Genomic DNA, 57,671 nt, shown 5'->3' with positions numbered 1-57,671 from the left:
GCAGACCAGCAGCGGGTAGATGTGCTCGGGGGCCAGCGTGCCGGTCCATGCCAGAACACCCAGGATGAGCTGGGTCCCGCCGGCGGCGATGTCCCCGGCGAGCATGACCTTCCGTCGGTCGTAGCGGTCGACGATGGCGCCGGCGAGCGGCGCCACCAGCATGCCGGGCACCAGCCCCAGCACCGCGAACAGTGCGAACTTCGTCAGCGAGCCGGTGGTGAGGTAGATCCAGATCGGGATGGCGAACTCGGTCAGCGCCGACCCGGTGATCGACACGAGCTGCCCGACCGCGACCAGCAGGAACCGCCGCATGCTCGGCCGCGGCGACCCCTGTGACCGCGACGTGGCTCCGGCGTCGCCGGAACCCTCGCCGTGGACGAGGCGCAGCGCGGGCCTGCGGTCCCCCGGGCCCCGCCCGGCGTCCGCGTTCCTCCCGGGCCCCCGCCCGGTCCCCGGGGGCGCGCCGGCCTCTCCGGTGGACCCGTCCCGCCCGTCCGGTCCGCCGGGTTCACCGGGTTCACCGGGTTCACCGGGTTCACCGGCGTCCGCGTACCCGGTCTCCTCCGCCGGGGCGTCCGGTCCGCGGAAGCCCTGCAGCCACCAGGTGGACTCCTCCGTACGGCGCAGCGCCGCGGTCCGCCCCTCGGCCATGGCCCGGTGGGTGCCGGTGAGGATGTCGGCCAGCTCCACGGCCCGGTACTTGACGAAGAAGTGCCCGGCCTCGTCGAGCACCACGCACGCGGCGGTGTCCGACAGCCGCAGCCACTCCAGGTAGCGCTCCTGGTAGAACTCGGCGGCCGGGTCCCGCTCTCCCACGACCGAGATGACCGGAGCCGCCAGCGGCTCGCGTTCCTCCTCGAACAGGCGGGTGAAGTAGCGCTCGGCCGTCCGGGTGCCCTTGCGGCGGTTGGCGATGATCAGTTTGAGCTGGTCGCGGTCGAACTCCTCGACGTCCAGGCCGGCCGCGGCGAGCGCGTTGATCCGGCCCTGGTCGGAGGTCAGCCGGTCCATGAGGTCGCCGAACCAGTCCAGGCCGCGGCCCGGCTTGGCGAAGGGGAACACCCCGCCCAGGTAGATCGCCTCGATGGGGCGGCCGGCCTCCTGAAGGAGGCGGGCGGTCTCGGCGACGAGCATGACGCCGAGACCGCAGTGGCCGTAGAGCACCAGCGGGCCGTCGATCCCGGCGAGGATCTCCTCGGCGCATCCGCGCGCCACCTCGTCGAGGGGCCGGGCCTCCTCGCCCAGCTCGTGGCCGGGCACCGCGACCGAGTACAGCGCCCAGTCGCCGGGCAGCGCGTCGGCCAGCGGCTGGTAGATCACCGCGCTGCCGCCGCCGAACGGCACGCACACCAGCGTCGCGGTCGCGGCGCGAGCGGGGGTGAGCCGGTGCAGCAGGCCGCGGGGACCCTCGTCGCCGCTCTCCAGCAGGCGGGCCAGATCGGCGACCGTGCGGTGCTTGAACAGCTCCAGCACGGTGAGCGGGCGGCCGGGGACCTCCTTGCGCAGCCGGGCGACGACCCGCATCGCGAGCAGGGAGTGGCCGCCCAGGTCGAAGAAGTCGTCGAGCGCGCCGACCCTTTCCAGCTCCAGGACGTCCGCCCAGATCGCGGCGACCGTCTCCTCCGCCGGGGTGCGGGGCGGGACGAACCCGGTGGCCGGGGCGTCGGCCCCGGGGTCGGGGAGCCGCGACCGGTCCACCTTGCCGTGGGACTTCAGCGGCAGCTCGTCCAGCCACACGTAGCGGGCTGGGATCATGGGGTCGGGGAGCCGGTCGGCCAGCCACGCGCGCAGCTCCGCCGCCCCGGCGGGCGCGGCCTCGGCGGGGACCCCCGCGGCCCCGGCTCCGGCGGTCCCGGCGGGCAGGGCGTCCCCGGAAGCGCCGGCGACTCCGGCGGTCCCGGCGGCTCCTGTGCCCTCCGCGACCAGGTAGGCGACCAGCCGTTCGCCGCGCAGCTCCACGACCGCGTGCGCCACGCCCGGGAAGCGGGCGAGCACCGCCTCCACCTCCGACAGCTCCACCCGGTAGCCGCGGATCTTCACCTGGAGGTCGCGGCGGCCGAGGAACTCCAGGTCGCCGGTGGGCAGCCAGCGGCCGAGGTCTCCGGTCCGGTACATCCGGGCGCCGGGGCCGCCGTCGGGGTCGGGCAGGAACCGGTCGGCGGTCAGGCCGGGCCGTCCCAGGTAGCCGCGGGCCAGCCGGTCGCCGCCGAGGTGGATCTCGCCGGGGACGCCGACCGGGACCGGCCGCAGGTTCGCGTCCAGCACCCGGACGCGGGCGCCGGGGAGCGGCGAGCCGATCGGCAGCGCCGTACCGGAGCCGATGTCCGTTTCCGGACCGGCGGACGTGTCCGATCCCGCGACCGTCCCACGCCCGGCGGAGGCCCCCGGCGCGGCGGCGCGGGCCGGTTCGACGGCGTAGGTGGTGACGCCGACGGTCGCCTCGGTGGGGCCGTAGTGGTTGACCACCCGGCACCGTCCGGCCGCCGCCAGCTCCGCGGCCCAGGCGCGCGGCGCGGCCTCTCCGCCCAGGATCAGCAGCTCGGAGGGGAGCAGCTCGTCCAGGGGCGTGTCGGCCATCAGCGCCGCCAGGTGGGACGGGGTGATCTTCAGGTGGCCGACGCGGTGCTCGCGGAGGTAGGCGGCCAGCTCAGGCCCGGCCGTACGGGACGGGACCAGGTGGAGGGTGCCGCCGCTCATCAGGCACAGGTAGAAGACGGTCACGCCGAAGTCGAAGGCGAGCGACTGCAGCAGCGCGAACGTCCCGCCCGGCCCCACCTCCAGCCGCTCCCGCGCGCCGGCGAGGTAGACGGCGACCTGGCGGTGCTGCACGGCCACGCCCTTGGGCCGTCCGGTGGTGCCGGAGGTGTAGATGACGTAGGCCAGGTCATCCGGGGTGACGCCGCTGTCCACCGGCCCGGGGGCTGGTCCGCCGGGATCCGCCGGATCGACCGCCGGCAGGTCGCCGGGCAGGCGGTCACGCAGCTCAGGAACGGTGACGACCGCCCGCGCGCCGGCGTCGGACAGCACGTAGGCGAGCCGTTCGGCGGGGTGCTCGGGGTCCAGCGGGAGGTAGGCGGCGCCGGACTTCAGCACGCCGAGCACCGCGACCGCGAGGTCGGCCGACTGCTCCAGGCAGATCGCGACCCGGTCGTCCGGGCCCACGCCGAGCCGCCGCAGAGAATGGGCCAGGTGGCCGGCGCGCCGTTCCAGCTCGGCGTAGGTGAGCGAGTCGTCCCCCGCCACGACGGCGACGGCTTCCGGGGTGCGTACGGCCTGCGCGGAGACGGCCTCGTGCAGCAGGTCGTCGCCGGCGGGCCTGGCGGGGGCCGAGCCGCCGAACAGCTCGATCCTGCGGAGCTCGTCCGGCGGGAGCAGCTCCAGCTCGGAGATCGGCGTGTCCGGATCGGCCGCGACGGAGCGCAGCAGGGTCTCGAAGCAGGCGGCCATCCGCTCGATCGTGTCGGGGCGGAACAGCGCGGTGCTGTAGGTGAGGTTGCCGCGCAGCCCCTCGGGCGTCTCGAACAGGTACAGCGCCAGGTCGAAGCGGCTGGCCGAGGTCTCGACCGGGTGGGCGGACATGGTCAGCCCGGGGGTGCGCAGCGGCGCCGACCGGTAGTTCTGCAGTGCGAACATCACCTGGAAGACCGGCGAGCGGCTGACGTCCCTCTCCACGGCCAGTTCGGTGACCAGCCGGTCGAACGGCAGCTCCTGGTGGGCGTAGGCGTCGAGCGCGGTGTCCCTGACCCGGTCGAGGAGCTCGGCGAAGGTGGGGGCGCCCGACAGGTCGGCGCGCATCGGCAGCGAGTTGACGAACACGCCGACCACGCGCTCCAGCTCCGGCAGGTTCCGTCCGGAGACCGGGGAGCCGACCGCGAAGTCCTCCTGCCCGGCGTAGCGGCCGAGCAGTACCTGGAAGGCGGCCAGCAGCGTCATGTACGGCGTGGCCCCGCGCACCCGGCCGGCCTCGGTGACCGCCCGGCTGAGCTCGGGGTCCAGCGCGATGCCGTGGACGGCGCCCTCCCAGCGCTGCTCGGCGGGCCGGGGCAGGTCGGCGGGCAGTTCCAGCGGCGGCAGTCCGGTCAGCTTCTCCCGCCAGTAGCCGATCTCGCGGTCGTAGTCCCGGCCCGCCAGCCAGCAGGCGTAGTCGCCGTACTGCAGCGGCACCGGGGCGAGATCGCCCTCGCCGCCCCGGCGGGCGTCGTGCAGGGCGAGCAGCTCCTCCATGACGATGTCGCAGGACCAGCCGTCGGTGACGGCGTGGTGCATGGTGAGCAGCAGCACGTGGTCGTCCGGGGCGATCCTGACCAGCAGCGCCCGCAGCAGCGGACCCCGGGCGAGGTCGAAGGGCCGCGCCGTCTCCCGGTCCACCGCGGCGAGGTCGTCGGTGACGGTCAGCTCCACCGCGGGCGTCTCGTCGATCACGACGCCGGGCCCGCCGTCCTCGGTGGTGACCAGCCGGGTGCGCAGGCTCTCGTGCCGGGCGGCCACGTCGGTGAGCGCCCCGGCGAGGGCGTCCTCGTCGATCCCGCCCTCCAGCCGGGCCGCGAACGCCACGGTGTAGGCGGCGGTGCCCGGGGCGTACTGCTCCAGGAACCACAGTCGCTCCTGGGCGGGGGACAGCGGCGGCACGGTGCCCGGCGGGCGTGGCGGGACGGCGGTGGTGACGGCCCGGCCGCCCAGCCGCCGGGCCAGCAGCGCCTGTTTGGCCGGCGAGAGACTGGCGTTCGTCACCTGAGGACCTCCGTGCTCAAGGGGGGAGGGGAACGGTGCGGGTTCCCCGGCGTCGGAGTGGGAGAAGCCGCCCTCGGGGGCGGTTTCCATGACGGGCTGCCGGACCGGGTGGCCCGGTCCGGGGACGTGTTCCGATGAGGGTGCGGTACGGCTGTCCCCCGGCGCCTCGGGGTGCGGGCGCCCGGCGGTACGGGCGCCGGTCCGGGCACTTCGCGGGCCGATGGGGCCGCGATTTGTGGGAGCGTTCCCACGGAGGAGGCTAGGGATCGGCCGCGAATGTCGTCAAGGTTTCAGGGTTGTTTTCAAACTGTCAGGAGTACGGAATACCAGTTGTTAGGGGCTTTTCCGCAGTTAAGGGCGATTTATCCCGCGACACCCTTTCGACTGGACCCCTTTCCTGATTGACATGGACCGGGCCGACTTCTACGCTCCGCTGGGAGCGCTCCCATGCCGATGTGCCATTTCGCGGCCGAGCGTGTCGTCCGGTCGCCGACGCCAGGAGCGCCCACGTGACTGTCATCGTCCCCGCGCCCATGGGCACCACGCCCCCGGGCGCACGGAGAACACCACCACCGCCGGAGCAGGAGGACCTGGAACTCCTCCTGTTGATCCGGCACTTCGAGCTCACCCTCCTCAGGCTGTTCGAGGCGGGCGAGCTGAGCGGCACCACCCACACCTGCCTTGGTCAGGAGTACATCCCGGTCGCGCTGTCGCGGTTGCTGCGCGAGGACGACTTCGTGCTCAGCAACCACCGGGGGCACGGTCATTTCCTGGCCCGGTACGCCGAGCCGTACGGGCTGCTGGCGGAGATCATGGGCCGTGAGGGGGCACTGTGCGCGGGCGTCGGCGGCAGCCAGCACGTCTACCACCGGCGTTTCCTCTCGACGGGGGTCCAGGGTGAGAGTCTGCCGGTGGCGGCCGGCGTGGCGCTCGCCCTCAAGGGCTCCGGCGCGCTGGCGTGCGCCTACATCGGCGACGGCACCTGGGGGGAGGGCGCGGTCTACGAGGCCCTCAACACGGCCCAGCTGTGGCGGGTCCCGCTTCTGGTGGTGGTGGAGCACAACGGGATCGCCCAGTCCACCCCGACGGCCGCGCAGATGGCGGGCACGATCGCCGGCCGCGCCGCCGCCTTCGACGTGCTGCACCACCGTGTGACGTCCCTGGAGGTCGGCGAGATCCGCACCGAGCTGACGCCGCTGGTCGCCATGGTCCGCCGGGACTCGCGGCCGCTGGTGGTGGAGTTCGCCACCCACCGGATCGGCCCGCACAGCAAGGGCGACGACACCCGCACCCCCGAGGAGATCGCCCTGGCCGCCTCCCACGACTGGTACGACCGCTACGCCCGGCTGTTCCCCGAGCCCTTCGAGCGGGCCGACCGCGAGCGGCGCGAACTGGTCGAGCGAATCGCGGCCGAGGTCACCGCCCGGCCGCCGTCGGTCTGGGAGCGGCCGTGACCCGCGTCTCCGAACACCTCAACCACGCCCTGCACGATCTGATGGCGGCCGATCCGGAGGTGCATCTGCTCGGTGAGGACGTCTGCGACCCCTACGGCGGCGCCTTCAAGGTCACCCGGGGTTTGTCGGCCCGGTTCGGAGAGCGGGTGCGCTCCACCCCGCTGAGCGAGGGCGCGATCGCCGGGATCGGCGCGGGGCTGGCCCTGGCCGGGCGCAAGGCGATCGTGGAGATCATGTTCGCCGACTTCGTCGCACTGGCCTTCGACCAGATCGCCAACTTCGCCGCCAAGTCCACGACCATGTACGGCCGGCCGGTACCGATCCCGCTGGTCGTGCGCTGCCCCTCGGGCGGCAACCGCGGCTACGGCCCCACCCACAGCCAAAGCCCGCAGAAACACTTCATCGGCGTCCCGGGCCTGTCACTGTTCGAGATGACCCCCTTCCACGACGCCGGCGCGCTGTTGACCCGGATGTTCGCCCTCGGACGGCCCTGCCTGTTGTTCGAGGACAAGGTCCTCTACACCCGGCGGATGTACGAGGGCGGCGTGGTGGACGAGCTGTTCCGCTACGAGGTCGACGGGGACGTCGCCCGGGTCCGCCTGGACGGCGTGAGCGAACCCGACTGTGCGATCATCGCCCACGGCGGCATGGTCCACCGGGCGCTGGAGGCCATGCGCGTCCTGCTGCTGGAGGACGACATCGCCTGCGAACTGGTGGTGCCCGCCCGCCTCCACCCCCTGCCGCACCTGCCCGGCCTGGAGCGCGCCCGGCACGTGTGCGTCGTGGAGGACGGCAGCGAGGGCGGCACCTGGGGCGCCGAGGTCGCCCGGGTGCTGCACCCCCTGCTGTGGTCCACCCTGCGAGCGCCGATCACCCTGCTCAACGCGGCCGACAGCGTCATCCCGGCCGCACCCCACCTGGAGCGCGAGATCCTCCTCCAGCCCGCCCGCATCCGGGACACGATCGCAGAGGCCCTGTCATGACCGAGGTCCGGGTACCGAAGCTGAACAACAACGACACCGCCTACCTGCTGGTGGAGTGGACCGCCGCAGACGGCCAGGCGGTGCGCGACGGCGACCCGCTGGTCGTGCTGGAGACCTCCAAGGCCGCCGAGGAACTGACCGCCGAGGCCGACGGCACCCTGCTGCGCCTTCTGGCCGAAGGCGCCGAGTGCGCGCCCGGCCAGGTGATCGCCCGCCTCCTCGGCGAGGGAGAGGAGCCGGGGTCCCCGGCCGGAGCGGGGTCCTCCGGCCGGGGGCTCCCCCCGGCGGACCCCGCCGCGACCGGGCGGCCGGGGACGGACGGCTTCCACGTGAACGGCGTCCACACCGGCGGCATCCCTGTCGACGGCGTCCGCGCCGGCGGCGACGCGCGAGACGACCCGTCGCGGCCGGACGGCCCGGGTGTCCCGGAGGGGATCGTGATCACCGAGCCCGCCCGGCGGTTCATGTCGGAGCACGGCATCCCCGTCGAGCGGGTGCTGGCCCTGGGCAGGAAGCTGGTCCGGCGGACCGACCTGGAACCCCTGGTCGCGCCGCCCGGGTCCGCGGAGGGCGCGACGCCGGCCGCGCCCGCTCCCGGGCCGGGTGGGACCGGGCCTGGAACGACCGGACGAGGCGAGACCGGATCGGGTGGAACCGGGACCGCCGAAGCCGGGCCGTCCGGAACCGCGGCGGCCGGAACCGGTTCGCCCGACGCCCGGACGGCCGGTACCGGGCAGGACGAGGCCGGGCTCGTCGAGCTCTCACGGAACCAGCGGCGGATCGCCGAGGTCGTCGAGCGGTCGCACCGGGAGATCCCCGCCGCGTTCACCGCGGTGCGGATCGACGTGACGGAGGCGCTGGCCCACGCCCGCCGGGAGACCCGGCGGGTGCGCGCCCTCGTCGGGCTGCCCGAGCTGCTCGTTCAGGCGACCGGCCGGCTGCTCGACCGCTTCCCCCTCTTCTTCGCCGCGCCCGTCGACGGCCTCCGCGCCCGCCCGGCCCCCTCCGCGGAGGTCGGCGTGACCGTGGACGTCGGCAAGGGGATGTTCGTGCCGGTGGTGCGGGACGCGGGGCGGCGCCCGCTCGGCGAGATCGCCCGCGACCTCACCCGGTTCCGCGAGACCGCGCTGAACGGCGCGTTCCGCGAGCGGGACCTGTCCGGCGGCAACATCACGGTCACCCTGCACACCGACGCCGCCGTCGTGGCGGCCACGCCCATCGTGTTCCCCGGACAGATCTGCGCGCTGTCGCTCACCGCTCCGCGCCCGGAGGTGGTGGCGGAGCGCGGCGGGGGCTTCGCCGTACGGAAGGTGATCACCCTGGGGCTGGCCTACGACCACCGGTTCGTCAACGGCCGCGACTCGGCCGAGTTCCTCGGCGCGCTCCGGACCGCCCTGGAGGCCCCGGAGCCGCAGGAGTCCCCGGAGTCCCCGCAGGACGGCGGCCCGGCCGCCTGACCGCCGCACCGGCCCCGGGTCCCACCCGGGGCCGGCCTCCCCCGCCGCGCCGGCCCGGATCTCCCGGCGGCCCCGGCCTCCATGGCCCCGGATCCCGCCGCACCGGTCTCCCCCGCCGCGCCGGACCTCGCGGCCCCGCGCCCGCCCTGTCGGCCCCGGATTCCGCCGCGCAAGATTCGCGCCTTCCCGTGGCCCGGGGACCCCGCGATATCCGCCTCCATCTCCCCGGCGACCCGGGCGACCACGCGCCCCGAAGAACACAACGGGAGAATTATAAGTAAAGTTTCCTAAAAGAGAGCATTGACGACGCAGGTCGGAAGACATAGCTTCCGGTCAATGACCCGTGGGGGGCGGGATCGCAGCGGTATGTCCTCACCCCGGAGGTGGCTCTCCCGATGTCCTCACGTCTGCGCACCGGCCTCGCCGCGGCCGGCGCGTCACTCGCCCTGATCGCCTGCGCGCTGGCCGGCACGGCCGGCGCCGCCGTCAACGACGAGGCCTGCCGTCCGGACGGCCTCTACACCACCCCCGGCCTCGCCGTCCCCTTCTGCCAGGTCTACGACGAGGCGGGCCGGGAGAAGATGGGCGCCGACCATCCCCGCCGCGTCATCGGCTACTTCACCGGCTGGCGGACCGGCAAGAACGGCCAGCCCGCGTACCTCGCCAAGGACATCCCCTGGGGCAAGGTCACCCACATCAACTACGCCTTCGCGCACGTCGGCCCGGACAACAGGATCTCGGTCGGCGCCGACGGCCCGGACAACGCGGCCACCGGCATGGAGTGGCCCGGGATCGACACGCCCGACCCCGGCCTGCCGTACAAGGGGCACTTCAACCTGCTGAACAAGTACAAGAAGGCCCACCCGGAGGCCAAGACGCTCATCAGCGTCGGCGGCTGGGCGGAGAGCGGCGGCTACATCGACGACGGCGGCGTCCGCCGGGCCTCCGGCGGCTTCTACACGATGACCACCAACGCCGACGGGTCGGCCAACACCGCCGGCATCGACGCCTTCGCCGACTCGGCGGTGGCGTTCGTCAGGAAGTACGGCTTCAACGGCGTGGACGTCGACTACGAGTACCCCACGTCGATGAAGGACGCGGGACACCCGCTGGACTGGCAGATCGCCAACGCCCGGCGGCCGTCGCTGATGCGGAACTACGCGCTGCTGATGAAGACCCTGCGTGACAGGCTCAACGCCGCCGCGGCCGCCGACGGCAGGTACTACATGCTGACCGTCGCCGCCCCGTCGTCCGGCTACCTGCTGCGCGGCATGGAGACCTTCCAGGTCACCCAGTACCTGGACTACGTCAACATCATGTCCTACGACCTGCACGGCGCGTGGAACGAGTTCGTCGGCCCCAACGCCGCCCTCTACGACGACGGCAAGGACGCCGAACTCGCCCGCTGGGGCGTCTACACCACCGCCGCCTACGGCGGGATCGGCTACCTCAACACCGACTGGGCCTACCACTACTTCCGCGGTGCGATGCAGGCCGGCCGGATCAACATCGGCCTGCCGTACTACACCCGCGGCTGGCGCAACGTCACCGGCGGCACGAACGGCCTGTGGGGCACCGCCAAGAGCACCGGCGCGTGCCCGACCGGACTGACCTCCTGCGGCGACGGCGCGCGCGGCATCGACAACCTCTGGCACGACGAGGAGAACGGCGCCGAGGTCGGCGGGGGCGGCAACCCGCTCTGGCACGCCAGGAACCTCGCCGAGGGCCGCGCCGGATCGTACGGCCCGGCCTACGGCCTCGACCCGGCCGGCGACCCCGAGGACCGGCTGACCGGGACCTACACCCGCAACTACGACCCCACCCTGGTCGCGCCGTGGCTGTGGAACGCCGGCAAGAAGGTGTTCCTGTCCACCGAGGACGAGCAGTCCGTCGCCGCCAAGGCCGCCTACGTCAGGGACAAGGGCATCGGCGGCGTGATGATCTGGGAGCTGGCCGGCGACTACGCGTGGGACGCGGCCAAGGGCGAGTGGTTCATGGGCGACACGCTCACCACCAAGCTGTACGACACGCTCAGGACCGCCGCGCCGTACGGCGCCACCCGCGCCAAGGTGAACGTGCCCGCCGAGAAGCTCGACGTGCAGGTGGAGCTGGGCGGGTTCCCGGTCGGCGACAGCAACTACCCGATCACCGGCAAGCTGAAGATCACCAACAAGTCGTCGACGACCATCCCCGGCGGCGCCGAGTTCCAGTGGGACTACGCCAGCTCGGCTCCCGGGACCGCCAAGGACCAGTCGGGTTACGGCCTCACCGTGATCAGCAGGGAGCACACCGCGGGCGACAACGTCGGCGGGCTGAAGGGCGACTTCAACCGGGTCTCGTTCAAGCTGCGGGCCTCCGAGTCGCTCGCCCCCGGCGCGTCGCTCACCATGGACTACGTCTACTACCTGCCCGCCCCGGCCCCGGCGAACTTCACCGTGAGCTTCGGCGGCAGGACGTACGGCCTGACCGCGGACAACGCCCGCGGCGGCGTGGTCGTCAACCCGACGCCGACGTCCGGCCCGACCGGCGGCCCCGGCGGCGACTGCGCCGCTCCCGCGTGGTCGGCCACCCAGGTCTACAACGGCGGAGCCCGGGTCTCGCACAACGGCCGGCAGTGGGAGGCCCGGTGGTGGACCCAGAACAACGAGCCGGGCGCCGGTGACGTCTGGAAGGACCTGGGCGCCTGCTCGGGGCCCACCTCCACGCCGACCGCCACCTCCTCCCCGAGGCCCACCGTCACCCCGACCGTCACCCCGACCGTCACCCCCACCGTCACCCCGACCGTCACCCCCACCGCCACCCCGACCGTGACCCCCACGACCACGCCGACGGCGACACCGACCGCGACGCCGACCGCGACCCCCACGGTGACGCCGACCGGCGCCTACCCGGCGTGGAAGGCCGGCACGGCCTACACGCCCGGCGTCCGGGTCACCCACGCGGGCGTCGGCTACGAGTGCCGCCAGGCGCACACCGCCGTGGCGGGGTGGGAACCGCCGAACGTCCCCGCCCTCTGGCTGCGCCTGCCTTAGCCCCCGGTCCGTGGGTCCCCGTCGCGGCGGGGACCCACGGACCGTCCCTGGAGAGAGCCGCGGCCGGCGGGCCGCGGCTCTTCCCGTGCCGGCGGGAGGTCCGGCGGCCCGGGGACCGGACGAGACGCTCCGGAGACCTGGTGAGACGCTTCAGAGTCCGGGCGAGGCGCTCTGGAGCCCGCCCCCTACGGGGAAGCCCCGAGGCGCACCGGGCGCGATCAGTGGCACCATGGCGGGGTCAGGAAAACCCAGTGGAAGGTCATGATCGTTGAGGCGGCTCCTCACGGTCCTGCTGCTCGCGTGCGCCGCGCTCCTCGGCGCGGTCGCCCCCGCACAGGCCCACAACATCCTGATCGGCAGCGATCCGAAGGACGGCGCCCGGCTCTCCGCCGCGCCCGGACGGATCACGCTGACGTTCGACCAGCCGGCGCGGCAGGGCTTCGCGCGGATCAGCGTGACCGGACCCGGCGGGACCCGCTGGGAGGACGGCACGACGGCCGTGAACGGCGCGAAGGTCAGCGTGGCCCTCAAGCCGCTGGGCGCGGCCGGTGAGTACGCCGTGGGCTACCGCGTCCTGTCCTCCGACGGCCACCCGGTGTCCGGGAAGCTCACCTTCACCCTGACCGCCGCGGGGCCGGGCGCCGCCGCCCCATCGCAGGCGGCCTCCCCCGAGTCCGCCGCCTCACCGCAGGCGGCCTCTCCCGACCCGGTGGGATCCCCCGCGCTCGGGTCGGCCGAACTGAGCGCGCAGGCCGCCGAGGCCGCGCAGAACGGCGGCGCCGGGATGGCGGTGCTGTGGATCGCCGCGGCCCTCGTCCTGCTGGGCGGGGCGACCGTGGTGGCGATGCGCCGTACCGGCGGGCGGGAGGAGCGGCGATGACCACGTCCGCAGAGACCTCGGAGACCTCGGGGGCCGCGGCGGCCTCCGGCGCCGGGGAGCGCGACCCGCGGGCGCGTACGGCCCTGCGACTGGTCACCGGCGGGCTCGTGTCGGGAGCCGTGCTCGCCGTGCTGACCGCGACGGCGCTGACCGCCGAGGAGTCCGTACCGGGCATCCCGCTGCCCGGACCGGTGGTGGAGTACGGCCTGCCGGCGCTGCGGGTGCTGCTGGACCTCGCGGCGGTGGCGGTGGTCGGGCTGAGCGTGCTGCCCCGGCTGCTCGGCTTCGACGACGAGGAGCGGACCGAGCCGGTGCTGCGCCGCGCCCGTCCGGCCGCGGTGACGTTCGCCTGGGCGTGGGCGGTGCTGGCGCTGGTCGTCATCGTCTTCCAGACCGCCCAGCTCAACCCGGGGACCGTACCCACCCCGCAGATGATCGCCGAGTACGTCGGGGATGTCGGCGCGGGTCAGGGGATGCTGTTCAGCGCCGCCTGCGCGCTCGCCTACGCCGGGATCGGGCTGCTGGCGGTCCGGTTCGGCGAGAAGGTCCCCGCCGAGCTGCGGATCGTGATCGCCTTCTTCGGGCTGCTGCCGATCCCGGTCACCGGTCACGCCGTCGACTCGGTCTGGCACGACCCCATCATGATCTCGATGGAGTTGCACGTGATGGGGGCGGCCGCGTGGACCGGCGGGCTGGCCGTCATCGTCGCGCTGGTCGCCGCCGACCGCGAGCTGCTGGCCCGGACGCTGCCGAAGTTCTCCCGGCTGGCGACCGTGGCCCTGGCGCTGGTGACCGTCTCCGGACTGGTGAACGGCCTGGCCTCGATGGCGCTGACCCGCGGCGTCGAGCTGCCGGACGCGATCCTCACCAGCCACTACGGCCTGCTGGTGGTGGCCAAGACGGCGTGCGTGGCGTTGCTGATCCCGTTCGCCGCCCACATCAGGTTCCGCCTGCTGCCGCGGATCGCCGCGCGGCGGCGGACGGCGGTCGTCGCCTGGACGGCGGCCGAGATCACCGTGATGGGCCTGGCCTACGGCGCCGCGGTGGCGCTGACCACGGCTTCCATGTCCTAGGTTCCGTTCTGCGGATCCTCGCCGTGGCGAGGATCCGCAGAACGGCTAGACGACCTGCGTCCGGCGTTTCCGGGCGAACCACTCGATGCTCAGCCACAGGGCGGCGAGCAGGACACCGCCGGCCAGCATGCTCATCGGGGGCACCAGGGGCGGGGAGGTGAACAGCGCGTTCTGCACCCGCAGCGCCTGGTCGACCACGACGGTGACGCCGAACGCGCCGACCACCGCCCGGACCACGGGGATGCGGATGAGGAACGCCAGATCGACGGCGACCGCCCCGGCGATCAGGAAGACCGGCACCGCCGAGCGGGGGAAGTCGGCGATCGCCAGCAGCGGCCAGATCAGGGTGCGGTAGGCGACGTAGGCGGCGGCAACCGAGGTCGCGGCGAACATCCGGCCGATCATCGCGCGGGCGAGCACGAGCACGATCATGGCGGCGACCGCCGCGTAGAGCGGGTACACCGCGTCGGGCACGGGCAGCGTGAAGTGGACCATCATCTCCCGGTCCACCGGGCGGCCCATCTGGTCGGCGGCGAACTGCAGCAGGATGGGCTCGGCCTCGGGGCTGCCGCGGTCCCAGGCGGCCAGGCCGAACACGCCGTACTCCTGGTGCTGTGCCGGGAACCAGACGTTCTCGAAGAGGAAGACGAACAGCGCGCCGAGGACGGCCGTCCTGGCCCGTCCGGCGGGCGCGCCCATGGCCCAGCCGCGGATCACACCGCAGATCATGAAGAGCGTGCCGACGTAGAGCAGCATGTGCGACGGGCTCCACGAGGTGATGTCGAGCCCGTTGACGCGGTGGTTGATCAGGTCCAGCGGCACCGCGAGGAGGAAGACGCCGGTGCCCCAGCCGATGAGGCGCTGGGCCGGGCGGTCCACGCCGTAGCCGGTGTAGAGGTGGACGACCGTCAGCGCGAGGGCGATGGCCGTGCCGACGCTGTTGAGCAGGTGCGGCGGCGCCAGGTCGTCCCGGAGCCACTTGAAGTGCCAGGAGACGTCCCAGGAAGCACCGAGGACCTTGAAGGAGAAGGCCACCAGCCACCCGGTGTACAGAACCCTGAAAAGGTCGTCCGGGGTCTCGCGACCCGCCGGCCCCCGGGTCCACAGGGGCAGCGCCCACTCCAGGAGCGGAGTGGCCTTTCTTCTGAGGCTCTCGACTGACTTCACGCGTCGAAATGATGCCCGTGCCCGGCATGGCTCCGCAATCGGGGACATCCCTTAGTCACCCCTGCGAAACCCAATCGGGCTGTGACATGGCCCACATTCTCGTCGGCGGGTCCGCTACGGCGTCCCGGTCAGGCGCAGGCGGGTGCGGGAAGGAGCCGACGGGGGCAGCGTGGCGACGATGTCGGCGAGCGAGGTCGCGGCGAGACTGTCCCGCCAGGCCCGGTGGGCTTCGGCCATCTTCACGGCGAGGACGCAGGGGGTCCGGCAGTCCTCGGCGGGCAGCGCCCCCCGTCCCTGCCGGCGGATCTCCCGGCACTCGTACGGCGAGGACGCGCCGTCGACCGCCTCGACGACATGCAGGAGCGTGATCTCGGAAGCGGGCCTGGCCAGCCGGAACCCGCCGCGCGGGCCGGTCGTCGCGACCAGCACGCCGGCCTTGACCAGCGCCTGCAACTGCTTGGCGAGATAGGCCGCGGGCAGGTCGAAGTACTGGGCGAGCTGCGCCGCCGACGCGGTGTCACCCGCCTTGAGCTGGGCCAGCGACGCGGCGCAGTGCAACAGCCATTCCGTGCTCCCGGGCAGCTTCATGACCCCGATCCTATCGGAGACATTGCGGATCCATTTAGTCCGAGATAGCGTTCGCAGCAGAGAAGAGACGGACGGGACAGAAGGAGAGACCATCATGCCGACCATGCGCGTCGCCGTCGCCGGAGCGACCGGGAACATCGGGGCCCTCACCGCCGCCGCACTGGAACGGGACGGGCACCACGTCGTGCGCGTCAGCCGCTCACTCGGCGTGGACCTGACCACCGGCGAGGGCCTGGACGCCGCCCTGGCCGGCGTCGACGCCGTCGTGGACGCCACGAACAGCACCGCGACCGACCGGGACGAGGCGGTGGCGTACTTCGGCGCCGCCACCCGGAACCTGCTCGCCGCCGAGGAGCGGGCCGGCGTCCGCCACCACGTGCTGCTCTCGATAGCCGGGCTCGACCGCGTCGAAGGCAACGCGCACTACGCCGGCAAGCGCGAGCAGGAGCGCCTCGTGGCCGAGGGCCGGGTGCCGTGGACGATCGTTCCGGCCACCCAGTTCCACGACTTCGCCGCGATGGTGACGAGCTGGACCGAGCATGACGGCGTCGCCACCGTCGCGCCGCTGCTCATCCAGCCGATCGCACCCGAGGACGTGGCCGACGTCCTCGCCGAGATCGCCACGGGCACGCCGCAGGGACGTCACCCCGACGTCGCCGGTCCCGACCCGCAGGACCTGGTGGACATGGCCCGGCGCACCAACGACGCGCGCGGCCGCACGGTCAGGCTCGTGCCGACGTGGTCGTCGCTGTTCGGCCCGGACATGGCGGGTGACGTGCTGCTGCCCCGCGAGGGCGCCCGCATCGCGCCCACCACCTTCGACGAGTGGCTCGCGAAGCAGCGTTGACCGCCACCCCCGCCCCGCCGCCCTCCGCCGCTCTTCACCCGGACCGCGGCGGGTGGGACCACCACGGCCTCCGGCGGGGCTCCCCGGACGGCGTCTCAGCGGGCTCTCAGCAGGCGTCGGTAAGCTCACGGAATGCAACGAAGGACGGTCACCTGGATCGCGGTGGCGGTCGTACTGGTCATCAGCACCGCCTGGCTGCTGTGGCCGTCCGCGCCGCCGGTACGGGCCCAGGACCGGTGGATCACGGTGACCGACGGCCCCCGGGACGACCAGCGCGTCAGGCTCGACACCGCTTTCTTCCCACCCGCGGGCGGCGGGCGGGCGCCCGCGGTGCTGCTGGCCCACGGCTTCGGCGGCAGCAAGCAGAGCGTCCGGGAGGAGGCCGAACGGCTGGCCGGGGAGGGCTACGCCGTACTGACCTGGTCGGCCCGCGGCTTCGGCCGCTCCGGCGGGCAGATCGCGCTCAACTCCCCCGACTACGAGGTCAAGGACGTCCGCCAGCTCGTCGACTGGCTGGCGCGGCAGCCGCAGGTCCTGCTCGACGCCGCGGGCGACCCGCGCGTCGGCGTCGCGGGCGGGTCCTACGGCGGGGCGATCGCCCTGATGTCCGCCGCCCACGACCCCCGGATCGACGCTATCGTCCCGCAGATCACCTGGTACGACCTGGCCGACGCGCTGTTCCCGGACGCGGGCGGCGGCGGGCCGGAGAACGGCGTGTTCAAGCGGATGTGGGCCGGGCTGTTCTTCAGCCGGAGCGGCCCGGAGCCGCTGTCCGGCCCGGACGCCCTCGGTTCCCGGCGCGGCGGGAACGGCGCGGACTCCCCGGACGGCACCGGCTCCACGGACGGCGCGGAGTCCGCGGACGGCACCGGGGATCCGGGCGGTTCCGAGGGGTCCGGCGGCCCGGGTGGTTCCGGCGACCCCGCCGGGGCGGCCCCCGCCGTCCCGCCCACCGCGCAGGACGTCCGGTGCGGCCGGTTCCTGCCGGAGATCTGTGACATGTACCAGCGGGTCGCCGAGACCGGCCGGGCGACGCCGGAGGCGGTCGGCATCCTGCGCCGCTCCAGCCCGGTCTCCGTCCCCGGGAGGATCAGGATCCCGACGCTGCTGCTCCAGGGACTGAGCGACTCGCTGTTCCCGCTCGGCCAGGCCGACGCCAACGCCAGGGCCATCGCCGCCACGGGCGCGCCGGTCGGCGTCGCCTGGTTCGACGGCGGCCACGACGGCGGCGACGGCGAGGCCGACTGGCTGCACGAGCGGACCCTCGGCTGGTTCGACCGCCATCTGAAGCGGACGCCCGGTGCGGGCGAGCCGGGCGCCGCGTTCACCGTCACCCGCGACGGCGGCCGCGATCCGGGCACCCGCCGCCCGGTGCAGCTGCACGCCACCGCCGCCCGCTACCCCGGCCTGTCCGGCTCCGGGAGCACCACGGTGCCGTTGCGCGGCGCGGAGCAGCCCGTGGCCAACCCGCCGGGCGGCTCCCCCGCCTCGATCTCCACCATCCCCGGGTTCGGCGGGCTCGCCGGGCTCGCGGGCGGCGCGGCGGGGCTGGGCGTGTCCGCCGACATGCCCGGTCAGAGCGCCGTCTTCGACTCCGCGCCGCTCACCGCCCCGCTCCAGGTCACCGGCTCGGCCACCGTGAGGGTACGGGTCCGCCCGGCGCCCGGCGCGGAAGGGGGGAGGACCTCCTCCCCGGCGACCGGGGACGAGGCGGCCGGGGACAAGGCGGCCGGCGACAAGGCGGCCGGCGACGAGGTGACGCTGTTCGCCAAGCTGTACGACGTCGCGGACGGGCAGGCGCCGGTGCTGCCCGCGGGGCTCGCCGCCCCCGTCCGGATCACCGTTCCGGCGGGCGGCGCCGGGGAGGCCACGGTGCGCCTGCCGGCCGTCGACCACCGCTTCGACGCCGGTCACCGGCTGCGCGTCGCGTTCACCACCACCGACCTCGGTTACAGCACCCCGGCCGCGCCGTCCGTGCACGTCGTCGGCCTGGTCTCGCAGTCGGTGACGGTGCCCGTCGCCACGGCCCTGCGGGCCCCCGCGACGGGCCCCGCCTGGTGGACCTGGGCGCTGCCGCTGGCCTCCCTCGTCGTCGCGGCGGTCCTGGTACTCACCGGACGGCGCCGCGGAGCCACCGGCCACGACCCGGACCTGAGCGACGTCCCGCTGCGGATCAGCGGCCTGACCAAGGCGTACGGCGACGGCGAGCGGGTCGTGGACGACCTGTCCTTCACCGTCGGGCAGGGCCAGGTGCTCGGCCTGCTCGGTCCGAACGGTGCGGGCAAGACCACCACCCTGCGGATGCTGATGGGCCTGATCCGCCCGGACGGCGGCGAGATCCGGATCTTCGGCCACCGGGTGTCGCCCGGCGCGCCGGTGCTGTCCCGGCTGGGCTCCTTCGTCGAGGGCCCGGGGTTCCTGCCGCACCTGACCGGCCGGGCCAATCTGGAGCTGTACTGGCGGGCCACCGGACGACCCGCCGGGGACGCGCACCTCACCGAGGCCCTGGAGATCGCCGGGCTCGGCGGCGCGCTGGACCGGGCGGTGCGCACCTACTCCCAGGGCATGCGGCAGCGCCTGGCCATCGCCCAGGCCATGCTCGGCCTGCCCGACCTGCTGGTCCTGGACGAGCCCACCAACGGCCTCGACCCGCCCCAGATCCGTGAGATGCGCGAGGTCCTGATCGCCTACGCCGCGCGGGGCCGTACGGTCATCGTCTCCAGCCATCTGCTGGCCGAGGTGGAGCAGACCTGCAGTCACGTGGTGGTCATGCGGCGCGGGCGGCTCGTCACGGCGGGGACGGTCGGCGACCTGCTGGCCGGTCGCGCTCCGGCCGGCGGCGCGGGCGCCCGTCTGGAGGACGTGTTCCTGGACCTGATCGGAGAGAAGGCATGACCCGGGGAGAGACCGTGAACGGCTCCGCGCCCGCTCCGGCGGGCCCGGACGGCGTGGGCGGCGCGGACGGCGTGGGCGGCTTGGGCGGCTTGGGCGGCTCCACCGCCGGGCCGCCGGCCGCGGACGGCTCCGTCCGCGGGTACGCGGCCCGGCGCACGCTGCCGCTGGCGGTGGAGGCCGTCCGCCAGCTCAGGCGGCGCCGCACGATGGTCATGTTCGGTCTGCTGCTCGCGCTGCCGTGGGTGCTGGTGGTGGCGTTCGAGCTCGGCGCGGGGTCCGGGCGGCGGGGAGCGGCGACGCGCGTCTCCGACCTCGCGACCGAGGGCGGACTGAACTTCGCGGCGTTCGCCCTGTCGGTGTCGGCGAGCTTCCTGCTGGCCGTCGCGGTGGCGCTGTTCTGCGGTGACACCGTGGCCGGGGAGGCGAACTGGTCCTCGCTGCGTTACCTGCTGGCCGTCCCCGTCCCGCGTGACCGGTTGCTGCGGCAGAAGCTGATCGTGGCGATGGGCTACTCGACGGCGGCGGTGGTCTGCCTGCCGGCGATGGCGCTGCTGGCCGGGACCCTCGCCTTCGGCTGGCACGACGTACGGGTGCCCGGCACCGGCGAGACCGTCGCGGCGGCGGACGTGCTGCCCCGGTTCGGGGTCGTGGTCGGCTACGTGCTGGTCAGCCAGCTCGTGGTGGCGGCGCTGGCCTTCCTGCTGTCGGTCTCGACGGACTCGCCGCTCGGCGCGGTCGGCGGGGCCGTCGGCCTGGTGATCGTGAGCACCATCCTGCAGGCGGTGGAGGCGCTCGGGGCGCTCCGGGAGTTCCTGCCGACGTTCTGGAGCACGGCGTGGATGGACGCCCTGGCCCCGCAGCCCGACTACGGCGGCATGGTCAAGGGGGTGGCCGTCTCGGTCTCCTACTCGTTGGTCCTGGTCGCCTTCGCCTTCCGCAGGTTCCGCCGCAAGGACGTGGTCTCCTAGGTCCTGCGGATCGTCGCGCCCGCCGCGACCACCCGGGTGCTTCCGTCCGCGGCGGAGATCCACGGAGCAGACCCCGGCGTTTCCCTGTCGTTTCATGACGTCCGACGCATTCGCCCGGTGCCCTCGGTGGCCGGGGCCGGAACACGGCCCCGGCCACCGCTTTTCTTATCGCCATTTATGTCCGCTTTTTACCCGTATATGTTTCTTTATCGCTTTTACGGGTATGCAAACGCTAATTCGGGAGCCGGAGGCTTCCGGCACGTTCAACGCGGCAGGCGACCGCTTCCGGCGGCGTCTTCCCTCCCGTCCGGCGGAGTCTTCCGGACGGTCGGATCCCATGACGGAGTGATCGACTGGGGAGTGGCGATCGTGAAGTGCGGACTGCAGGTGGCCCTCGGTGTCGCCGCGGGTTACTTTCTCGGACGGCATCACAAGTTGCGCGCCGCGCTCGCACTGGCGGCGGCGGGCGCGACAGGAAAGCTAGGGAAGCTGGGCGGCAAGGAAGGCCCCGGTGGCGACCTGCTCCAGCAGGGCCTGAAGCTGCTCGGTTCCTCCCCCGAGCTGGAGAAGATCACGAATGCCGTCCGCGGCGAGCTGCTCGAGGTGGGCAAGGCCGCGGCCAGGGCGGCGGCCAGCAGGCAGATCGACACCCTGACCTCGAAGCTCCACGATCGCGCCGAGTCGCTGCGGACCAGGGCGCAGGGAGCCGAGGAGGAGCCCGAGGAAGAGGAGGAAGAGGAGGAGCGCCCCAGGCGCCGCGCGGCCCGTGGCAAGGGCAGGACCGCCCGGGAGGAACCCGAGGCCGAGGAAGAGGACTACGAGGAGGAAGAGGAACCCGAGGAGGAGGAAGAGGAGGAGGAGCCCCCTCGGCGCCGCGCCACCGGCAAGGGCAGGCAGGCCGCCAGGACACGCTCCGCCCGGGAGGAGCCCGAGGAGGAGGAAGAGGAGGAGGAGGAACCGCCGCGAGCCAGGGCGGGCAGGCGCCGCGCCGTCCAGCGCGAGACGACGCCCGCGCGTGAGCGGCCGGTCCGCAGGGCGCGGGGGTGACGCCCCATGGCCGAGACCTCCAGGGACGGCGGGCTGATCCGTGAGGTCGAGCGGGCACTGCCCGTCGACCAGCTCACCGACGAGCTCCGCAACCTCGCCGAAGCCCTCGGCGACCGGGTCCTCTCCTCTGTGACCGACAAGGTCGACGACCTGACCGGCCGGCTGACCGACTACCTGCAGAACAGCGACTCCGGTCTGCTCGGGTTGGCGGGCTCCGTCATCGGTTCGAAGCATCCAGTGGCCTCCGGGCTGAAAGGGGTCGCCAAGATGGCGGGAGGCGGTCTGCTCAAGAAGATCACCGGCGGCAAGGGCGGCGGTGGCAAGGGCAAGAAGCTCAAGGTCACCAACATCGTCGAGTCCATCGACATCGGCGCCCCGCGCCGGCTCGTCTACGACCAGTGGACCCAGTTCGCCGACTTCCCCACCTTCATGAAGAAGGTCGAGAACGTCAACCAGGAGGAGGACAACAAGACCCAGTGGAAGGCGCAGATCTTCCTCTCCCATCGCACCTGGAAGTCGACCATCATCGACCAGGTGCCGGACCAGCGGATCGTCTGGCGGTCCGAAGGTGCGAAGGGCTACGTCGACGGCTGCGTGACCTTCCACGCGATCACCCCCGACATGACCCGGGTCCTGCTCGTCCTGGAGTACAACCCCAAGGGTCTCTTCGAGTACACGGGCAACCTCTGGCGGGCCCAGGGCCGGCGGGTGCGCCTGGAGTTCAAGCACTTCAGACGGCACGTCATGATGCAGACCGTCCTCAAGCCCGACGAGCTGGAGGGCTGGCGCGGCGAAATCCGCGACGGCGAGGTCGTCAAGGACCAGGAGACCGCGCTGCGCGAGGAGGAAGAGGAGCGCGAGCGCGCCGAGGCCGCCGGCGAGGAGGAGCCCGAGGAGCGCGAGGGCGCCGAGGAGGAGGAAGAAGAGGAAGAGCCCGAAGAGGAAGAGGGCGAAGAGGAAGAGGGCGAGGAGGAGCCCGAAGAGGAGGAGGAAGAGGAGGAGCCGCGGACCGCACGCGGACGGCGGCGTGCCGCGCCGCGCCGCGAGCCGGCCGCGCGGGGCCGCCGGGCCGAACCGGAGCCGGAGGAGGACGAGGAGGAGGAGGAGGAAGAAGAAGAGCCTCCCGCCCGCCGGCCCCGCCGCAGGGCCGCCGCCCGGAACGCCTGACCGGGGAGGGCCGGAGCGCCTGGCCGGAAGGCCCGCGACGCATGACCGGAGATTCCCGGAACACGTGACCGGCAAGGCCCCGGGACACGTGCCCCGGGAGACGGAGAGCGAACACGGAATCGGGGGAAGACCAAATGACCATCGTGCAGCCTTCGTCGGGTGGAGGGGGTGGCCGCGGAGGGTCCTCGTCGGGCCTGGCCGACGTCATCGACACGATCCTCGACAAGGGCCTCGTGATCGACGCCTTCGTCAGGGTCTCGCTCGTCGGCATCGAGATCCTCACGATCGACGCGCGCATCGTCATCGCCAGCGTCGACACCTACCTCCGCTTCGCGGAGGCCACCAACCGGCTGGACCTGTCGCAGACCGGCGGCAAGGGGCTGCCGGAGGTCCTGGAAGGCACCACGCAGGGCATCAGCAAGTCGAAGACCAAGGGGATCGCCCAGGGAGCCATCGAGGCCGCCGGGGAGAAGCTACGCGACTTCGTCTCCGAGTCCGAGTCCGAGCGTCGGCCGGCGTCCCGCCGCCGGAGGGAGGAGTACTGACATGCCGGGCAGCACCGGAAAGACGGCGACCACCGGATCGGAGCAGGCCGCGCGGAAACCCGCGCGGAGGACGACCGGCAAGGCGGCGGGCGAGGCCGACGGGAAGACCACCGCGAAACCGGCCCGCAAGACGACCGGCAGGACGGCGGGCGAGGCCGACGGGAAGACCGCCGCGAAACCGGCCCGCAAGACGACCGGCAGGACGGCGGGCGAGGCCGACGGGAAGACCGCCGCGAAACCGGCCCGCAAGACGACCGGTAAGGGGGCCGGCAGGACGGCGGGGAAGACGACCGGCAAGGCCGCGCCCTCCCGGTCGGGCGGAGCCGCCCGGCGCGGGCGCACCGGCTACGCCTACGTCTACGGCGTCGTCCCGGCGGACGTCGAGACCGAGCCCGGGACGCTCGGCGTGGACGACGGGGAGGTCACGCTGGTACGGCACGGCGAGATCGCCGCCCTGGTGAGCGACATCGTCCTGGACCGCCCGCTCGGCAGGCCCGACGACCTGCTGGCCCACGAGCAGCTGCTGGACGCGACCGCCGCCGAGGTGCCCGTGCTGCCGTTCCGCTTCGGAGCGGTGATGACCGGGCCCAAGGAGGTGGTGGAGGAGCTGCTGGCCCCGCACCACGACGAGTTCCTCGCCGCGCTGGAGGAGCTCGAAGGGCGCGCCGAGTACGTCATCAAGGGCCGCTACGTCGAACCGGTGATCATCAGGGAGGTTCTCGACGAGAACCCCGAGGCCGAGCGGCTGCGCCAGGAGGTCCGCGGGCAGCCCGAGGAGGCGACCTGGGACGCGCGGATCCGGCTCGGGCAGATGATCGGCGAGGCGGTGGCGGCCAAACGCGACGCCGACACCCAGGAGCTCGTCGACGCCGTCGCGCCGCTGTGCGTCGCGGTCTCGGTGCGGGAGCCGACCCACGAGCAGGACGCCGCGTACGTGGCCGTCCTGGTGGACGAGGAGCGGCAGGAGGAGTTCGACGAGGCGCTGGACGACCTCGGCGACCGCTGGGCCGGCCGGATCGGCCTGCGGCTGCTCGGTCCGCTGGCGCCGTACGACTTCGTGGCGGCGCCGCAACCTGAGGAGTGACGTCGTGGACCTGCTGTTCGATCTGACCGTCGGCCTGCCGCTGCTGCCGCTCCGCGCGCTCGTCAAGATCGCCGAAGTGATCCAGGACCAGGCCGAGATGGAGCTGCACCATCCGGCCGCGGTCCGGCGGCAACTGGAGGACCTGGAGGAGGCCAGGCGCTCCGGGGAGATCTCCGAGGAGGAGGAGAGACAGGCCATGACGGAGATCCTTGAGCGGATGGTGACCCAGCCCGACCTGCCTCGCGCCGCGCCGTACGGCGGCGGGGAAGAGGAGTGATCGGCGTGCCCGCCAGGCGGAAGGCCCGCACCGGGGACGACGGGGCCGGCGCCCCGGGTGGCTACGAGGACGAGCCGCTGAAGAAGGGGCGTGGCCGGGGCGGCGTCGTCGAGGACGACCTGCCCGAGGACGAGGAGGGGTTCGACGAGGAGTTCGACGAGGAGCAGGGTTTCGAGGAGGAACGGGACGAGCCGGTCGGCGGGTCCCGGCGCGCCCGGCGGCGCCCGCGCGGCCTGACCGCGGCCGGCGCCGGCCGTACCGGGCTGGAGCAGATCGGCGACCTGACCGGACGGGAGGCGGAGGGCGTCACGTTCGTGCAGCCCGATCAGGACGGCTGGAAGGTCGGGATCGAGGTCGTCGAGGACCGTCGCGTCCCCTCCTCCGGCGACATCCTGGCGCTCTACGAGATCCAGCTCGACGCCGACGGCGACCTCCTCTCCTACCGCAGGACGCGGCGCTACAAGCGCGGCAAGGGCGACGAGTAGCGGGGGTGGCGAAGTGAGCGATCCGACGCGGTACGGCTCCGCCTCCCCGGGCTACGGGGGCAGGCCGCCCGCCCGGCGCGAGTCCACCACCAACCTCGGCGACATCCTGGAGCGGGTGCTCGACCGGGGCGTGGTGATCGTCGGCGACATCCGGGTGAACCTGCTGGACATAGAGCTGCTGACGGTCAAGCTGCGGCTGCTGATCGCCTCGGTGGACACCGCCAGGGAGCTGGGCATCGACTGGTGGGAGCACGACCCGTGGCTCAGCAGGCCCGACCACGACCTGGCCGAGGAGAACCGCCGCCTGCGCAGGCGGCTCGCCGAGGCGGAGAACGACTTTGAATACCGGGACTACCCGCGCGACCTCCGCGAGGGCCGCGAGCGCCGGGAGGAGTTCGAGGAGCACCGGAGCCGGCAGGAGCTGGGCGGCGAGCAGGAGGAGCGCCGCCCCCTCCAGGCCCGGGGCCGGTCCGGCGGCGGGCGCCCCCGCGAGGCAGGGAAATGATGAAGCCGGACCCGGCGGAGGCGGGCACGGGACGGCCGGGCACGGAGCGGCCGGGAGCGGGACGGTCGGGCTCGGGGCGGCCGGGGAGCGAACCGAAGGAGTGAGACATGCCGGACACCGGCACGTATGTCTATGCGATCGTCCGGGACGCGGACGCCCCCGGTCCCGCCGGTCTGAACGGTCTGAGCGACCTGACCGGCGTGGCCGGAACGCCCGTGCGGACGGTGGCGGACGCCGGCCTGGTCGCGTACGTGAGCACCGTGCCGCTGGACCGGTTCGGTGAGGAGCCGCTGCGCCGCTCCCTGGAGGACCTCGACTGGGTGGGCGAGACGGCCCGCGCCCACCACCGCGTCGTGGAGGCGGTGGCCGGGACGGCCCCGACGGCGCCGGTCAGGCTCGTGACGGTCTACGGCGGCGACGAGCAGGTCCGCGAGCTGCTGCGCGAGCGGCGGGAGGACTTCGTCGCGCTGCTGTCGCAGGTCGCCGGACGCAGCGAGTGGGGGGTGAAGGCGTACGCGCGGCGCGAGGCCGCCCCGCCCTCCGGAGAGGAGACCACCGGCTCCGACGGTTCAGACGGATCCTCCGGGGCCTCCGGGACCTCCGGGACCTCCGGGACCGACAGCCCGGGGACCGCCTACCTGAAACGCCGCCGGGCGAGCCTGCGCGGCCGGGAGGACGCGTGGCGGACCGCGGCCGACCAGGCCGAGCACGTCCACGCCGCACTGGCGGCCGTCTCCGTCGCGAGCCGGCGGCACCGGGCCCAGGACCCGAGCCTGTCCGGCCGCGAGGAGGCGATGGTGCTCAACGGCGCCTACCTCGTCGACGACGACCGCGGCGGCGAGTTCGCCGCCGTCGTCGACTCGCTGCGGGGGCAGGGGGCCGACATCGAGCTGACCGGCCCCTGGGCTCCCTACTCGTTCACCGCCCTCGACCTCGGCACGGCGGACGCCGGAGGCGTGCGATGACCCACGAGGGGCCCCGGGGCGCGGCGCTGGCCGCCGAGGGGCGTCTGCCCCCGGAGCGTGTGGCGCTCGTGGACCTGCTGGACCGGCTGCTGGCGGGTGGCGTCACCGTCAACGGCGACGTCGTGCTGTCCATCGCCGACATCGACCTGGTGCAGATCTCCCTGCGCCTGCTGATCATGTCCGTCCGCGAGTCGGGGCCGGCGGAGCAGGGGGCCCGGCACCGACGGGAGGTCTGGCGTGGACCGCCGTGAGCCGTCCGGGGAGCACTCGGCCCCCCGTCGTATCAGGACCGACCCCGAGCACGTCGAGCGTGACCTGAGCTGCCTGGTGCTCACCGTCGTCGAGCTGGTGCGCCAGCTCGTGGAACGGCAGTGCGTGCGGCGGATGGACCACGGCGACCTGACCGGCGAGCAGGTCGAGGCGCTCGGGCTGACGCTGATGCGGCTGGACGAGGCGATGGACGACCTGTGCGACCGATTCGGCCTGGAGCGGTCGGACCTCAACCTCGACCTCGGGCCGCTGGGCACCCTGCTCCCCCGCGACTGACGGGCCGCGGGGAGGACCGGCCGGGATGGACACGTCCACCGGACCGGACCCACCGGGCCACAGTCGGCACGATCGGCCCCTGGCCGCCGTCAGCCCCAGTGGGGCGGGCGCTCCTCCAGCAGGCGGGCGTCGTCGTCGGATCGCCGCCAGTCGCCCCAGCCGACGTCCGTGTCGTCGGAGGTCTGGTCGGGCAGGATGGGCGGGCCGTCATCGGACAGGTCGACGGGCCGCAGGTCGTCGGGCTCGTGCGTGCTCACCCGTCCATGCTAGTCAGGAACGGCCCCGTTTCGGCGTGAACCTCCGGGTGAGCCGCCGGCGCGCGGCGGCGGGAGCACCGGCGGGACGGTCGCCGGATGATCCGCGAGCGAGGACAGCCCGAGGTCCCGGCGGGTACGATGCCAGGGCAGGTGTGATCTCCCCCTGGCACTACCCCCGTGAGGCGGCCATGGCAACGCCATCTGGATGGCGGCGAGACGGCAATCTTCCCAACGAGCTGACCAGCTTCGTGGGGCGCACGAGGCTGCTGGCCACGCTTCGGCAGCGCCTCGGCCGGCACCGCCTGGTCACCGTGACGGGCATCGGCGGCGTCGGCAAGTCGCGTACGGCGCTGCGCATCGCGCACCTGATGCGCAGCCAGTTCAAGGACGGCGTCTGGTTCGCCGACCTGGCCCGGCTGCAGGACTCCGGGATGGTCCGGCACACGATCACCGCGGCCCTCGGAATCGCCGACCAGTCGTCCCGCTCCGCCGACGAGACCCTGATCGAGTGGCTCGGCGACCGCGAGATCCTGCTGATCATCGACACCTGCGAGCACCTGGTCGACGCCTGCGCCGAGCTGTTCGAGGATCTGCTGAGCAACGCCGGGGGCCTGACCATCCTGGCGACCAGCCGCCAGTCGCTGAACGCCCGGGGCGAGCACACGATCGCCATCCCGCCGCTGACCGTACCCGGTGACACGCCCGGTGAGGACATCTTCACCAACGAGGCCGTGCAGCTGTTCGCCGCCCGGGCGAGCGCCGTGGTGCCCAACTTCGTGCTCGACGAGCACAACATCGGCCCGGTCGCCGAGCTGTGCCGCCGCCTCGACGGCATCCCGCTCGCCATCGAGCTGGCCGCGGTCCGGATGCGGGCGCTGTCGGTGGAGCAGATCCTCGGTCTGCTGGCCGACCGGTTCAGCCTGCTCGCCGGGGCCAGCCGTACGGCGCTGCCCCGGCACCAGACGCTGCGCGCCGCGATCGGCTGGAGCCACGAGCTGTGCGAGCCCGCCGAGCGGCTGCTGTGGGCCAGGCTGTCGGTCTTCGCCGGCGACTTCGAGCTCGACGCCGCCCGCTACGTCTGCTCCGGCGAGAACCTGCCCGCCGAGGACGTCATGGACCTCATCTCCAGCCTGGTGGAGAAGTCGATCCTGCTGAGCGACGGCACCCCGTCGGGGCACCGCTACCGGCTGATCGACACGCTGCGCCAGTACGGCGAGGAGTGGCTGGAGAAGCTGGGCGAGACCGACCACGTCCGCAGGAAACACCGCGACTACTACCTCCAGCTCGCCAGGCGGAGCGAGGACGCCTGGTCCGGCGCCCGCCAGGTGTACTGGTACGTCCGGATGCGCCACGAGCACGACAACATCAGGGTCGCCCTGGACTACTGCCTGCGCGACCCCGCGGAGGTCCAGGAGGGGCTGAAGCTGCTGTCGTCCCTGTGGTTCATGTGGGTGGCCTGCGGCCTGGCCCGCGAGGGCCGCCTCTACCTGGAGAAGACCCTGGAGCTGGCGCCGCAGCCGACCCCGGAGCGGTGCAAGGCCCTGTGGGTGCTGTCCTACATCAACAGCGCGCAGGGCAACATCACGGGGGCCGTGGAGGCGGCCGAGAAGTGCAGCTCCGACGCGGTCCGGGTGGGCGACTCCGGAGCCGTCATCCTCGCCACCAAGATGCTCGGCACCGCGGCCTTCCTCCAGGGTGACCTGCAGAAGGCCAGCGCGCTGCTGGGCGTGGCGATCGAGTTCCACAAGAGCGGCCGGGAGCTCAATCCGGGCCTGCTGCCCTCGATCGTCGAGCTGTCGATGGTGCTGCTCATGCAGAACGACCCGGCGGAGGCCGAGACGCTGCTGCGCGACTGCATCGCGGTCTGCACCCAGCGCGGCGAGCTGTGGCTGCGCTCCTACGCGATCTACGCCCTGGCCAGCGTCTGCCAGGGGATGGGCCGCCTGTCCGAGGCCATGGACAGCGCCCGCGAGTCACTGCGGCTCAAGCGCTACTTCCACGACGTGCTGGGCATCGGCCTGGCGATCGAGGTGGTCGCCAGGCAGGCCCTGGACGCCGGGCAGCCGGGGCTGTCAGCGCTGCTGATGGGCGGCGGGCAGGCCAACTGGCGCACCTTCGGCATGCCGCGGATGAGCTCGCCGTTCTTCAACTCCGAGCACGACCGGTGCGTCAAGGAGTGCAAGCGGGTCCTCGGCGAGGAGGAGTTCGAGGATGCCTTCGCCCAGGGCAGGAAGCTCAACCTGGACGAGCTGATCGAGCTGGCCCTCGGCGGCGACTCCGACGACCCCGCCGCCCAGCGGTGACGACCCGCGGCGGCCGGCGCAGGACGCGGCCCGGCCGCCCGGGGGCGACCCGCGGCGGCCGGCCGGAGGCGCGGCCCGGTCGGCCGTGACGATCCGCGGCGGTCAGCCGGAGGCGCGGCCGGCCGCCCGTTCCCAGGCGCCGGTGTAGCGGGAGCTGGTCAGCGAGTAGTCGATGCTCCCGCTGACCCAGAACTCCAGGCCGCTCAGGTAGGCGAGCACCGCCTCGGAGCCGAGTCCCTCCATCCCCGGGCGGGCGGCCACCATGGCGGCGATGGCCCGGTCCCGCATCCCGCCGATCAGGTCCATCGCCCGCTGCCGGGAGCAGCGGCGGCGCCGGGCGAGGACGGTCACCAGGTTGTTGCGGGCGTTGACGCCCTCGTTCTCCTTGGCGTAGGAGATGAGGTCGTTGTCCCAGACGACGACGTCGTTGGCGTGTCCGGTGACCGCGCGCACGAGGGGGTGGCGCCATTCGCCGGGGGCGAGGCGGCGGCCGCTGGCGATGTCGATGAGCGCGAACACGGTGAGCATCGCCCCGGTCCGCCGCCGCATGAAGACGTAGTCGGCGAAGGAGGGCACCACCCGGTCCTCGCGGTTGGCGGCCTCCCACACCTGCGCGGACAGGTAGTCCCTCGTGGCCGCGCACCAGCGGTCCAGCTGGTCGGCGTCGCCCGAGGCGGCGATCCTCTCCCTGATCTCCAGCAGCGACCTGGCGAACGCGTCGCCGGGCCGGCCGGCCGTCTCCGGCTCGTCGAGGACCGCGAGGAAGCGGGGCAGCGCGCGGGCGATCTCCGCGGCCCGCCGGTCCGACTCGCAGAAGACGTCGTCGAAGGCGAAGAGCCACACGCACCAGTCGGTCACCAGGCGGAGCGCGTCATGGTCGGCGTAGGGGTAGGTGCGGGCGCAGAGCCAGCCGTATCCGGCCTGCCGGTAACGTTCCATCATCTCGTCGTCGAGCATCCCGGAGTCTGCGAGCCACTCCAGGGTCTCCTTGTCGACCTGATCGGCATACGGGCTGACCTGGCCGGGGAAGGGGCAGGGAAGTGGGGGGATGCGAAGCGTCCGGAATGCCCGTCGGGCCGTCGTAGTCTCCACCCGTCAAGAATGGACGAACTCCGAACGTTTTCCTATACATCCGTAAATACCAACTTCAGGTTTTCGGTTGGTTCTGAAACCATTTCATATATTCGTCGCCTCCGAACATCCGCGCCGTGTCCGCCGCCGACGGGGTGCCCGCGTACGGGTCGGCGCCGGCCGCGAGGAGCGCCCGCACCACCTCGGACTCCTTCTTGAAGACGGCCCCGGCCGGCGGCGTCTGCCCGCGGTCGTTGGGCCCGCCGGGATCGGCCCCCAGCTCGGCCGGCGCCCGAACGGTCGCGGCGTGGCCGTGGTAGGCGGCGAGCATCAGCAGGGTGTCGCCCCGGTCGTTGGTCAGATCGACCGGCCCCCGGCCTCGACGTAGGCCCGGAGCAGGTCGGTCTCCCCCGCTCTGGCCAGGCCGAACAGGCGGGTGGCGAACTCCTCCAGCTCGGGGTCAGGCCGCATGCGCTCCATTCTGCCCCGGTAGGGTGCCCACTGATCACCGTGACCGGCGGAATTCACCGGACGCCTCACGGGTTCACCTCAAGAGACGACTGACGAAAGGCTGGAACACGGTGTCAGACCCGACGGATCTCTACCGGCTCAGCGATGACATCCCTGAGCTGACCGATCCGGTGCTGCTCTACCACTTCGACGGTTTCGTGGACGCCGGCGCCGCGGGGCGCCTCGCCGTCGGCCATCTGCTCGCCGAGCTGGAGCACCGGGTCATCGCGACGTTCGATGTGGACCGCCTGCTCGACTACCGCTCCCGGCGGCCGGTGATGACGTTCGACACCGACCGGTGGTCCGACGTGGAGAGCTCCGAGCTCGTCCTGCGACTGGTCCACGACACCACCGGCACGCCGTTCCTGCTGCTGACCGGCCCCGAGCCCGACTTCCAGTGGGAGCTGTTCGTCGCGGCCGTCGGGACGCTGGTCACCCGGCTGGGCGTGGGCACGCTGGTGACCGCGCACGGCATCCCGATGGCGGCGCCGCACACCCGCCCGCTGGGCGTGACGAGCCACGCCACCCGCCCCGAGCTGGTCTCCGGCCGGACCAGCGTCTTCGGCGAGGTGCGGGTGCCGGGCAGCGTCGCCGCGCTGATCGAGTTCCGGCTGGGCGCCGAGGGGCACGACGCCCTGGGGCACGCGGTGCACGTCCCGCACTACCTCGCCCAGGCGGAGTATCCCGCGTCCGCGGTGACCGCCCTGGAGGCGATCACCGGCAGCACCGGCCTGGTGTTCCCGCTGGAGGGCCTGCGCGAGGCCGCCGCCAAGACCGACGTCGAGATCGCCGAGCAGATCGAGGCGTCCACCGAGCTGTCCACCGCCATCAGCGGCCTGGAGCAGCAGTACGACGCCTTCGCCGCCGGTTCCGAACGCGGCAACCTGATCGCCGAGCCGTCCGAGATGCCCACCGGCGACGAGCTCGCCGCCCAGTTCGAGGCGTTCCTCGCCGAGCGGGACGAGCGGCACGGTGACTGACACGGTGACTGACGCGGCGGCTGACGCGGCGACCGCCACGACGGCCGGCACCACGACCGCCACGGCGACCGGCACCACGACCACCACGGCGACCGGCGCGACGGCCGACCCGGAGACGGGCCGGTGACCGGCGCGACGGCCGGCCTGCGCGTCGGGCTGGTCGGCTACGGCGTGGCCGGGGCGTTCTTCCACGCCCCCCTGATCGCCGCGACGCCGGGCCTGCGCCTGTCCGCGGTGGTGACCGGGAACCCGGAGCGGGCCGCCGAGGTGCGCCGCAGGTACGGCGCGCGGGCGGTGGGCGACGCCGCGGAGCTGTGGGAGGAGAGCGACCTGGTGGTGGTCGCCTCCCCCAACCGCACCCACGTGCCGCTGGCGCGGGCCGCGCTGGAGGCGGGCCTGCCGGTGGTGGTGGACAAGCCGCTGGCCGGGACCGCGGCGGAGGCCCGCGACCTGGCGCGGCTGGCGCGCGAGCGCGGCCTGATGCTGACGGTCTTCCAGAACCGCCGCTGGGACGGCGACTTCCTGACCGTCGAGCGGCTGGTCTCCTCCGGGGAACTCGGTGAGGTCACCCGGCTGGAGTCCCGGTTCGAGCGCTGGCGTCCCGTCCCCAAGGGCGGCTGGCGCGAAGCCGGCGGCGCCGAGGAGCTCGGCGGCCTGCTGTACGACCTGGGCAGCCACCTGGTGGACCAGGCCCTGCGGCTCCTCGGCCCGGCCGTCGAGGTCTACGCCGAGTCCGAGGTGCGCCGTCCGGGCGTCGCCTCCGACGACGACACCTTCGTCGCCCTCACCCACGCGGGTGGCGCCCGCTCCCACCTGTGGGTCAGCTCGGTCGCGCCGATGCCCGGCCCCCGTTTCCGTGTTCTGGGCTCCCGGGCGGGATACGTCAAGCACGGCCTGGACGTGCAGGAGGAACGCCTGCGGGCGGGCGCGGACCCGGGCTCCCCCGGCTTCGGCGAGGAGCCGGAGGAGCGCTGGGGCGCCCTGGGCGCCGATGCCGGCCACCGCCCGGTACGCACCGAGCCGGGCGCCTACCTCGACTTCTACCGGGGCGTGGTGGCGTGTCTGCGCGAGGGCGCCCCTCCCCCGGTGGAACCGGAGGAGGTGGCCGGGGTGCTCGCCGTTCTGGAGGCCGCCCGGCGGTCGGCGACCGAGCACCGCGTCGTCCCGCTCTGAGCCCTCCAGGGACCGTCCGGCGGCCGAGCACCGCGTCCGTCCCGTTCCGAGCCCTCCGGAGAGGTCAGTCGCGCAGGCGCGAGCGCAGGGTCTCGGAGTCGCGGCCGGTCCATCCCTTGGACTCCAGCCACGCCATCGGGCCGCCGAAGCGGTCGTCCAGGACGTGCAGGAACTGCCGGAGATACTCCGGCCGGGGGCGGTGGTCGTCGGCCGGGCGGGAGTCGAGGTCGTCGCGGTAGGTGGCGCTGGAGCGCAGGCGGGCCATGATGCCCTCCAGGCGGTCACCGGTGGCGACGTAGTCGGCGACGATCGCCTCCCGGGTCGCCCCGGCGACCTCCAGGGCCAGGGCGCAGACGACGCCGGTGCGGTCCTTGCCCGCCGCGCAGTGCACGACGGCGGCGCCGTCGTCGTGGGCCATGGCCCGCAGGGCGGCCACCACGGCGTCGGGCCGGTCGCGCAGGTAGCCGTAGTAGAAACCGGTCACCCGCAGCTCGGCGAGGTCCTCCTCCCCGCGCTCCTGCCAGGGCAGCACCCGCGCGCCGTCGATCGCCGTGTCGGCGTCGACGTCGGTGTTCCCGCCGCTCTCGGCGAACAGCGTGTGGTGGTGGATGTTCACCTCGGGGACGGCCGTGAGCGGTCCGGGCCCCTCCAGCGACACCTCGGCGACCGAGCGCAGGTCCACGACGTGGCGTAGCTTCAGCTCGCCGACCAGCAGCTCGACATCGCGCCCGGTCAGTCCCTGCAGGTTGTCGGACCGGTAGACCCGGCCGAATCGTGTGGTCCCGCCGTCCACCGTCGCGAGCCCGCCGAGGTCGCGAACGTTGACGGCACCTTCAAGATCGATCCATCGCGTCAGTTCGTTCATCATTGGGAGCCTATACGGCGGAATATGTCCGCGCAGGGAACAACCAGTGCCTCTTGTCGTAAATGTCGGACCGTATCCCCGGAGTCCAGACCGAAGGGCACGGCCAATATGTTGATCGGGTGCTTTCCGTATCCCTCGACACCGTCCGTGTCTTCCTTCATGTACTGGCCGCCACCGTCTGGGTCGGCGGGCAGCTCACCCTCGCCTTCCTCGTCCCCTCGCTCCGCACGGCGGGCGAGGGGGTCACCGGAACCGCGGCCCGCGCGTTCAACAGGGTCGCCTGGCCGGCGTTCGCCGTCCTGGTCGCGACCGGCGTCTGGAACATGCTCGCCGTCGACGGCGGCGACCCGGCCTACAAGACCACCCTGCACGTGAAGCTGGCGGTCGTGGTGATCTCCGGTGTGACGGCGTTCCTGCACGCCCGCGCCCGCGGCCGGGGCGCGATGGCCGCCTTCGGGGCGCTCAGCGGCCTGTCCGCGCTGGCCGCGCTGTTCCTCGGTGTGCTGCTGGGCTGACATCCATAGGAGCATCCCGCCCCCCACGCGCCATCGGGGCCGGCCCTTCTGCGCCACCGGGACCGGCCCTTCGGCATCACGGGATCCGGCCCCTCGGGGTGACGGAGGGCCGGCCCGCCTCCCGTGCGGTGACGGACGGGAGGCGCCCGGACGCGACGCACCCGGACGTGACGCACCCGGACGTGACGGCCCGCCTCACCTCTCCTCCGCCTTCTCACCCTCCCCTTCGGGCTCCTCCGCGCGGCGCAGCAGTTCGAGGGTGCGCGCCGTCCCCGACCGGTTGCCGAGGCCGCGATAGACGTCCAGGGCGCGGCGGAGCCGGGTGATCGCCTCCGGACGGTCCCCCGCCTCCAGGTGCGCCTCGCCGAGGTACCGCAGGCTCCTGGCCAGCCACCAGCGGTCGCCCAGCTCCTCGAAGTCGTGGATCGCCCGCCGGAACGCCTCCTGAGCCTCCCCGGTACGGCCCAGCCGGCCCAGCGCCCGGCCGGCCGACAGCTCCGACCGCGCCACGCCCCAGGAGTCGCCGAGCGCGGCCAGCATGTCCGTGGCCCGCCGTACGAAGGTCAGCTCGCGCAGGCCGTCGGCCGGGTTGCCCACCTCGCCGGCCGCGCGCAGGCACCTGGCCTCCTCCCACAGCTCGTCCCTCAGCCGGAAGATCTCCGCCGCCCGCTCCAGACTGAAACCGGCCCGCGCGAAGTCCTTCTCGGCGGCCCGGATCTCCCCGCGGGCGTGCAGCGCCCGCGCGGTCGCACCGAGCACCTCGCCGTAGACCCGCAGCGTCTGGGCCTCGGAGTAGCGGTTGCCGTCGTGCTTGAAGACCGCCAGCGCCTCCTCCAGCAGAGCCCCCGCCTCCTCCGGGCGACGCTGTGCCAGCCGGAGCTCGGCGAGGTTCCGCTGGGTCCTGGCCGACCACCAGCGGTCGTCCTCCGCCTTGAACGCGGCGACCGCCTCGATCAGGTGGCTCCGCCCCCGGTCGAGGTCGCCCTCGTTGAACAGGGTCATGCCGACCGTGCGCATCGCCCGGGCGGCCCACCACGGCTCCCCCAGCTCCCGGAAGATCTCCAGCGCCCGCCCGGCGTCCGCCCCGGCCGCCCGGTGACCGCCCTGCCCGCTGGTCACCGCCGCCCGGTCCAGCAGCGCGATGCCCGACGCCCGCCGGTCCCCCATGTGGTCCGCCGCCTCGCACACGATCTCGGCGACCGCCCGCCAGTCGGACCAGTAGGCCCGCAGCGAGTGGCACAGCGAGCAGAAGGCGCGGCCCAGTCTCCAGGCGAGCTCCCACAGCTCCAGACTCCTGGCCTGGTGGATCAGCGCCACCAGGGTGAGCCGCTCGGCGTTGAGCCAGTCGGCCGCCGACGCCTGGGCCTCCTTCGCCGCCGCCGCTCCGGTGTTCCTGCCGCCGCGGCCCCAGTCCTGCGGCCAGCGTGCCACGGCCGCCGCCTCCGCGCGACGGAGGTAACCGGACAGGACCCGCTCCACGGCCGCCCGGCGGTACGCCTCGTCGTCACCGGAGACCGCGATCTCACGGGCGAAGATCCGGACCAGGTCGTGCAGGCGGTAGCGCATCACCCCGGAGAAGTCGACGCCGGAGCATTCCGCGAGCTGGGCGTCGACGAGCGCCTCCAGCTGGTCGGCCCCGTCCGGCTCGGAGGTGGCGAGCAGCTCTCCCGCGACCCAGCCGGGCACGTCGGGGGCGGTGAGCAGGCTGAGCGTCCGCAGCAGCCGCCGCTGCAGACCGGTGCAGTCGTCATAGCTGAGCTGCAGGGAGGCGCGGACGCTGCGGTCCAGCGGCCTTCCGGGGAGTTCGAGCTGGCCCAGGCGGCGGCGCTCGTCCCGCAGCCGGCCGGCCAGCTCGCGCAGCGTCCAGTTCTCCCGGGTCGCCAGGCGTCCGCCGCAGATGCCGATGGCCAGCGGCAGGCGATCGCACATGTGGACGATCTCCTGGGCCGACTCCAGATCGGCGGCGACCCGGTCGTCTCCCGCCAGCCGGGCGAGCAGCTCCACGCCCTGCGCCTCGCTGAACTCCGAGAGCCGCTTGTCGTGGGCGTTGAGCAGGAACAGCGGCTGCCGCGAGGTGACCAGGACCGCGCAGCCCGGCTCGGCCGGGATGAGGTCCCTGACCTGCTCGCCGTCATGGGCGTTGTCCAGGCCGATCAGGATGCGTCTGCCCTTGGTCCAGGTCAGCCAGAGTCTGCGCAGCTCGGTGAGGCCGCCGGGGTCGGTGGTGAGCCGTACCCCCAGCGCCCGCAGGAAACCGATCAGCACCTCCTCGGGCCCGACCGGCGCCTCGACCGTGCCGCGCAGGTCGGCGTGGAGGCGCCCGTCGGGGAACCGCCCGGCGATCTCGTGCCCGAACCTGGCGATGAGCGTGGACTTGCCGACCCCGGCTCTGCCGTACACCGACACGACCAGCGGCGCGGCGTCCTCCCCGGGGTCGCGGGACCGCCTGCGGGCGGCGAACACCCCGCGCAGCTCCGTCAGCGACTCGCTCCGCCCGGTGAAGTGCGCCGGGACCGGCGGCCACTGGTCGGGCGGACGCCAGGACGGGCCCTCGTCGCCGGCGGTCTCCCGCTCCCGCGGGCCGGCCGTCGCCCAGGTGAGCAGCCCCACCAGGAGGCCCGCCAGGGCGGTGACGCCGATCTCCACGCCGACCGGCAGCGTCCAGACGTCCAGCGAGGTCGCCAGGAAGCTGGCCGTCGCGGCGACGGTCCCGGCGGCGGCGGGCGCCGCCAGCGGGGCCCGCCGCCGGCGCGGCCGGGGCGTGCGGTCATCGGGGTGGTGGTCGGGCGCGTCGGCCGACCCGGGCATCCGTACCTCCGGGGGAAGGGGGCTGCGGCGCGGCGGCGGGTCCTGCCGTCCCGCCGCCGCGGGGACTACAGGCCGGCCACGTGGCAGGTGGCCGTGGCGGTCCTGGCCGGGTCGCTCTCGGAGACTGCGGTCAGGGTGACCTTCGCCAGGCGGCTGCCGCCGTCGGCCCGCACCGCGTCGACGGTCACCGAGGTCCCGCGGCCGAAGTCCGCGGTCGCGAGCGAGTTGGGCAGCGAGGCCGTCCAGCCGCGGCCCTGGACGGTGGCCGACAGCCGGTAGACGTCGCCGCCGAGGTACGCGCGCACGTCCTCGGGGTGCCCGGCGCCGGTCCCGGCGGCCCGGCCGGTGTTGAACAGCGGGAACCGGCAGCTCGACAGGCCCTTGCCCGCCGGGACGCCGGCGGCCGGGAGCAGCCGCACGCCGCGCCGCTGCGGTCCCGCGCCGTCCAGGGAGCGGACCGCGACCTTGTAGGACAGGACGCCCGCCGCGTCGCGGCGCAGGTCGAGGACGTAGAAGTGGAGCCGGTTGGCCTCGTCCACGTACTCGAACTCCGAACCGGAACCGGTGCCCGCGTGGAACAGCGCGTCCGACAGCTGGCGGTAGTCGCCGATCGTGATGGGCACGGCGGTGCCGTCGGGCAGGACGTAGTCGGTCATGCCGATGTCCTGCGGGTTGGCGTCGACGACCCACTCGAACGGCGCGCGGTCGGCGTTCTTGGTCTTGGCCAGCAGCACGCCCGAGTCGGGGGTGAAGGAGTCGGCGCCCATCCGGTCGACGACCTCGACGGTGTAGTTGTCGTAGCCGCCGCCGTCGCACATCGGGTCCTTGGCGGCGTCGCAGGCCGGGGCGCGGTCGCCGTCGCCGAAGGCGATGTTGATCCCGGACAGGCCCTTCGGCCCCGGCTGCGCCACCCGGGCGGTCACCTCGGCGATGACCAGCCCTGAGCCGGCGAGCGCCCCGCGCGACAGGCGCAGCACGTTGCGCTCGTCCACCATCTCCAGCTTGATCTTGTTGCGGAGCATGTGCTGGGCGCCCATGGAGCCGCCCCCGGTGGGCGGGATCAGCCAGCGGCTGTGCGGCCCGCCGGGGCCGTTGAAGCTGCCGCGGCTGAGCATCTCCCAGATGCCGGTGTAGGAGCGCCGCGGCGGCACGCCGAAGGGGTTGTTGTAGTTGTCGCCGATGCCGAGGATGTGGCTGAGCTCGTGGGCGTAGACGCCCTGGCCGGAGCTCTCGGCCTGGGTGGACGAGCCGCCCCCGGCGTTGGGCCAGATGGAGGCGGCCGACGCCCAGGAGGTCCAGTCGACGTAGCGGGTGTCGGCCCAGTTGGGCAGGTTCGGGTCGGGCGGGCCGAAGTCGTCGGTCACCGCCTCCTTGGCCGGGAACTTCATCTGGCCGAACTCCTGCCAGGTGGACGACTCGTCCTGACCGGCGCTCAGGAAGAAGACGAAGTCGAACCCGGCGGGCACCTCGGCGCCCTCGGCGGCGGCCCAGGCCGCCCTGCCGTCGGTCCGGATGTTGCGGTCGCAGGTGTCGCCGGCCGGGCAGGCGCCGTCGCCCTGGAACTCCATGCCGTACTCGTGCGACTTGCCGGGCATCAGGTAGGGGCCGAAGGCCGTCAGGTCGACGCCGTAGCGGCCGCCGGAGTCCTCCATCCAGTACTCGTGGATGGTGTGGCCGCGGTTGAGCGGGCCGGGGGTGTTGAGGAAGTCCTTGTAGAACCGGGCGACCTTGTCACGCGGAATGTCGTGCGCCTCGGCGCTGGGATTCTTGAACACGGTCGAGCCCTGGGGCCGGGTGACCACGAACGGCTGGTCGGGGTAGTCGAGCAGGACCAGCGCGCCGCGGAAGGTCCGCTTGGACCCCTTGACCGCGGGATCGGCCCAGTCGGCGCCGGGGGGCCGGGTGTAGTCGGCCCACGTCATGTGGTCCGGGTTCTTCCAGTTCTGCGGGTCGATCGGGGCGGGGAGGCCGCGCTTGGCGCGCAGCGCGGTGGTGGAGTCGCCGGAGCCGGCGGGGGCGTCCCGCTGCCAGGGCTGGGTCCGGGGCCATTGGTCCAGGCGCCAGGGGGTCGCGGGGTCGGCGGCGGAGGTGACGTGGGCGGCGGCCCGGTCGGCGGGGTCGGCGGATGCCGGGGCCGAGGCGAGGCCGACCGGGATCAGCACCGCCGCCGCCACGAGCGCTTTGAACAACCGTGGGGGGTGAGTCACGACAGACGACGCTATAGACCGCCCCGCCGTAGATCAACGGTCCGCCCCGCACTCCCCCGTACGCGAACGGTTCACCGTCCCCGCGCCCCCGCGCGAACGGCCTGCCGCCTCGCACCTCCCGTACGTGAGCGGCCCGCCGTCCCGGAGGGAGGACGGCGGGCCGCCGCCGCGCCCTCGGTTCCCAGGAGGGTGCGACGTCTCAGCGCGGTCACCCGGACCGGACCGCGTTCACGATCACGGCCAGGAAGACCAGCGTGACCGCCCCGACCAGCGTCATGCCGCGGACCGCCGACCACGCCGCCGACTTCGCGTCCGCGATCTTCGCGGCGGCCTCAGCCGCCGCGCTCACCGCCTTGCCCCATCCGAGCCAGGCGTCCACCGTCCGCTGGAAGCGGCGGCCGACGAAGAACACGACCGTCGCGATCAGGACGAGGATCAGGACCCGACCGTCCGAACTCTCCACGGAGAAACCCCCAACCGGGACAAGTGCAGGTAAGTTACTCTGTGCATTCTATCGATTACACAAACGACAGGGAAGGTCATCGCCGCGTCTCCGCCCCCCGTATCGCGAACCACAGGAGCCCGTACCGCCGGAAGGACCCCGGGCGGCGATCCCCCCGCGCGGGGCCGTCCAGGCCGCCACGGAGGCCCCGGGGACGATACGCCCAGGTCAGAGCACCCGCAGTGCCAGCAGGCAGATGTCGTCGGTGGCGCGCTCCCCGCCGAGCTGCCGCAGGACGCAGACGAGGTTCTTCTCCGGGTCGGTCTCGGTGCAGCGCCCGGCGGCTTCGAGGATCGCGTTCAGGCCGATGTCCAGGCTGTGGCCGCGGTGCTCCACGACGCCGTCGGTGTACAGCAGCAGCAGGTCGCCCCGGGCGAGCTGCGTCGTGGTCAGGGTGTATTCCATGTTCTCGAACGCGCCGAGCATGGTGCCGTTGCTGGTCTCCAGGAAGACGGCCTTGCCGTCGCGGACGAGGACGGGCGGCAGGTGGCCCGCCGAGACCCACTCCAGGGTGCGGGCGGCGGGGTCGAAGTGGCCGATGACGGCGGTGCCGGTGACGGTGATGTTCTGGTTGGCGTGGAAGGCGAGCTCGTTGAGCCATCTGGCGAGCTGGTCGGCCGGGGCCCCGGTGTAGGCGAGGCCGGCGAGGCCGCTGCGCATCTGGGCCATGAGGCTGACGGCGCTCAGGCCGTGACCCATGGCGTCGCCGATGGCCAGCAGCACCCGGCCGTCGGGCAGCTGACGGGCCTTGAACCAGTCGCCGCCGAGGCTTTCGAGCTCGCCGCTGGGCGAGTACCTCACGCCCATGCGCAGGCCGGGCAGGTCGAACACGCCGCGGTGGGTGGGCATGATCGTGTCCTGGAGGGCGAGCGCCACCCGGCGCTCCTCGTCGGCCCGGCGTCCGGCCTGGAGAGCCTGGTCGCGGGCCTCGGCCAGTGCCCTTTCCCGGCGGCGGTCGGCCGTGACGTCCTGGGCCATGGCGCGGACGGCGAACGGGAAGCCGGACCCGTCGAGAACCGGCTCGGCGACCAGGCGCAGGTGCCGGATGCCGTGCCGGTGCTGGACGCGGAACTCCTGCTCGACCGACTCCCGGTGCTCCAGCAGGACGCGCACCACCTCCTCCACGGCGCCCAGGTCCTCCTCCACGACCGTTTCGGGGAGCTGGTCGAACGGCAGGGGCCCCTCCGGCACCTCCCGGCCGAACATCTCGTACATCGGGAGGGTCCAGATGGTCCGGCCGCTGGCCAGGTTCCACTCGGCCCAGCCCAGACCGGCGATCCGCTGGGCGCGTTCCCAGCCGGTGATGAGGCGCTCCTCCTCGTTCAGCTCCTGCCAGGTGAACAGCACCCCGTCGGCGAGCCGGCTCACCCGGACGCTGATCGAGCGCGGCCACAGCCGGTCTTCCCTGACCCCGACGTACTCGAACGGTCCCCGCTGGAACGGCTCCCCCGTCTCCAGGACCCGGATGTACTCCTCCAGCAGCCCGGCGCGCATCACCCCCGGGGCGTACTCCAGGAGCCGGCGTCCCCGGGAGGACGGAAGGGAGCGGCCGGTCACCCCTTCGACGCCCTCGGTGGTCGCGACGATGAGGAAGTCCACCACCCGGCCCGTCTCGTCGGTGACCGGGCTCAGGTACATGGCGCACAGCGGCATCGCCTCCATGACGGGGGTCACCCATTCCGGCGCGGTCACCCCCGGCGGCTCCGGCGGCGTCCCGGTCCGTTCGTCCACGGACCGGGCCACCTCCAGCAGGTCCACCCCGCTCTCGTGCGACAGCCGGGCCAGGTGGGCCGCGGCCTCCTCCGGCCGCACGTTCATCCGTACGGCGAGGCGGGACGTCGCCTGGTCGAGGACCGCCGCCCGGCGCATGCGCCGCCTGATCAGCTCGATCCTGTCGCGCACCAGCGCCTGGGCGGCGGCCCGGCGTTCACCGTCCCCCTGGTCGGGAATCGCCATTCCACCTCCCGGGTCCGATTACCAGCCTGGCGTCAGGATGGTCATAAGGAGGTTGGACAAACTTATAGATATCCCTCCAATAACTCCTCAGTGCTCAACGATGTCCCTTTGCCGAAAGAAGAACTCCGACATGCCCGGCCGCGATCATCCACGGCTTCCGCGCCCCGCCGCGCCGAACGTCCGATACGCGGATCACAGGCGGTCGGCGCGGCCGCTCCCGCCGCTCCGGGAGCGGCCGCGCACATGAACCTTGACACGCACCCGCAACAAGTCCGTTATGTCCAGAGGTTGACCTTGAATGGCGATATGCGGGACCCTCCCTGAGGGTCCCGACCCGTCTCACCCGGAGCCGCCAATGAACAACCTGGCCTCTCCCGTACTCGTTGGACGCACCTCTGAGCTGCGGGTTCTGATCGAGGCGATGGCCCGCCCGCCGGCCGTGGTGCTGGTGGAGGGAGAGGCCGGCATCGGGAAGACCCGGCTCGTCCACGCCGCGCTGGACCGTCTCGTGTCCGGCGACCGGCCCGTCCTCCTCGGCTACTGCCACCAGATCCGCGAGCCCTTCCCGTACGGTCCCGTGGTGGAGGCGCTCCGCGAGGTCGCGGGCCGGCTGCCGGCGGCCGAGGTCCTCAACCCGGTCACCGGCGTGCTCCGCGACTACCTGCCCGAACTGTCGCACGCGCTCCCGCCGCCACCACCGCCGCTGAATGATCCGCGGGCCGAACGGCACCGGCTGTTCCGCGCGATGCGCGCCCTGCTGGCGGCCGTCGGACCGGCCCTGCTCGTGATCGAGGACCTGCACTGGGCCGACGACGGGACGCGGGACCTGCTGCGGTTCCTCGCCGACCAGCCGCCCGAGGGACTGACGGTGGTGGCGACCTACCGGCGGGAGGACCTGAACACGCCGGGCCTGCCGCTCGGCCGTGCCTACCGGCGCCCTCCGGGCACGACGAGCCTGGTGATACCGCTGCGGCCGCTGGACGCCCCGGAGGTGAACAGCCTGGCCTGCGCGCTGCTGGACCGCTCCGCACTGCCGCCCGCCTTCGTCGCGCGGCTGCACGAGCACACGGCGGGCATACCGTTCGTGGTGGAGGAGGTCGTCCGCTCCCTGCCCGACGCGGAGGGGCCCGAAGCGCTGGATCGCGCCGGGGTGCCGCTGCTGCTGCGTGAGGCGATGGCCGAGCAGATGGCCGGTCTGCCCGCGGCGGCGGTGAGCGCCGCGCAGGCGGCGGCGGTGCTGCGGCTCCCCGTGGACGAACGGCTGATCGCCGCGGTCAGCGGGGCCCCCGCCGGGCTGGGCCAGGCGCTGCGCGCCGGCGTGCTCCGTGAGCATCCCGGCGGCCGCTACGGCTTCCGCCACGCCCTCGCCCAGCAGGCCGTTTACGACGCGATCCCGGGTCCGGACCGCCGCCTGGCGCATGAGCGCGCGATGGCCGCGCTCGCGGCGGTGACCCCTCCGCCATTGGTCCAGCTGGCCTTCCACTCCCGGCAGGCCGGGGACATCGGCGCCTGGCTGCGCCACGGCAGAGCGGCCGCCGACCGGGCGGCCGCGCTCGGCGACACCGCCCTGGCGGTCGAGGTGCTCGACGGCATGCTCGCCGATCCCGACCTGCCCGCGCCCGAGCGCGGCCCCCTCTCGCTGGCGCTGAGCCGCCTGGCGGCGACCGGGCTGTCGTACCAGCGGGTGGTGCGGCTGCTGCGCCGCCTGCTGCGGGACGACTTCCTCGCCCGCGAGGTGCGCGGCGAGGCACGTCTCAACCTCGGACTGATGCTGTCCAACCAGGCGGGCGACATCCCCGCCGGACGCCCCGAGGTCCTGGCCGCCGTCGCCGAGCTGCACGACCGGCCGACGTTGGCCGCCCGCGGCTGGGCCAGCCTCGCGCTGCCGGAATGGGGGACCGAGTCGCTGGCGACGCACGCGGAGTGGATGGCCCGCGCCGAGGCGCTCGTCGCGATCACCGACGACCCGGAGCTGGCGGCAGCGGTCCTGGCCAACCGCGCCTCGTTCGAGATGTCGATCGGCTCCCGGGACGCGTTCGCCATCGCCGCCACGCTGCCCGTCTCCGACCCGTCCGTGGCGGTCCGGCGACAGGTCGCCCGCGGTTACTGCAACCTTCACGACTCGGCGACCACGCTGGGCCATTACACCGCGGCGGAGGAGTTCGGCAGGCAGGGGCGGCGGCTGGCCGCGGAGACGGGGGTGCTGTTCCCCGCCTACACCGTCGATGTCGCGACGGTCCGCAGGCGTTGGCTGACCGGCCGGTGGGAGGGGCTCCGTGACCAGGCGATCGCCCTGGTGGAGCTGGCCACGGAGGCCCCGCTGATCGCGGTGGACGCCTGGCTGGTGCTGGGGCTGCTCGCCCTGGCCACCGGTGAGTGGGAGGAGGCCCGCAAGTGCCTGTACAGCGCCGGCATGGACGCGCCGGACGCACGCTTCCTGCCGATCGCGGTGGCCGCCGCGGGCGGCCTGATAGAGCTGCACCTCGCCCGCGGCGCGCTGGAGGACGCGGTCACCGAGGCCGTGCAGGCGGCCGCCCGGATGCGCCGCAAGGGGGTGTGGGCCTGGGGCGCCGGCCTGATCCCCTCCGCCGTCACCGCGCTCGCCCAGGCCGGGCGCGTCCAGGAGGGGGCCGAGCTGGTGACCGAGTTCGCCGACGGGATCACCGGCCGTCTCGCCCCCGCCGCGCACGCCGCACTCGACCACGCCCGGGGCGCGCTGGTCGCCGACCGGCGGCCGGACGAGGCCGCGGACTTCTTCGCCCGCGCCCGGGAGGCGTACGCGGCCCTGCCCCAGCCCTACACCGCGGCGCGGGTGGGCGAGAGCGAGGCGCGCGCCAGGCTCGCCCTCGGCGACCGCTCCGCCGCCGCGGCCCTCGCCGAGACGGCGGAGCGGTTCGGCGAGCTCGGCGCCACCCACGACGCCGCGCGCTGCCGGCGCGCGCTGCGCGACCTCGGTGTGGAGTCCCCGCTGCCGCGGGGCCGCAAGGGCAACGCCGGCGCGCTGTCGCAGCGGGAGAAGGAGGTGGCCCGGCTGGTCGCGCTCGGCCGGACCAACCGGGAGATCGCCGACGTTCTGTTCCTGTCGACGCGCACGGTCGAGACCCATGTCGCCACCGTGCTGCGCAAGCTCGGCCTGCGGTCGCGCACCGAGGTCGCCCCGCCCGTCTGAACGCGCCCGGCCCGCGCGTCGCCCCGTCCGCCTCCGGGGACGGCACCCGTCCGTCGTCTCCGGCCCGGAGACGACGGACCGGAGACGACGGGGCCCCCGGGGCCGATCGCTCGGTCCCGGGGGCGTCTTCCGTTCGTGGGCCGGGCACTCAGACGGTGATGCTCCACCAGTCGAGTTTGCCGGTGTCTCCCGGATACAGGTCGTCGACCTCCAGGACCCACTGTCCGGCCGCCCGCTGAGCGACCGGGACCGTGTAGGTCCGTGTGCCGTACGGGGTGCAGATGTAGCCGCCGCTGGCCTGGAGCGGATACCACAGCCCGTTCGGGCCGCGGAGCCACAGTTGGAGGTCCTCGGCGCAGGGGTGGTTCATCGTGACGGTCACCTTGACGGGCGACGCCGCCGAGCCGGTCGCGGTGGAGGTGATCGGGCTCAGGACGGTGCCGTAGTCGTAGACGGTGTAGTCGGTGTCGTTGCGGAACGTGCGGCCACCCGAGGTGCCCTGCACGGTCAGCGTGTACGTCGAGGTGCGGGTGGCGGCCTCACCGGTGCCGGTCACCGTAACCTGGTAGGTGCCGGAGGGCGTCGCGGCCGTGGTGGCGATGGTGAGGGTGGACGAGCCGCCCGAGGTCACCGACGCCGGGTTGAAGCCGGCCGTGGCGCCGGTGGGCAGACCCGACGCGGACAGGCTGACCGTCTGCGCGGTGCCCGCCGTGGTGGCGGTGGAGACCGTGGCGGTGGCCGCCTGGCCCGCCTGGACCGTCCCCGAGGACGGGTTCATGGAGATCGAGAAGTCACGGCTCGTGGTGGTGCCCGTCGCGAGCTTCCAGATCGCGTACGCCGAGGCGTCGGCGGCCCGGTCCAGGACGGTGTCGTTGATGTTGCTCGTGGTGTCGCACGACTGGTGGTAGCAGGGGTCGTACGCCTGGCCCGCCGTACCGCCCCACTTGGCGGCCTGGGCCGAGGTCTTGGTGGCGCTGGCGCCGGCCGCCACGCCGGAGGTGGCGATCCCCGCGTTCCGGAACGGCGCGTCGTCGGACCGGTTGGCGCCCTCGGTGTTCTCCTCGGGCTGGAGGTTCAGGCCGTCGTAGAAGGCCTTGAGATACTGGGCCGCCTCGGTGTTGATGTTGTTGATGAAGTAGCCGCCGTTGGTCGAGGCCACCATGTCGTAGTTGTGGTAGACCTTGATCTTGCTGCGCTCGGTGGAGCTGAGCGAGTTGACGTAGAACTGGGCGCCGTTGAGGCCCTGCTCCTCGTCGGTCCACCAGCCGAACCGCACGTGCTTGGCCATCGTCGGGTTCTTCGCCGCCAGCGTCAGCGCGACCTCCAGCAGCGCCGACGAGCCCGAGCCGTTGTCGTTGATGCCCGGACCGGCCGAGACGCTGTCCAGGTGCGCTCCGGCCATGACGACCTGGTTCGCGTCTCCGCCGGGCCAGTCGGCGATCAGGTTCGGCCCGGCCCCGGAGGTGCAGACGGAGGTGCAGGACTGCCGCACCACGGTGTAGCCGGCGGCGGTGAGCTTCTGCTCGATGTAGGACACCGACGCGGTGTAGCCGGCGCCCGTGGACCTGCGGGTACCGCCGTTGGCGGTGGCGATGCTCTGGAGCTGCTGCAGGTGGGTCTTGACGTTGGCGAGGCTGATGTCCGGCGGGTCGGTCGGGGCGGGCCCCCCGTTGCCGACCGTCAGGGTGTAGGACGCCGTGTGCGTGCCCGACGTGGCGGAGCCGGTGACCGTGACGGTGTACGTCCCGGCCGGCGTCGACCCGGCGGTGCCGATGGTCATGGTGGAGGTGCCGCCCGAGGTCACCGACGCCGGGCTGAAGCTCGCGGTGGCGCCCGCCGGCAGGCCGGAGGCGGTGAGGGCGACCGCCTGCGCGCTGCCCGAGGTGGTCTGCGTGCCGACGGTCGAGGTGACCTGCTGGCCGGGCTGCGCCGTGCCCGCGGCGGGGCTCAGCGTCAGGGAGAAGTCGTTGCCCGTCGCGGCGCAGGTCGGCTCACCGGTCTGCACCGGCACGCTGACCGCGTTCCAGGCCGCCTTGGTGGCTGCGCACTCGGGGCTGCCGTCGCCGTACAGCTCGACCGCCGCCGACAGCGACGCCAGCCTGGCGTTGGTGTACTTCCAGGTCGAGGTCTTCCGCATCAGCGCGCCCATGAAGATCTTTCCGGCCTTCTGGATGCCGATGCCGGTGACCGAGGAGGGCCCGCCGGAGCAGATCGGGCTGTTCGGCTTGCCGCCGCCCGGCGCGGAGCCCTCGGCCAGCAGGTAGAACCAGTGGTTGAACGGGCCGGCCGCGGCGTGCACCTCGGTGCTCGAGATCGAGGAGGACCAGCAGTTGGGGTCGCCCACCTTGGACGGGTCGTACATGTACCGGATCGGGCCGTCGCCGACGAGGTCCACCTTCTTGCCGACCTCGTAGTCCGGCGGGTCGTTCGGGTTGTTGGCGTATGCCTCGGTGAGCGCGCCGAAGACGTCGCCGACGGCCTCGTTGAGGCCGCCGTTCTCGTTGCCGGAGCCGGTGCCACCGGGGGTGTTCTGGAAGATGGCGTGGCCGAACTCGTGGGCCACCACGTCGATCGACGTGGCCTGGCGCTGGTTGTCCTGCGTGTGGCCGAAGTTGGTGGTGCTGCCGTCCCAGTAGGCGTTGACGTCGCTGAGCCCGACCTTGGCCGGGAAGCCGCCGCCGCTGCCGTTGATGCCGTTGCGACCGAGCCAGTCGCGCAGCATGTCCCATTCCTTCTGCACCGAGTAGAGCGCGTCCACGCACGCGGTCTCCAGGTTCGTCCCGGAGCCGTTGCCCCAGGCGTCGTCGGTGCCGGTGTAGGCCGAGCCGTTCTGCCCGCCGCAGCGGATGCCGCTGCGGGTCGGGTCGGTCATCGAGTACGAGCTGCCGGAGCCGCTCGTGGAGATGGTGACCTGGCCGTAGTAGTAGCCGTTCCCGGTGCCCGCCCGCACCTCGTCGTAGGCGTCGGCGATCTCGCCGGTGCGCGCGTCGACGAACACGTGCTGCCTGCTCGGCTTGCCGCCGGCGACGCCGGAGACCAGGGCCTCCCATGCGAGGCGCGGCTTGGCGCCCCAGGCCAGGACCACCAGGCGCGGATCGGCGCTGTCGTCGACCCGGGTCAGCCGGCTCTTCGCCTTGGCACGGGCGTCCTCGGCGGTCACCTTCGGAGAGGTCGGCACCTTCGGGGTGGCGCCGGAGGCCGCCGCGGTGTCGCGCACCTTCCCCGCGGAGTCGGTGATCACGACCGCGTCGCCGCCCACCACGGGCAGCCCCTTGTAGGTGCGCTCGTAGACGACGGAGTACATGCCTTCGGAGCCCGGCACCACGGCGGTGCGCCGGTAGATCTCGTCGGGCCCCTTGCGCAGCTCGTCCAGACCGCTCGCGACGGCCTGGTCGGCGGCGGCCACGGCGAGCTGGGGCGGGTCGGCGAAGGAGCGGACGTGAAGAGAGCGGGCATGGTCGGCCGGTCCCGGGGAGGGTTTGGCGGCCGCCGGTGAGGAGGGTGCCACCGCGGCCACCACGGCCAGGCCGAGGGTGGCCGCGAGTACGGCTCTGCGTCTCACGCGTGTTCCTTTCGGTCGGTCTCCCGCGCCGCGGCCGCCCGCGCGCGGGCAGGGGAGGGCGGCGGCTCCGCAGGCGGGGATCACCCGGCGGCGGGGCACGGCGGGAGGCGAGGGGGTGAGGGAGACGGGGGGTGGAAAGGAGAGGGGCGGCGCGGTGCGGCGCCCCGTTCCGTGACCCTAGGTCCGCGGTCGGGCGCCGAACATCCGTAGCGGCATCCGTATGCCTACCGAAAAAGCGGGCGGGAGCATGGCGGCGGGCGAAGCCCGGAGACCCGCAGCCGCAGACCCGGAGCCGGACCCGGACCCGGAGCCGGAGCCGGAGCCGGAGCCGAGGATCATCGAGCCAGGGGATCATCGGGCCGGAGCCCCCGGACCGGAGCCCCCGGACCGGGATCTCCGGGTCGAGGCGAAGCCTTCCGGCCGGGGCGAGGCCGTACCGGCGATGCGGTCCCGGGGGCCGAAGCCGTACGCTCTCGTCATGCTGAACACCCGCTACGCGCGCTCTGGAATGGTCTGCACGGTCGATCACCTCGCCTCGGGGGCGGGACTGGCGATGCTGGAGCGGGGCGGCTCGGCGGCCGACGCGGCGATCGCGGCCAACGCCGTGCTGGCGGTGACCGCGCCTCACCTGTGCGGGCTGGGCGGCGACCTGTTCGCGCTCGTCCACGACGGCCCCGGGGCTCCGGCGGCGCTCAACGCCTCAGGCCGGGCGGGTTCCGGCGCCGACCCGGACCGGTTGCGCGCCGAGGGGCACGAGCGGATGCCGCACCGCGGGGACATCCGCTCCGTCCCGGTGCCCGGCTGCGCCGACGGCTGGCTGGCTCTGCACGAGCGGTACGGCAGGCTGACCATGACCGAGGTGCTGGCGCCCGCGATCGAGCACGCCCTCGCCGGATTCCCCGCCTCCCCGCTGATGGTGCCGTCCCTGGAGACCGTCGGCCCCCTGCACCACGACTTCGCCACCGCCCGCCGTACCGGGGACCTGATCAGGCGGCCCGGCGTGGCGCGAGCGATGGAGGCCCTCGCCGAGGGGCGCGAGGGGTTCTACCTCGGCGAGTTCGGTGAGGGACTGATCGCCCTCGGCGAAGGCGAGTACACCGAGGACGACCTGGCCAGGGACAACGCCGACTGGGTCGAGCCGCTCAGGGTCCGCGCGCTGGGCCACGACATGTGGACCGCGCCGCCGAACTCCCAGGGCTACCTGCTGCTGCTCGCACTGGCCGTCGCCGAGGAGCTCGACCTGCCCGCCGACCCGACCGACCCCGTCTGGGCGCACCTGCTGGTGGAGGCCGCGCGGGTGGCCGGGCACGACAGGCCCGACGTGTTGTTCGAGGGCTGCTCCGTCGAGACGGCGCTCGCCTCGGCCGCCGAACGCCGGAAGATGATCGACCGGAACAGGAGGGTCGCGGTGCGTGACCTCACCTCCTCCGGCGACACCACCTACCTGTGCGCGGTGGACCGCGAGGGCATGGGCGTCTCGCTGATCCAGTCCAACGCCTCCGGCTTCGGCAGCTACATCTTCGAGCCGCACACCGGCATCAACCTGCAGAACCGCGGCATCGGCTTCTCCCTGGAGCCCGGCCATCCCGCCGAGTACGGTCCCGGCCGCCGACCGCCGCACACCCTCGTCCCCGCGCTGATCACCCGGACCGACGGGTCGCTGCGCTCGGTGGTGGGCACCATGGGCGGCGACGCCCAGCCGCAGATCCTGCTGCAGATCATCACCCGCCTGCTGGTCCACGACCAGGCCCCCGGGCAGGCCGTCGCCGCCGCCCGCTGGCGGCTGGCCTCGGGCGGCACCGGCTTCGACACCTGGCTCGCCCCCGACCACGCGACGGTCGAGGTGGAGGAGGGCGCCCCGTGGGGCGGGGGCCTGGGCGAGCGCGGCCATCCCGTCCGCTCCGCGCCGTACGGATCGTCGTTCGGCCACGCTCACCTGATCGACGTGCTGCCCTCGGGCATCCTCGCCGGGGCGGCGGACCCGCGCTCGATCATCGGGGCCGCCGCGGGCGTCTGACCGCGCCTCGCGCCGCGAGCGGCGCGGCCGGCGCCGGAGGAGCGGCCGGCGCCGGAGGAGTGGTCAGCGCCGGAGGAGTGGTCAGCGCCGGAGGAGTGCGGCCAGGGCGTGCAGGTCGTCGACGACGTGGTCGGCCTCGGCCGCCTCGGGCCGGGCGGCGTGCAGGTGGCCCCACGGGCCGCGGCGGATCAGCGCGGTCCGCATGCCCGCCGCGCCGGCCGGGCGGACGTCGTTGTCGAGCCGGTCGCCCACGTAGAGGATCTCCTCCGGCTCGCGGCCCGACACCGCGACGACCTTGGCGAAGAACTCCGGGGCCGGCTTGGCCACGCCCCAGCCGTCGGAGGTGTGGATCGCGTGGACCGGCAGGTCCATCGCGGTCAGCGCGTCGTACGCCTGCGGAGGCTGGTTGCCCGCGATGATCAGCTCGTACCCGAGGTCGCGGAGCGCGGCCAGGCCGGGCCGTACGTCGGGGTAGAGGTCGTCGGCGTCGAAGTTCACCCGGAGCCCGTCGGGGTCGTCGCGCTTCCACGCCTCCTGCTCGGCCTCCAGGTCGAAGCCTGGCCGCAGCAGCTCGAAGACGTCGGAGTGCGGCCGGTCGAGGGCGGCCATGCCGCCCAGCATGCCGAGCAGCGTGAACCGGGTGACTCCGAGCCGGTCGGCCCAGCGCGACCAGATCCGCGTCTCGTCGATCAACGTCTCCCCGACGTCGAACACCACCGCCCGAACCATGACATATCCCCTTTCGACAGGCCGGACCGATCCTAGACGAGCGGGCATCGGGTCGTTCGTCTAGGAGAACGGCGGTTGCCCCATCATCGCCGATCGCCCCGCCGCCGCCGGTCGCCTCCTCGCTGCCGGCCGCACCGTCACCGCCGGCCGCCTCCTCGCCGCCGGCCGTATCGTCACCACCGGCCGTACCGCGCCTTCACCGCGCGCCGGGCCTCACGGCGGCGGACCGGTGACGAGCACGCGCGGCTCCCTCCCCGGCACGCCTTCCGGAGGGCGCTCCCCGCGCCGCGGAGGAGTTCCGCGATCCGCCCGGAATGATCTCCCGCGGAATGTCAAGAACGCGTCAGCGGCTCCGACCTACCGGCGGGAGTGCCCACCGGGGCGCTCTCCGCACACGACAGAGGAGCACGGCATGCGCAAGATCATCTACTGGGTCCACGCGTCGCTCGACGGCCACATCGAGGGGCCGAACGGCGAGTTCGACTGGGCCGCCATGGGACCGGAGCTGTCCGCCCACTCCATGGCACTCAGCGAGCGGGTGGACACCTTCCTCTACGGGCGCCCGGTGTGGGAGATGATGTCGGGCTTCTGGCCGCACGCGGAATCGATGTCGGACGATCCGCACGACCTGGCGTTCGCCCCCATCTGGCGGAGGACCCCGAAGATCGTCTTCTCCACGACCCTCGAAGCGGCCGACTGGGACGCCCGGGTCATCGGCGGCGACCTCGCCGGGGAGGTCACCGCGCTGAAGCGGCAGCCGGGCCGGGACATGCTGCTCAACGGCGGCGCGAGCCTCGGAGCCGCCCTCGGCGGGCTCGGCCTGATCGACGAGTACCAGGTCATCGTCCACCCGGTCGTCCTCGGCGGCGGCAGGCGGTTGTTCCCCGAGACGAAGGACCGCCTCGGTCTGCGGCTCATCGAGTCGCGGATCCTCGACTCGCGGGCCGTCCTGCTCCGCCATGAGCCCGCCGCGCCCTCCGAGTGACAGGGACGCGCGTCGGCGGCGTGACGGGGCGGGCCGGGGTGTCCTGTTAGCGTGACGGGGTGAGCAAGGTCTTCCTGGAGCCGTCCGAGTGGTACGCCACACTGCCCAGCGTGTTCACCTCGGCCGCCGTGCTGGTCACCGACGCCGACGACCGGGTCCTGCTGGTCAAGCCGAACTACCGGCCGGGCTGGAGCCTTCCCGGCGGGATCGTCGAGAACGGTGAGGCGCCGCACGACTGCGCCGCGCGCGAGGCGATGGAGGAGCTGGGCGTGCCGGTCGAGGTGGGCGGGCTGCTCGTGGTGCACTGGTCGCCCCCGGCCGGGGACCGCCCCCGCTCCATGGTGAACTTCCTGTTCGACGGCGGCGTGCTGGACGACCCGTCGCGCATCCGGCTGCAGGCCGACGAGCTGGACGACGCGGCGTTCCTGGCCTGGGACACCGCCGTCACACTGCTGCCGGAGGTCAGCGCGCCGCGCCTGCCCGCCGCCCGCCTGGCCCGCCGCGAGCGGCGCGCCGTCTACCTCCCCGGCGGCGCCCCCACGGGCGGGTGAGCCGTCCCACCCGCCCGGCCGGCGGATGCCCCCACCGGTCCGGACGGCCGGCTTGACCGTCTGCCCGGAGACCAGGTCCAGGACTCCCGGGGCATGGCGGCGAGGCGGATAACCATCACGCATACCTCGCATCCCCTGGACGACTCCATGGAATACTCAGAGTGTGTGTTCGACTACGAAGGGACATGAGCCATGGTGGTGACGGCACGCGGTGATCTTTTCTCCTACGCCCTGCGGGGCGCACGGCCCCCTCGCACGGTGAGGGAGTTCCGCGACGCGCTCCCCCCCGAGCTCCCCGCGCGGACGGAGATCATCCACGGCAACCTGATCATCAGCGCCTCCGACCGCACGATACGGAAATTCCTCGCATCCCTCTCCTCTGACATCCCCCTGCGCACAGAGATCATCGACGGGAACCTGATCGTGAGCCCTCTCGGAACCCCCCGGCACGCTCGCATCGCCCTGCAGCTCACCTTCGCCCTGCATCCCCTTCTGGAGAAGCACGGATGGGAGAGCTTCGCCGGAAACGTCGACATCTGCATCGAAGGGCCCCGCGACACCATGGCCCCCGACTACTGCATCGTGCCGCTGAATGCCCCCCTGTGGGGCGACCGGGAGATCCTCTCCTCTGGGGTGATCATGGTGGCCGAGGTCGTCTCACCGGGAAGCGCTCACACGGACCACCACGCCAAGCCCCGTATCTACGCCGGCTGCGGCATCCCGATCATGATGATCATCGACCCGGTCACCTCCCCGCCGGCGGTCACCGTCCTCAGCGACCCCGAGGACGGCGCCTACCGGACCGCCGTGCACGCCGAGCTGGGCAAGCCGGTCCGCATCCCCGCCCCCGTCGACTTCGACCTGGACACCTCGATCTTCCTTCCCGCCTGAGAAGGCGGGCCCCGCTCAGAGGCGTTCCATGGCCTTGCGGATGCGCTTGTCGGAGATCGGGTACGGCGTGCCGAGGGTCTGCGCGAAGTAGCTGACCCGCAGCTCCTGGATCATCCACCGGATCTCCCGGACGTCGTCGTCCGCGCGGCGGGCCGGGGGCAGCTTCTCCACCAGCTCGTGGTATTCGTCCTCGAGGTCGTGGATCTTGTACATCCGCTCCTCGTCGCGGAACGGGTCGTCGGCCATCTTCTCCAGCCGCCGCTCCGCCGCCCTGAGGTAGCGCAGCAGGTCGGTCAGGCGTTTGTGGCCGGTGGCGGTGACGAACCCCGGGTAGACCAGGTCGCCCACCTGGTCGCGGACGTCCTCGACCGCGGGGGTGGAGCGTGCCTCGGCCAGGCGGCTGGAGACGGCGTGCCAGACGGCCAGGATGTCCCGGACCCGGGAGACCACCTCCTCGGTGGTGTCGAACAGCTCGGCACGGACCTTGTCGTGCAGGGCGGTGAAGGCCGGCCCGTCCCAGACCGGCCCGCCGTACTCGCTCATGAGCCGGTCGGCGGCGCAGGCGACGCAGTCGTCGAAGAGGGCGACGGCGCCGGCGTGCGGGCTGCGGCTGAGGGCGAGCTTGGCCTGGTTGTCCAGGCGGCCGAGCACCTGCTTGGCCGGAGAGGGTGTGTTCAGCAGCAGCAGCCTGCGGGTGCCCTCCCACATGGCGCGGCGCTGCTCGGTCTCGGTCTCGAACATCCGCACGGCCACGGTCGCGCCCTCGTCGGCCAGCGCCGGGTACGCCTTCATCCGGCGCTGCTCGAACGTCTTCGGCAGCTCCCCCAGACTCCAGGTGGTCAGGCCCGACTTCTCCAGCCCGTCGGCGGCCCGGGAGAGGGTCTGGCGGAGCCGGGGGGCGAGCCGCCGCTTGAGGTCGGCGAGGTCCTTGCTCTCAGTGATCTTCTTCTTACGGCCGTCGACGACCCGGAAGGTGATCCGCAGGTGGTCGGGGACCTGGTCGAGCCGCCACGCCTCGCGAGGCACCCACACGCCGGTGAGGGCGGCCAGTTCCCGCTCCAGCACCGTCAGCAGCGGCTCCCGGGTGGGCTCTGCCCGCTGGAGCACCTGCTTGGCGTAGTTGGGGGCGGGCACGAAGTTGCGGCGGATCTCCTTGGGCAGGGACCGGATGAGCGCGGTGAGCAGTTCCTCGCGCAGGCCGGGGATCTGCCAGTCGAAGCCGTCGGGGTTGACCTGGTTGAGCAGGGCCAGCGGGATGTGCGCGGTGACGCCGTCGGCGTCGGCTCCGGGCTCGAACTGGTAGGTCAGCGGGAAGCGCAGGCTCCCCTGGCGCCAGACGTCGGGGTAGTCGCGCTGGCTGACGTCGCCCGCCGCGTCGCTGATCAGCATCGACTTCTCGAAGCTGAGCAGGTCGGGCTGGTCGTTCCTGACCTTCTTCCACCAGGAGTCGAAGTGGCGGCCGGAGACGACGTCGGCCGGGATGCGCTGCTCGTAGAAGTCGAACAGGGTCTCGTCGTCCACGAGGATGTCGCGGCGGCGGGCCCGCTCCTCCAGCTCCTCGACCTCCGACAGGAGTTTGCGGTTCTCCTTGAAGAAGGCGTGGTGGGTCTCCCAGTCGCCCTCGACCAGGGCGTGCCGGATGAACAGCTCGCGGCTCAGCTCGGGGTCGATGCGGCCGTAGTTGACCTTGCGCTGCGCCACGATGGGCACGCCGTACAGGGTGACCTTCTCGTACGCCATCACCGCGCCCTGGTTCTTCTCCCAGTGCGGCTCGGAGTAGGTGCGCTTGACGAGGTGCTGGGCCATCGGCTCGACCCACTCGGGCTCGATCTTGGCGTTGACCCGGGCCCACAGGCGGGAGGTCTCCACCAGCTCGGCGGACATCACCCACAGGGGCTGCTTCTTCGCCAGCGCCGACCCGGGGAAGATCGCGAAGCGGGCGTTCCGCGCGCCGATGTACTCGGTCATCGGGCGGCGGGGGCCGTCCGCGCCCTTCTTGTCGACGTCCTTGACGCCGACGTGCGACAGCAGGCCGGACAGCAGGGAGACGTGGATCTTCTGCTCGTCGCCGGGGACGCCGTTCAGGGTGACGCCGAGGGACTTCGACATCTGGCGGAGCTGGCCGTAGACGTCCTGCCATTCGCGGACCCGCAGGTAGTTGAGGAAGTCGGCCTTGCAGAGCCGCCGGAACGCGCTGGAGGACAGCTCCTTCTGCTGCTCCTGCAGGTGGTTCCAGAGGTTCAGGTAGGAGACGAAGTCCGACTCCTTGTCGGCGAACCGGCGGTGCTTCTCGTCGGCGGCCTGCTGCTTGTCGGCGGGACGCTCGCGCGGGTCCTGGATGGACAGCGCGGCTGCGATGACCATGACCTCGCGGACGCAGCCGTTGCGGTCGGCCTCGATGACCATGCGGGCCAGGCGGGGGTCCACCGGCAGGCCGGCCAGTTTGCGGCCGAGCGGGGTGATCTCCCGGGCCTTGTCGAACGCGCCCAGCTCCAGCAGCAGGTCGTAGCCGTCCCTGACCTGGCGCTGGTCCGGCGGCTCGACGAAGGGGAAGGCGCCGATGTCGCCCAGGCCGATGGAGGTCATCTGCAGGATGACCGAGGCGAGGTTGGTGCGCAGGATCTCCGGGTCGGTGAACTCCGGCCGGGAGACGAAGTCCTCCTCGCTGTAGAGGCGGATGCAGACGCCCTCGGAGACGCGGCCGCAGCGGCCCTTGCGCTGGTTGGCCGACGCCTGGGAGATCGCCTCGATGGGCAGCCGCTGGACCTTGGTGCGGTGGCTGTAGCGGGAGATCCGGGCGAAGCCGGGGTCCACGACGTACTTGATGCCGGGGACGGTCAGCGAGGTCTCGGCGACGTTGGTGGCCAGCACGATGCGGCGGCCGGAGTGGCGCTGGAAGACCCGGTGCTGCTCGGCGGCCGACAGCCGGGCGTACAGCGGCAGCACCTCGGCGTCCTTGCGTTTGGACAGGGCGTCGGCGGTGTCGCGGATCTCCCGCTCGCCGCTGAGGAAGACGAGGATGTCGCCCGGCCCCTCGGCGCACAGCTCGTCCACGGCGTCGCTGATCGCCTGGATCTGGTCGTCGTCCTCCTCCACCGGCCGGTAGCGGACCTCGACGGGGTACGTACGGCCGGACACCTCCACGATGGGGGCGTCGCCGAAGTGCCGGGAGAACCGCTCGGGGTCGATCGTGGCCGAGGTGATGACGATCTTCAGGTCGGGCCGGCGAGGCAGGAGCTGCTTGAGGTAGCCGAGGATGAAGTCGATGTTGAGGCTGCGCTCGTGCGCCTCGTCGATGATGAGCGTGTCGTACTGGGCGAGGTCCCGGTCGCCCTGCAGCTCCGCCAGCAGGATGCCGTCGGTCATCACCTTGACGAGCGTGCCGTCGCTCACCTGGTCGGTGAAGCGCACCTTGTAGCCCACGGCCTCGCCGAGCGGGGTGTCCAGCTCCTCGGCGACGCGTTCGGCGACGGTCCGGGCGGCGATCCGGCGCGGCTGGGTGTGCCCGATGAGGCCCTTGACGCCCCGGCCCAGCTCCAGGCAGATCTTCGGCAGCTGGGTGGTCTTGCCGGAGCCGGTCTCACCGGCGACGATCACGACCTGGTGGTCGCGGATCGCCTCCAGGATGTCGTCCCTGCGGCGGCTGACCGGCAGGCTCTCCGGATAGGTGATCGCGGGCACGCCCGCGCGCCGCTCGGCGACCCGGCGCTCGGCCTTCTCGATGTCGGAGGTGATCTCCGCGGCGATCTTCTGCTGCGCGGCGCGGTTCCTGACCTTGCGGGCACCGTCGAGCCGGCGCCGCAACCGGCGCTGGTCACGCAGAGTGAGTTCGGGCAGGCGCGCGTGGAGCTGAGCGAGCGGAGATGTCAAAGGAGGCGTTCCCATACTGCTTCCAGAGTACTTTCAGCCCGAAGTTCCGGAGCC

Annotated in this window: 43 protein-coding genes (1 of these 43 cut by a window edge); 29 read left to right on the top strand and 14 right to left on the bottom strand. The window is 73.1% G+C overall.

The window, feature by feature from the left end; translation table 11 throughout:
- Positions 1 to 4,731: the 5' portion of an amino acid adenylation domain-containing protein gene (locus ACFYSC_RS24155; RefSeq protein ID WP_389965672.1), read on the bottom strand. The gene continues 1,245 nt to the left of window position 1, outside the view; the window shows 4,731 of its 5,976 coding nt (coding positions 1-4,731); the start codon lies at positions 4,729 to 4,731; its stop codon lies off the left edge, out of view.
- Positions 4,732 to 5,240: 509 nt separating this feature from the next.
- Here ACFYSC_RS24155 and ACFYSC_RS24150 point away from each other — a divergent pair.
- The 6 genes from ACFYSC_RS24150 (at position 5,241) to ACFYSC_RS24125 (ending at position 13,610) form a co-directional block, all read left to right on the top strand.
- Positions 5,241 to 6,185, top strand: a complete 945-nt coding sequence (locus tag ACFYSC_RS24150; RefSeq protein WP_389965669.1) for a thiamine pyrophosphate-dependent dehydrogenase E1 component subunit alpha — start codon at positions 5,241 to 5,243, stop codon at positions 6,183 to 6,185.
- Complete coding sequence (locus ACFYSC_RS24145; protein WP_389965666.1) at positions 6,182 to 7,168, top strand: alpha-ketoacid dehydrogenase subunit beta; 987 nt, start codon at positions 6,182 to 6,184, stop codon at positions 7,166 to 7,168. Before ACFYSC_RS24150 ends, ACFYSC_RS24145 begins: the two co-directional genes overlap by 4 nt.
- Positions 7,165 to 8,625: a 2-oxo acid dehydrogenase subunit E2 gene (locus tag ACFYSC_RS24140; RefSeq protein WP_389965663.1), complete on the top strand. Its 1,461-nt coding sequence runs from the start codon at positions 7,165 to 7,167 to the stop codon at positions 8,623 to 8,625. Before ACFYSC_RS24145 ends, ACFYSC_RS24140 begins: the two co-directional genes overlap by 4 nt.
- Before the next feature lie 395 nt (positions 8,626 to 9,020).
- Entirely contained in the window at positions 9,021 to 11,657 is a 2,637-nt protein-coding gene (locus ACFYSC_RS24135; protein ID WP_389965660.1) for a chitinase C-terminal domain-containing protein, read from the top strand.
- 268 nt (positions 11,658 to 11,925) lie between these two features.
- Positions 11,926 to 12,537 carry a copper resistance protein CopC gene (locus tag ACFYSC_RS24130; protein WP_389965657.1) on the top strand — a complete coding sequence of 204 codons (612 nt, stop codon included), beginning with the start codon at positions 11,926 to 11,928 and terminating at the stop codon, positions 12,535 to 12,537.
- Positions 12,534 to 13,610, top strand: a complete 1,077-nt coding sequence (locus tag ACFYSC_RS24125) for a copper resistance D family protein (RefSeq protein ID WP_389965653.1) — start codon at positions 12,534 to 12,536, stop codon at positions 13,608 to 13,610. The genes ACFYSC_RS24130 and ACFYSC_RS24125 overlap by 4 nt, the downstream gene beginning before the upstream one ends.
- 45 nt (positions 13,611 to 13,655) lie before the next feature.
- On the opposite strand, the gene ACFYSC_RS24120 is transcribed toward ACFYSC_RS24125, so the two are convergent.
- Entirely contained in the window at positions 13,656 to 14,777 is a 1,122-nt protein-coding gene (locus ACFYSC_RS24120) for a hypothetical protein (protein WP_389965650.1), read from the bottom strand.
- Positions 14,778 to 14,891: 114 nt separating this feature from the next.
- A complete protein-coding gene (locus ACFYSC_RS24115; protein ID WP_389965647.1) occupies positions 14,892 to 15,365 on the bottom strand; it encodes an RrF2 family transcriptional regulator in 474 nt (157 codons plus the stop codon).
- 103 nt (positions 15,366 to 15,468) lie between these two features.
- On the opposite strand from ACFYSC_RS24115, the gene ACFYSC_RS24110 reads away from it, so the two are divergent.
- The 13 genes from ACFYSC_RS24110 (at position 15,469) to ACFYSC_RS24050 (ending at position 26,696) form a co-directional block, all read left to right on the top strand.
- Positions 15,469 to 16,212 carry an SDR family oxidoreductase gene (locus tag ACFYSC_RS24110; RefSeq protein WP_389965906.1) on the top strand — a complete coding sequence of 248 codons (744 nt, stop codon included), beginning with the start codon at positions 15,469 to 15,471 and terminating at the stop codon, positions 16,210 to 16,212.
- A gap of 132 nt (positions 16,213 to 16,344) precedes the next feature.
- Complete coding sequence (locus ACFYSC_RS24105) at positions 16,345 to 19,107, top strand: CocE/NonD family hydrolase (protein WP_389965644.1); 2,763 nt, start codon at positions 16,345 to 16,347, stop codon at positions 19,105 to 19,107.
- Entirely contained in the window at positions 19,104 to 20,075 is a 972-nt protein-coding gene (locus tag ACFYSC_RS24100; protein ID WP_389965641.1) for an ABC transporter permease, read from the top strand. Before ACFYSC_RS24105 ends, ACFYSC_RS24100 begins: the two co-directional genes overlap by 4 nt.
- A gap of 345 nt (positions 20,076 to 20,420) precedes the next feature.
- Positions 20,421 to 21,122 carry a hypothetical protein gene (locus tag ACFYSC_RS24095; RefSeq protein WP_389965638.1) on the top strand — a complete coding sequence of 234 codons (702 nt, stop codon included), beginning with the start codon at positions 20,421 to 20,423 and terminating at the stop codon, positions 21,120 to 21,122.
- 6 nt (positions 21,123 to 21,128) lie between these two features.
- Positions 21,129 to 22,289 carry an SRPBCC family protein gene (locus ACFYSC_RS24090; protein WP_389965635.1) on the top strand — a complete coding sequence of 387 codons (1,161 nt, stop codon included), beginning with the start codon at positions 21,129 to 21,131 and terminating at the stop codon, positions 22,287 to 22,289.
- 134 nt (positions 22,290 to 22,423) lie between these two features.
- Positions 22,424 to 22,834, top strand: a complete 411-nt coding sequence (gene gvpJ / locus ACFYSC_RS24085) for a gas vesicle protein GvpJ (protein WP_362935280.1) — start codon at positions 22,424 to 22,426, stop codon at positions 22,832 to 22,834.
- A 1-nt stretch (position 22,835) separates the two neighbouring features.
- On the top strand, positions 22,836 to 23,918 hold the full coding sequence (locus ACFYSC_RS24080; RefSeq protein WP_389965631.1) for a GvpL/GvpF family gas vesicle protein: 1,083 nt from the start codon (positions 22,836 to 22,838) through the stop codon (positions 23,916 to 23,918).
- 4 nt (positions 23,919 to 23,922) lie between these two features.
- Positions 23,923 to 24,195 carry a gas vesicle protein GvpG gene (locus ACFYSC_RS24075; RefSeq protein WP_389965628.1) on the top strand — a complete coding sequence of 91 codons (273 nt, stop codon included), beginning with the start codon at positions 23,923 to 23,925 and terminating at the stop codon, positions 24,193 to 24,195.
- A gap of 5 nt (positions 24,196 to 24,200) precedes the next feature.
- A complete protein-coding gene (locus ACFYSC_RS24070) occupies positions 24,201 to 24,680 on the top strand; it encodes a gas vesicle protein (protein WP_389965625.1) in 480 nt (159 codons plus the stop codon).
- Positions 24,681 to 24,693: 13 nt separating this feature from the next.
- Positions 24,694 to 25,185 (top strand): gas vesicle protein, encoded by a 492-nt coding sequence (locus tag ACFYSC_RS24065; protein ID WP_389965622.1) that lies wholly within the window; start codon positions 24,694 to 24,696, stop codon positions 25,183 to 25,185.
- Positions 25,186 to 25,292: 107 nt separating this feature from the next.
- Complete coding sequence (locus tag ACFYSC_RS24060) at positions 25,293 to 26,150, top strand: GvpL/GvpF family gas vesicle protein (RefSeq protein ID WP_389965619.1); 858 nt, start codon at positions 25,293 to 25,295, stop codon at positions 26,148 to 26,150.
- Positions 26,147 to 26,401 (top strand): gas vesicle protein, encoded by a 255-nt coding sequence (locus ACFYSC_RS24055; RefSeq protein WP_389965616.1) that lies wholly within the window; start codon positions 26,147 to 26,149, stop codon positions 26,399 to 26,401. The genes ACFYSC_RS24060 and ACFYSC_RS24055 overlap by 4 nt, the downstream gene beginning before the upstream one ends.
- On the top strand, positions 26,388 to 26,696 hold the full coding sequence (locus ACFYSC_RS24050) for a gas vesicle protein K (protein ID WP_362935297.1): 309 nt from the start codon (positions 26,388 to 26,390) through the stop codon (positions 26,694 to 26,696). Before ACFYSC_RS24055 ends, ACFYSC_RS24050 begins: the two co-directional genes overlap by 14 nt.
- An 89-nt stretch (positions 26,697 to 26,785) precedes the next feature.
- Here ACFYSC_RS24050 and ACFYSC_RS24045 read toward each other — a convergent pair whose 3' ends face one another.
- On the bottom strand, positions 26,786 to 26,953 hold the full coding sequence (locus ACFYSC_RS24045) for a hypothetical protein (RefSeq protein WP_362935300.1): 168 nt from the start codon (positions 26,951 to 26,953) through the stop codon (positions 26,786 to 26,788).
- A gap of 188 nt (positions 26,954 to 27,141) precedes the next feature.
- Between ACFYSC_RS24045 and ACFYSC_RS24040 the strand changes: the two genes are divergently transcribed.
- Positions 27,142 to 29,256, top strand: coding sequence for an ATP-binding protein (locus ACFYSC_RS24040; RefSeq protein ID WP_389965612.1), 2,115 nt, complete (start codon positions 27,142 to 27,144; stop codon positions 29,254 to 29,256).
- A 102-nt stretch (positions 29,257 to 29,358) separates the two neighbouring features.
- Here the strand turns inward: ACFYSC_RS24040 and ACFYSC_RS24035 are convergent, their stop codons facing one another.
- Together ACFYSC_RS24035 and ACFYSC_RS24030 are read right to left on the bottom strand one after the other, a co-directional pair.
- Entirely contained in the window at positions 29,359 to 30,348 is a 990-nt protein-coding gene (locus tag ACFYSC_RS24035) for a 4-epi-cubebol synthase (protein WP_389965609.1), read from the bottom strand.
- Between the two features lie 55 nt (positions 30,349 to 30,403).
- Complete coding sequence (locus ACFYSC_RS24030; protein ID WP_389965606.1) at positions 30,404 to 30,658, bottom strand: hypothetical protein; 255 nt, start codon at positions 30,656 to 30,658, stop codon at positions 30,404 to 30,406.
- A gap of 250 nt (positions 30,659 to 30,908) precedes the next feature.
- On the opposite strand from ACFYSC_RS24030, the gene ACFYSC_RS24025 reads away from it, so the two are divergent.
- The 3 genes from ACFYSC_RS24025 to ACFYSC_RS24015 are packed head-to-tail and all read left to right on the top strand — an operon-like array spanning position 30,909 to position 32,990.
- On the top strand, positions 30,909 to 31,817 hold the full coding sequence (locus tag ACFYSC_RS24025) for a PAC2 family protein (protein WP_362935312.1): 909 nt from the start codon (positions 30,909 to 30,911) through the stop codon (positions 31,815 to 31,817).
- Positions 31,810 to 31,944 (top strand): hypothetical protein, encoded by a 135-nt coding sequence (locus ACFYSC_RS24020; protein WP_389965602.1) that lies wholly within the window; start codon positions 31,810 to 31,812, stop codon positions 31,942 to 31,944. Before ACFYSC_RS24025 ends, ACFYSC_RS24020 begins: the two co-directional genes overlap by 8 nt.
- A complete protein-coding gene (locus tag ACFYSC_RS24015; RefSeq protein WP_389965599.1) occupies positions 31,941 to 32,990 on the top strand; it encodes a Gfo/Idh/MocA family oxidoreductase in 1,050 nt (349 codons plus the stop codon). Before ACFYSC_RS24020 ends, ACFYSC_RS24015 begins: the two co-directional genes overlap by 4 nt.
- A 64-nt stretch (positions 32,991 to 33,054) precedes the next feature.
- Here ACFYSC_RS24015 and ACFYSC_RS24010 read toward each other — a convergent pair whose 3' ends face one another.
- Complete coding sequence (locus tag ACFYSC_RS24010; protein WP_362935321.1) at positions 33,055 to 33,855, bottom strand: tyrosine-protein phosphatase; 801 nt, start codon at positions 33,853 to 33,855, stop codon at positions 33,055 to 33,057.
- A gap of 119 nt (positions 33,856 to 33,974) precedes the next feature.
- Here ACFYSC_RS24010 and ACFYSC_RS24005 point away from each other — a divergent pair, with 119 nt between their 5' ends.
- The gene (locus ACFYSC_RS24005; RefSeq protein ID WP_362935324.1) at positions 33,975 to 34,370 is read left to right on the top strand and encodes a hypothetical protein; all 396 of its coding nucleotides are present in this window, start codon (positions 33,975 to 33,977) and stop codon (positions 34,368 to 34,370) included.
- Positions 34,371 to 34,565: 195 nt separating this feature from the next.
- Here ACFYSC_RS24005 and ACFYSC_RS24000 read toward each other — a convergent pair whose 3' ends face one another.
- From ACFYSC_RS24000 to ACFYSC_RS23985, 4 genes are all read right to left on the bottom strand, one after another.
- Positions 34,566 to 37,178, bottom strand: a complete 2,613-nt coding sequence (locus ACFYSC_RS24000) for a tetratricopeptide repeat protein (protein ID WP_389965595.1) — start codon at positions 37,176 to 37,178, stop codon at positions 34,566 to 34,568.
- 65 nt (positions 37,179 to 37,243) lie between these two features.
- Positions 37,244 to 39,385, bottom strand: coding sequence for a M6 family metalloprotease domain-containing protein (locus ACFYSC_RS23995; protein WP_389965592.1), 2,142 nt, complete (start codon positions 39,383 to 39,385; stop codon positions 37,244 to 37,246).
- 208 nt (positions 39,386 to 39,593) lie between these two features.
- Entirely contained in the window at positions 39,594 to 39,848 is a 255-nt protein-coding gene (locus ACFYSC_RS23990) for a hypothetical protein (protein WP_362935333.1), read from the bottom strand.
- A 207-nt stretch (positions 39,849 to 40,055) separates the two neighbouring features.
- Positions 40,056 to 41,843, bottom strand: a complete 1,788-nt coding sequence (locus ACFYSC_RS23985) for a SpoIIE family protein phosphatase (RefSeq protein WP_389965588.1) — start codon at positions 41,841 to 41,843, stop codon at positions 40,056 to 40,058.
- 355 nt (positions 41,844 to 42,198) lie between these two features.
- On the opposite strand from ACFYSC_RS23985, the gene ACFYSC_RS23980 reads away from it, so the two are divergent.
- The gene (locus tag ACFYSC_RS23980; protein ID WP_389965585.1) at positions 42,199 to 45,012 is read left to right on the top strand and encodes an ATP-binding protein; all 2,814 of its coding nucleotides are present in this window, start codon (positions 42,199 to 42,201) and stop codon (positions 45,010 to 45,012) included.
- Positions 45,013 to 45,160: 148 nt separating this feature from the next.
- Here the strand turns inward: ACFYSC_RS23980 and ACFYSC_RS23975 are convergent, their stop codons facing one another.
- A complete protein-coding gene (locus tag ACFYSC_RS23975; protein WP_389965582.1) occupies positions 45,161 to 48,574 on the bottom strand; it encodes a M28 family peptidase in 3,414 nt (1,137 codons plus the stop codon).
- A gap of 478 nt (positions 48,575 to 49,052) precedes the next feature.
- Between ACFYSC_RS23975 and ACFYSC_RS23970 the strand changes: the two genes are divergently transcribed.
- Positions 49,053 to 50,591 (top strand): gamma-glutamyltransferase family protein, encoded by a 1,539-nt coding sequence (locus ACFYSC_RS23970; protein WP_389965579.1) that lies wholly within the window; start codon positions 49,053 to 49,055, stop codon positions 50,589 to 50,591.
- A gap of 81 nt (positions 50,592 to 50,672) precedes the next feature.
- Here ACFYSC_RS23970 and ACFYSC_RS23965 read toward each other — a convergent pair whose 3' ends face one another.
- Positions 50,673 to 51,320: an HAD family hydrolase gene (locus tag ACFYSC_RS23965; protein WP_389965576.1), complete on the bottom strand. Its 648-nt coding sequence runs from the start codon at positions 51,318 to 51,320 to the stop codon at positions 50,673 to 50,675.
- A 412-nt stretch (positions 51,321 to 51,732) separates the two neighbouring features.
- Here ACFYSC_RS23965 and ACFYSC_RS23960 point away from each other — a divergent pair, with 412 nt between their 5' ends.
- From ACFYSC_RS23960 to ACFYSC_RS23950, 3 genes are all read left to right on the top strand, one after another.
- Complete coding sequence (locus tag ACFYSC_RS23960) at positions 51,733 to 52,305, top strand: dihydrofolate reductase family protein (RefSeq protein ID WP_389965573.1); 573 nt, start codon at positions 51,733 to 51,735, stop codon at positions 52,303 to 52,305.
- 59 nt (positions 52,306 to 52,364) lie between these two features.
- Complete coding sequence (locus tag ACFYSC_RS23955; protein ID WP_389965570.1) at positions 52,365 to 52,856, top strand: NUDIX domain-containing protein; 492 nt, start codon at positions 52,365 to 52,367, stop codon at positions 52,854 to 52,856.
- Between the two features lie 192 nt (positions 52,857 to 53,048).
- Entirely contained in the window at positions 53,049 to 53,747 is a 699-nt protein-coding gene (locus tag ACFYSC_RS23950) for a Uma2 family endonuclease (RefSeq protein ID WP_389965567.1), read from the top strand.
- 15 nt (positions 53,748 to 53,762) lie between these two features.
- Here the strand turns inward: ACFYSC_RS23950 and hrpA are convergent, their stop codons facing one another.
- Positions 53,763 to 57,632: an ATP-dependent RNA helicase HrpA gene (gene hrpA / locus ACFYSC_RS23945; protein ID WP_389965564.1), complete on the bottom strand. Its 3,870-nt coding sequence runs from the start codon at positions 57,630 to 57,632 to the stop codon at positions 53,763 to 53,765.
- Between the last annotated feature and the right edge of the window lie 39 nt (positions 57,633 to 57,671).

The sequence above is a fragment of the Streptosporangium sp. NPDC004379 genome (genome assembly GCF_042873875.1).
Classification (GTDB): domain Bacteria; phylum Actinomycetota; class Actinomycetes; order Streptosporangiales; family Streptosporangiaceae; genus Streptosporangium.
Note: the sequence above shows the minus strand (reverse complement) of the source record. Positions and strands in the feature narration are given on the sequence as shown.

What these genes read in the sequence shown, in the direction of transcription:
- ACFYSC_RS24105 (WP_389965644.1), top strand. Translation starts at nt 16,345, where the DNA reads ATGCAACGAAGGACGGTCACCTGGATCGCGGTGGCGGTCGTACTGGTC.
- ACFYSC_RS23985 (WP_389965588.1), bottom strand. Translation starts at nt 41,843, where the DNA reads ATGGCGATTCCCGACCAGGGGGACGGTGAACGCCGGGCCGCCGCCCAG.
- ACFYSC_RS24100 (WP_389965641.1), top strand. Translation starts at nt 19,104, where the DNA reads ATGACCCGGGGAGAGACCGTGAACGGCTCCGCGCCCGCTCCGGCGGGC.
- ACFYSC_RS24040 (WP_389965612.1), top strand. Translation starts at nt 27,142, where the DNA reads ATGGCAACGCCATCTGGATGGCGGCGAGACGGCAATCTTCCCAACGAG.
- ACFYSC_RS23950 (WP_389965567.1), top strand. Translation starts at nt 53,049, where the DNA reads ATGGTGGTGACGGCACGCGGTGATCTTTTCTCCTACGCCCTGCGGGGC.
- ACFYSC_RS23970 (WP_389965579.1), top strand. Translation starts at nt 49,053, where the DNA reads ATGCTGAACACCCGCTACGCGCGCTCTGGAATGGTCTGCACGGTCGAT.
- ACFYSC_RS23980 (WP_389965585.1), top strand. Translation starts at nt 42,199, where the DNA reads ATGAACAACCTGGCCTCTCCCGTACTCGTTGGACGCACCTCTGAGCTG.
- ACFYSC_RS24080 (WP_389965631.1), top strand. Translation starts at nt 22,836, where the DNA reads ATGCCGGGCAGCACCGGAAAGACGGCGACCACCGGATCGGAGCAGGCC.
- ACFYSC_RS24125 (WP_389965653.1), top strand. Translation starts at nt 12,534, where the DNA reads ATGACCACGTCCGCAGAGACCTCGGAGACCTCGGGGGCCGCGGCGGCC.
- ACFYSC_RS24055 (WP_389965616.1), top strand. Translation starts at nt 26,147, where the DNA reads ATGACCCACGAGGGGCCCCGGGGCGCGGCGCTGGCCGCCGAGGGGCGT.
- ACFYSC_RS24000 (WP_389965595.1), bottom strand. Translation starts at nt 37,178, where the DNA reads ATGCCCGGGTCGGCCGACGCGCCCGACCACCACCCCGATGACCGCACG.
- hrpA (WP_389965564.1), bottom strand. Translation starts at nt 57,632, where the DNA reads ATGGGAACGCCTCCTTTGACATCTCCGCTCGCTCAGCTCCACGCGCGC.
- ACFYSC_RS24110 (WP_389965906.1), top strand. Translation starts at nt 15,469, where the DNA reads ATGCGCGTCGCCGTCGCCGGAGCGACCGGGAACATCGGGGCCCTCACC.
- ACFYSC_RS24115 (WP_389965647.1), bottom strand. Translation starts at nt 15,365, where the DNA reads ATGAAGCTGCCCGGGAGCACGGAATGGCTGTTGCACTGCGCCGCGTCG.
- ACFYSC_RS24090 (WP_389965635.1), top strand. Translation starts at nt 21,129, where the DNA reads ATGGCCGAGACCTCCAGGGACGGCGGGCTGATCCGTGAGGTCGAGCGG.
- gvpJ (WP_362935280.1), top strand. Translation starts at nt 22,424, where the DNA reads ATGACCATCGTGCAGCCTTCGTCGGGTGGAGGGGGTGGCCGCGGAGGG.
- ACFYSC_RS24060 (WP_389965619.1), top strand. Translation starts at nt 25,293, where the DNA reads ATGCCGGACACCGGCACGTATGTCTATGCGATCGTCCGGGACGCGGAC.
- ACFYSC_RS23960 (WP_389965573.1), top strand. Translation starts at nt 51,733, where the DNA reads ATGCGCAAGATCATCTACTGGGTCCACGCGTCGCTCGACGGCCACATC.
- ACFYSC_RS24140 (WP_389965663.1), top strand. Translation starts at nt 7,165, where the DNA reads ATGACCGAGGTCCGGGTACCGAAGCTGAACAACAACGACACCGCCTAC.
- ACFYSC_RS23965 (WP_389965576.1), bottom strand. Translation starts at nt 51,320, where the DNA reads ATGGTTCGGGCGGTGGTGTTCGACGTCGGGGAGACGTTGATCGACGAG.
- ACFYSC_RS24135 (WP_389965660.1), top strand. Translation starts at nt 9,021, where the DNA reads ATGTCCTCACGTCTGCGCACCGGCCTCGCCGCGGCCGGCGCGTCACTC.
- ACFYSC_RS24010 (WP_362935321.1), bottom strand. Translation starts at nt 33,855, where the DNA reads ATGAACGAACTGACGCGATGGATCGATCTTGAAGGTGCCGTCAACGTT.
- ACFYSC_RS24030 (WP_389965606.1), bottom strand. Translation starts at nt 30,658, where the DNA reads ATGCTCGCCGCCTACCACGGCCACGCCGCGACCGTTCGGGCGCCGGCC.